Below are 57,671 nucleotides of genomic sequence, written 5' to 3' on the forward strand. Positions count from 1 at the left end.
AAGGCGAAGCCGCCACCCGGCTTTTTTTATACGGTAAAGCCAAGCATCATCCCCGTATCCTCATGCTCCAGCAGATGGCAGTGCGCCATATAGGCAAACGCCTTCGGCGCATCGTGGTCAAACTTCACCAGCACCTCGCTGACGCCACCTTCCACTCTCACCGTATCTTTCCAGCCCGCGCGGTGCGCATCCGGCGCTTTGCCGTTTTCTGAGAGAATGCGGAACTGGGTACCGTGGATATGGAACGGATGCAGCATCATGTCCCCTTCGCCCGAAATCACCCAGCGCTCAAACTGACCCTTTGTCGCAGCAAACATCGGCGTGTTCATGTCGAATGCTTTGCCGTTGATCATATTGGCGTTATGGAAATCAAAGCCGTGGTCGCCGTGATTCATGTTCCCCATGCCACCCATTTTGCCGTGGTCCATATTCATATGGCCCATCATCTGCCCGTGGTGCATCCCCGCCATCGCCTGATCGCCATATTTCGCCATCAGCGCCTGCATACCCATCATGTCGAGCATCGGGTTCATGGAGAGCTGCAGCTTGCGCTGCGTAATCCCGTCAAGCGACGGGAGCGCTGGCAGGGTGGTTAACGTATCCGGCAACGTGCCGGAAGCGGTCACCAGTAAAGGCTGAATACGCAGCACCGGATGCGGCTTATCAAATGGCGCAACCGCCATCCCCATCTGGCTGACTGGCAGGGTTACGAGGTCAAACGCCTTGCCGTCGCTGATGTCCACCAGCACCTCGAAGCGCTCGCCCATCAGCATCGGCAACTCGTTCACTTTTACCGGCTCCGGCAGGAGTCCACCGTCGCTTGCCACCACGTACAGCGGGCGCTTATCGCTGGCGGCGAAGTTCAGCGAACGGGCGTTACAGCCGTTAAGCAGACGTAAACGCAGCCAGCCTTTCGGCGCGGCATGCTGAGGGTAGATCGCGCCGTTGGTCAGCAGCGTGTCGCCAAACCAGCCCACCGCCGCACTCATCACGTCCAGCTGGTAGTCAATTTGCCCGTCAGCATTGAATTTCTTGTCCTGCACAATCACCGGAACGTCGTCGATGCCCCACTGTTTCGGCAGGCGTAGCAGGCGGCTTTCGTCGTCTTCAATCAGCCCCAGCCCCGCCAGCCCCATCGCCACCTGATGGCCCGTTTTGCCGTGCTGATGCGGGTGGAACCAGCAGGTCGCCGCACGTTGGTCAGGGGTAAAGGTCACGCTGCGTTTGCCACCAGCCTTGATAACGCCCTGTGGTCCCCCGTCTACTTCACCCGGCACTTCCAGCCCGTGCCAGTGCAGCGTGGTCTCTTCCGACAGCGTGTTATGGATATCAACGGTGACGGTTTTTCCTTTGCGTAACTGGAGCGCCGGGCCGAGGAGATTTCCGTTATAGCCCCAGGTTGTGGCGGTATTCGCACCAAAAGTCGTTTTGCCCGATTGCACCACAAGCTGGATACGACTGCGGGCATCAGCAGTCAGCAATTCAGGAATGGGTAAGGCGGGTCTGTCAGCCGCGAAAACGGCGCGACTCCAGAGTGGTAATGCGCTGGCAGCCCCCAGCGCAGCGGAATATTTTAAAAAATCACGACGTTGCATGTTCATTTCCTTATTTCCAGCCGGCGATCTTTTGAGCATAAACCCTCCCCTTACCGGAAGGTCAAGTAAAGCGGCAATAATAAAGGTCGTCGGCCTGGCATCAAGTATGCTAACGTTAATTTTCCGTGATGCAGTGGTAGAAGCAATGAAGACGTTTTTCAGAACAATTTTGTTCAGTGGCCTGATGGCGATGTGTGCGAACAGTTACGCGCTGAGTGAAAACGAAGCAGAAGATATGGCCGATCTCACGGCGGTGTTTGTGTTTCTGAAAAACGATTGTGGTTACCAGAATTTACCCAACGGGCAGATTCGTCGCGCACTGGTCTTTTTTGCCCAGCAGAACCAATGGGATCTCAGCAACTACGACAGCTTCGACATGAAGGCGCTCGGTGAAGACAGCTACCGCGATTTGAGCGGTATCGGTATTCCCACTGCTAAAAAATGCAAAGCGCTGGCTCGTGATTCACTCAGCCTGCTCGCCTACGTGAAGTAACCTTCCCGACGCCCCTTGTTGACTCGCTAACCGCTTCACAGCGGTGATGTGTTGCGCCCCTTCTGCTGAATGTCAGGATGTAAACGATGGAGAGGACAGCCCATGACCGAGAAAACGGTATGGCAAGAAACGCTGCACGATCAGTTTGGTCAGTACTTTGCCGTTGATAACGTGCTTTATCACGAGAAGACCGATCATCAGGATCTGATCATCTTCGAGAACGCCGCCTTTGGCCGCGTCATGGCGCTGGACGGCGTGGTGCAAACCACCGAGCGCGATGAGTTTATTTATCATGAGATGATGACCCACGTTCCGCTGCTGGCCCACGGCCACGCAAAGCACGTTCTGATTATTGGCGGCGGCGACGGCGCGATGCTGCGTGAAGTTTCCCGCCATCAGTCCGTCGAAACCATCACGATGGTGGAAATCGATGCGGGTGTGGTTTCGTTCTGCCGTCAGTACCTGCCCAACCATAATGCCGGCAGCTACGACGATCCGCGCTTTAATCTGGTTATCGACGACGGAGTCAATTTTGTTAACCAGACCACGCAAACGTTTGATGTGATTATCTCTGACTGCACCGATCCGATCGGTCCGGGCGCGTCGCTGTTTACCTCCTCGTTCTACGAAGGCTGCAAGCGCTGCCTGAATCCCGGCGGGATCTTCGTCGCGCAAAACGGCGTCTGCTTCCTGCAGCAGGATGAAGCCCTCGACAGCCACCGCAAGCTGAGCACCTACTTTAGCGACGTCAGCTTCTACCAGGCCGCGATCCCGACCTATTACGGCGGTATCATGACCTTTGCGTGGGCGACCGACAACGAGGTGCTGCGTCATCTCTCTACCGAAATCATTCAGGCGCGCTTCCACCAGGCGGGTCTTAAATGTCGCTATTACAACCCGGCCGTCCATACCGCGGCGTTTGCCTTGCCACAATATCTGCAAGACGCACTGTCCTCAAAGGGGGTGAGCTAATTGAAAAAGCTGAAACTGCATGGCTTTAACAACCTGACCAAAAGCCTGAGTTTTTGTATTTACGATATCTGCTACGTCAAAACTGCAGAAGAACGCGATGGCTACATCGCCTATATCGATGAACTCTACAACGCTAACCGCCTGACGGAGATCCTGTCAGAAACCTGCTCAATCATTGGCGCCAACATCCTGAACATCGCGCGTCAGGACTATGAACCCCAGGGCGCGAGCGTCACCATTCTGGTGAGCGAAGAGCCGGTAGACCCGAAGCTTATCGACAAAACCGAGCATCCGGGCCCGCTGCCGGAAGTGGTCGTCGCGCATCTCGATAAGAGCCACATCTGCGTACACACCTACCCGGAAAGCCACCCTGAAGGCGGGCTATGCACCTTCCGCGCGGACATAGAAGTGTCGACCTGCGGCGTGATCTCGCCGCTAAACGCACTGAACTATTTAATCCACCAGCTGGCATCGGACATCGTCACGATTGATTATCGCGTGCGTGGTTTTACCCGTGATATCAACGGTATGAAGCACTTTATCGACCATGAGATCAACTCTATTCAGAACTTTATGTCTGAAGACATGAAATCGCTGTACGACATGATGGACGTGAACGTGTATCAGGAGAACATCTTCCATACCAAGATGTTACTTAAGGAGTTTGACCTTAAGCACTACATGTTCCATACCAAACCGGAAGATTTGAGCGAAGAAGAGCGTAAGGCGATTACTGACCTGCTCTGGAAAGAGATGCGCGAGATCTACTACGGCCGCAATATTCCGGCCGTGTAAGAGTAAGCCGGAGCAGGGATGCTCCGGTCTGTTATTTCTGTTTCATAAAGTCGCGGTACGCATTTACCACCTGAAGGAAATCCTCTACGCCGCACATCGACAGGCTCTCTTCGTCGTAGTAGCTCATCCCCTCTTCCATCTCGTCACCTGAAAACTCGAGCTGGTTGGCGCGCACCATCACCTCTTCGCCATCCATCCACAGGGTGTATTCATGCCCGGCGCGCTGCCAGGAACGCTCACTGCCTTTTACCGTCTTCGCCGCCTCTTCCACTTCATCAAGAAGTGCGAGATTCTCCTTCACCTCTTCGTTAAACCAGTGTCCAACGGCTTCGTGGCCCATCGACATACGCACTTTCACCACTCCGGTGATGTCGCGCAGAAATTCGTAATCCATAGTGTTTTCCTCTGCAAAGCCATTAGGGTAATTATCGCAGCAGCGAGGAAGAAAAAAAGCGGGAGAGGTGGGAGGAATGAAAATAAAAAGGTGAGAGCAAGACCCTGCGGCCTGATGCCCTCACCCCATCCCTCTCCCACGGGAGAGGGTGCAAACACTAAAAACCGTCTCGTGGAGACGGTTTTGCTGTTTATACTGCCGTCTGGAAGATAACCCCGTCAGCCTTCTCGGTGTACTGAGAGAGCTGGTCGAAGTTCAGATAGCGATAGGTATCCACCGCTGTCTTATCCACCTGAGCCACAAACGTCTGGTACTCTTCCGGCGTTGGCAGTTTGCCAATCAGCGCCGCAACCGCCGCCAGCTCCGCAGAGGCCAGGAAGACGTTCGCACCGGTACCTAAACGGTTCGGGAAGTTACGGGTAGAGGTGGAAACCACCGTCGCACCGTCAGCCACGCGCGCCTGGTTACCCATACAGAGGGAACAGCCAGGGATTTCAATTCGCGCACCGCTCTTACCAAACACGCTGTAGTAGCCCTCTTCGGTCAGCTGCGCCGCGTCCATACGGGTTGGTGGTGCCACCCACAGACGGGTCGGCAGCTGGCCTTTATGAGTATCCAGCAGCTTACCGGCAGCGCGGAAGTGACCGATGTTGGTCATGCAGGAACCGATGAACACTTCGTCGATTTTCTCGCCCTGAACTTCAGAGAGCGGACGCGCATCGTCCGGATCGTTCGGTGCACAGAGGATCGGCTCTTTAATATCCGCCAGATCGATGTCGATCACCGCCGCGTACTCTGCGTCAGCATCGGCTTCCAGCAGCTGCGGATCCGCCAGCCATTTTTCCATGCCCTGAATACGACGCTCCAGGGTACGACGGTCGCCGTAGCCTTCGGCAATCATCCACTTCAGCAGCACGATGTTGGAAGTCAGGTACTCTTCGATTGGCGCCTGGTTCAGCTTGATGGTACAGCCTGCAGCAGAACGCTCGGCGGAGGCATCGGTCAGCTCGAACGCCTGTTCCACTTTCAGATCCGGCAGACCTTCAATTTCCAGAATGCGGCCAGAGAAGATGTTTTTCTTCCCTTTCTTCTCAACGGTCAGCAGGCCCTGTTTAATCGCATACAGCGGGATCGCGTGAACCAGGTCACGCAGGGTGATACCCGGCTGCATTTTACCTTTGAAGCGCACCAGCACCGATTCCGGCATATCCAGCGGCATCACGCCGGTCGCCGCAGCAAACGCCACCAGACCAGAGCCCGCCGGGAAGGAGATACCGATTGGGAAACGGGTGTGAGAGTCACCGCCAGTACCCACGGTATCCGGCAGCAGCATGCGGTTCAGCCAGGAGTGGATGACGCCGTCGCCCGGACGCAGAGAGACGCCGCCGCGGTTCATGATGAAGTCTGGCAGCGTATGGTGCGTGGTTACGTCGACCGGCTTCGGATACGCCGCGGTGTGGCAGAAGGACTGCATCACCAGGTCGGACGAGAAGCCCAGGCACGCCAGGTCTTTCAGTTCGTCACGGGTCATTGGACCGGTGGTGTCCTGAGAGCCCACGGAGGTCATCTTAGGCTCGCAGTACGCGCCCGGACGAACACCCGCTACGCCGCACGCACGGCCCACCATTTTCTGTGCCAAAGAGTAACCACGGCTGCTCTCCGCCACATCTTTCGCCTGACGGAACACGTCACTGTGCGGCAGACCCAGCGCTTCACGCGCTTTGGTGGTCAGGCCACGACCGATAATCAGCGGGATACGGCCACCTGCACGCACTTCGTCGATCAGCACGTCGGTTTTCAGCTCGAAGCTTGCCAGCAGTTCGTTGGTTTCGTGGTTACGCACTTCGCCCTTGAACGGGTAAACATCAATCACGTCGCCCATGTTCAGGTTGGACACATCCACTTCAATCGGCAGCGCGCCCGCATCTTCCCTGGTGTTGAAGAAGATCGGCGCAATTTTGCCACCGAGGCACAGGCCACCGCCGCGCTTGTTAGGCACGTGAGGGATATCGTCGCCCATAAACCACAGCACGGAGTTGGTTGCGGATTTACGGGAAGAGCCGGTACCCACAACGTCACCCACGTAAGCCAGCGGGAAACCTTTCTCCTGCAGGGCTTCGATCTGTTTGATCGGGCCGACGCTGCCCGGCTGATCCGGCTCAATGCCTTCACGGGCGTTTTTCAGCATCGCCAGGGCGTGCAGAGGGATATCCGGGCGAGACCACGCGTCCGGTGCCGGAGAGAGGTCATCGGTGTTGGTTTCACCGGTCACTTTAAAGACGGTAACGGTGATTTTATCAGCCAGTGCTGGACGGTTCAGGAACCATTCGGCATCCGCCCAGGACTGCATCACCTGCTTCGCATAGACGTTGCCCGCTTTGGCTTTTTCTTCTACATCGTAGAAGTTATCGAACATCAGCAGCGTGGAAGAGAGCGCTTTAGCGGCAATCGGTGCCAGCTTGTCGTTATCCAGCGCGTCAATCAGCGGATGAATGTTGTAACCACCCTGCATGGTGCCGAGCAGTTCAATGGCTTTTTCAGGAGTAACCAGTGGGGAGGTGGCTTCGCCTTTGGCGATAGCAGCAAGGAATCCGGCTTTTACGTAGGCAGCTTCATCTACGCCAGGCGGTACGCGGTTGATCAACAGATCTAACAGGAATTCTTCTTCGCCCTTAGGCGGGTTCTTCAGCAGCTCGACGAGCGCGGCCATTTGGGTTGCATCTAAAGGTTTGGGTACAATTCCCTCGGCGGCACGTTCTGCTACGTGCTTACGGTATTCTTCTAGCACGACGGTTCTCCTCGCTCTCATTGTCATATGCGGCGGGCGTTCTCTTCACGCTCCTGTGAGACAGCAGTTTGTAGGGTAAATGCCCGATACCGCGTCGGGCAGCATAGCAGGATTTCTGCACAGTGTTAATCCGTTTACAAAAAAGCAACATTAAAAAATTTGCTGAATCGTTAAGCATGGTGTAGCGGGGAGACGAGACGAATTTTGGGTACAAAAAAACCGCCAGGTAGCGGTTTATTTGTTGCCTTGCGGTGGTAGCACACCGTGTTGGCAGATTTGCGGCAACCCCAACCAAATGAATTTTGCATCACGCCCCGCGGGCTTGCAAGCCATTATGTCAATTTTGCGTAGCGCCTTCCTGTTTCGAATGAAAATTCGTTTCACTTCATTTTTCACCTTCAGAATGACGACTGAGTCGATTACTCTTCTTCTCGGCCTGCTTCGCTGGTGTAGCAACCAGTCACCGGGCCCGGAAGCAGTTCCGTAACCTACGCGGCAATCCCAACTTGCCTGGTTCTGCCTTTCCCGGTGGAGTATGAACCCGCGTAGCCTGTACAGGAACGCACGCAATGGAGATGCGAATCACTGCACTGATCGTTGTGACCGGTTTACTGCTAACCGCGCTGCACGGTGGCTGGAACATATCCAACATCACGGTGCTGTTTGTCGTCAACCTCGGCAATTAGCTGCTGGCCGCTCGCAAGAGCGGCCTTCTGAATTCCCGGCGCCTTTTCCCGCATCGCATATAATTGTGTAATAAATGCACACACTCTTTATCCGGACGCTTCGGTGGTTTCCCAAGAAAAGTCAAAACTGTCATACACGGGTGAATAATACTCGCGGCAACAAGAACGCCTCACGGCACAGCGCTTGTCTCGTTGGAGTCATTTTATGAAGTTGCCCTTTAAGCCACACCTGCTTGTCCTTCTCTGCAGTGCCGGGCTGTTTGCCGCCTCAGGCGTTATGTTTGTCAAAAGTCGGGCAACGGAGTCGGTCGTCCCTGCTCCTGTCACGCAACAACCGGCAGCACCTGCCGCAGCCCAGCCCGCCCCTGTCGTCGCACCCACGTACACGGCCGCGCAAACCGATCAGTGGGTTGCCCCAGTTGCGCTCTACCCGGATGCCCTGCTGTCGCAAATTTTAATGGCCTCGACCTACCCGTCAAACGTTATCCAGGCGGCACAGTGGTCAAAAGATAATCCCAAAATGCATGGCGATGCCGCCATTCAGGCCGTTGCTGGTCAGCCGTGGGATCCGAGCGTAAAGTCGCTGGTGGCGTTTCCTCAGTTGATGTCGCTGATGGGTGAAAATCCGCCCTGGGTCCAAAATCTGGGCGATGCCTTTCTCGCCCAACCGAAAGACGTAATGGATTCCGTTCAACGCCTGCGCATGCTGGCGCAACAAACCGGTGCATTGCAATCAACGCCACAGCAAACGGCCACGACCGTGACGAAACCTGCCCCTGCAAAAACCACCACCAGCGAGTCAACAAACACCACCACAAGCCCGACGGTGATCAAAATTGAATCTGCCGATCCGCAGGTGGTTTACGTTCCGACCTATAACCCCAATACGGTTTACGGTACCTGGCCAAACGCGGCCTACCCGCCCACCTATTTACCGCCCTCACCCGGGGAGCAATTTACCGACAGTCTGGTCAAGGGTCTCGGCTTCAGTCTGGGGGTGGCCACAACCTATGCCATCTTCAGCAATATCGACTGGGATGACGACGATGACTGGGACCACCACCATCACGATGATGACTGGGATAATCATGGCGGCTATAACCGCAACGGCGATAACAACATCAACATTAACGTTGAGAACTTTAATAAAATCAGCGGACAGCGGCTGACGGATGCCAACCGCACCTGGCAGCACCACCCCGCCTATCGTGAAGGCGTGCCGTACCCGACCAACCGGCTCAATACCCGTTTCCATTCCACGAAAGCGGCGACAGGGCTCAGTTCGACGCAGCAAAAACCGGTCAATCGGGATAGCCAGCGTCAGGCCGCATTGAGTCAAATGGAAAAATCGACAGGAAAAACCTTCCCTCAGGCAACGCGTCCGACAACCCGAGATGCACCGCGTCAGGCTTCCAGCCAACAGCTGAAGCAGATTTCACAGCGCAATAACTACCGCGGCTACGACAGCAAACCGCAAATCGCGAAGCGAACTGAGAATAACCAGTGCGGCCACACAACGACAGGAAAAACGGGTTTCGCAACCCTCACAGCAGCGCACGACCCAGCAGAGAAATATTCAGCATCGCGCTAATGCGCTGAGCGGCAACGACAGCCGGTCCGGCAACTGGCAAGCCCAGCAGCGTCGGGGCGAGCAGAGCAGACAAGTCGCTGCCCGCCATCAGCAGCCCCGTCAGGCCTCAGCCGGACGCGCAGAACACCGTGAATTCCGTCACCGTTAAGGGAGCCGACATGAAAAGTAAACTACTCTGTGGAATGGCGTTATTCATGCTTTCGGCCACCGCGATGGCACAGCAATCATTCAGCACGCCAGGCCAGGCAACCGATGCGCTGGTGAGCGCAATCAGTAAGCATGATGAACGTGCAATGAGCGACCTGCTTGGGGAGAACTGGCGCGACTTCCTGCCGCCTGAAGGGGTCGACCCGGATGCCGTTGATCGTTTCCTGAGAGACTGGAAAGTTCGCCATGATACCGCCATCGAGGGCGATGTGGCGCATCTGGTTGTTGGAGAGAGCGACTGGCAGTTGCCGATCCCGGTGATGAAAACCGCTACCGGCTGGCAATTTGACATTAAAGCAGGCGCCGAAGCGATCCTCACGCGCGAGATTGGGCGGAACGAACTCGGTGCCATCGAGGCGCTGCATGCCTATGTCGATGCTCAGCAGAGCTATTTTGCGTTGAACCAGAAGTATGCGCAGAAAATTGTCAGTTCTGAGGGGAAAAAGGACGGTCTGTACTGGCCCGTCTCGCCAGGCGAAGCGCCAAGCCCGCTGGGTCCGGCGTTCAGTCCTAAAGAGCCAGGAGCAGGCTATCACGGCTATCGTTTTCGCATTTTGCCGGATAATAACGGTTTCGCCATGATCGCCTGGCCAGTCACTTACGGTCAGACGGGGGTGATGAGCTTCACCATCAATCAGGACGACAAGGTGTACCAGAGCGATCTCGGCAGTGATTCCGCGAAGAAAGCAAATGCCCTGACCGCATACCCTCTGGATAAGACCTGGCAACCCGTCGCCCCGTAATGCAGGCAGGCCGGGTAAGGCGACATCGCCACCCGGCTGTTTTCCTACAGAATATTTGCGACCGATTTCGCCAGCTGCGCTTCCAGAACCGGCTTCGCCTCTTCGAACTTCAGGTTCACCTTGTTGGCGTTAGACACCACGCGGGTCTGATACTTCGCACGATCGCCCTGCTCGGTGCTGGTCTGCAGTTTCACGCCAGAGGTACCCTGACGCAGGGCAGCGATATTATCGGTTGTGACTTTTTCTTTGCTGCGCTCAGAGATCTGCAGGTCAGTCACCATGGTGTAGTTTACATCTTCCACCATGGCGTCTGCCGCCATGCCGATCAGACCCGCCGCCAGACCCACGCCCAGCGCTGCGCCGGAAGAGTTGCTGTTATAAGCGGTGATCCCGGCACCCAGTGCAGCGCCCACAGCCGCACCTTCATACCCGGTTTTCAGGTAGCCCTGAGCTTCACGCAGGTCCATTTTGTCGGCTTTCAGGACGTTTGCCTGCACCCAGTAATATGCGCCGTCAGGGGAACTGGTCACTTTATAGCCCTTAGCAATCAGGTCGTTCGCCAGCAGGGTCTGCAGGTTGCTCATGTCTTTATCGGAGGTGTTTTTAACCTGAATGTAGACCGTTTTCTCGTTGGATGGCTCAAGCCAGACGGTTTCACTCATCTGGGTTTTCACTTCCAGGTTGCGTTTCTTCACCGCCGTCGTAACCGCACCGCACCCTGTCAGCGTCAGCGCTGCCGCCACTAAGCCAATTACCGCCACTTTCTTCACAGACATGTATTTTCCTTTTTTCGTGTAATAAAAGAGTCCAGAACCCCTAAACCGCGTGGCCAGTAGCCACACAATGGTGAAAAAAGTATCGGCAGATGAAGGGAAATTTTTAGCGGAAATATCAACAGGATGACTACTAAATCCGGTAGTACCAGGCAAAAAAAAACGCCTCCGGAGAGGCGTTTATCAAGCGCAGAGAAACTTATTTCTTCTTCGCTTTCGCGTTTGGCAGGTCGGTGATGCTACCTTCGAACACTTCTGCCGCCAGGCCCACGGACTCGTGCAGAGTCGGGTGAGCGTGGATGGTCAGCGCGATGTCTTCCGCGTCGCAACCCATTTCGATAGCCAGACCGATTTCACCCAGCAGCTCGCCGCCGTTGGTACCGACAATTGCACCACCGATCACGCGGTGAGTCTCTTTGTCGAAGATCAGTTTGGTCACGCCATCCGCACAGTCGGAAGCGATAGCACGGCCAGAAGCAGCCCACGGGAAGGTGGCGGTTTCGTAGCTGATGCCTTTCTCTTTCGCTTCTTTCTCGGTCAGACCCACCCAGGCAACTTCTGGCTCGGTGTACGCGATAGATGGGATCACTTTCGGATCGAAGTAGTGTTTCATGCCAGCGATAACTTCAGCGGCAACGTGACCTTCGTGAACACCTTTGTGCGCCAGCATTGGCTGACCGACGATGTCGCCGATAGCAAAGATGTGCGGCACGTTGGTGCGCAGCTGCTTATCAACGCGGATAAAGCCACGATCGTCCACTTCCACGCCAGCTGCGCCAGCATTGAGGTTTTTACCGTTCGGCACGCGGCCGATCGCCACCAGCACGGCGTCGTAACGCTGCGCTTCTGCAGGGGCTTTTTTGCCTTCCATGGAAACGTAAATACCGTCTTCTTTCGCTTCAACGGCAGTCACTTTGGTTTCCAGCATCAGGTTGAATTTCTTGCTGATACGTTTGGTGAAGACTTTTACGATGTCTTTGTCGGCTGCCGGGATAACCTGGTCGAACATTTCAACCACGTCGATCTCTGAACCCAGCGCATGGTACACGGTACCCATTTCCAGACCGATGATACCGCCGCCCATAACCAGCAGACGCTTAGGAACGGTTTTCAGCTCCAGGGCATCGGTGGAATCCCACACGCGTGGATCTTCATGCGGAATGAATGGCAGTTCGATTGGGCGAGAGCCTGCCGCGATGATCGCGTTGTCGAAGTTGATCACGGTTTTACCGTTTTCGCCTTCCACTTCCAGGGTGTTCGCACCGGTGAATTTACCCAGACCGTTTACCACTTTCACTTTACGGCCTTTGGCCATACCCGCCAGACCGCCGGTCAGCTGAGTGATAACTTTCTCTTTCCAGGTACGAATTTTGTCGATATCGGTTTTCGGCTCGCCGAAGACGATACCGTGTTCAGCCAGCGCTTTGGCTTCTTCGATAACTTTCGCTACGTGCAGCAGCGCTTTAGAAGGGATACAGCCGACGTTCAGACAAACACCGCCGAGGGTGCTGTAACGTTCTACGATGACGGTTTCCAGACCTAAATCCGCGGCGCGGAATGCTGCGGAGTAACCTGCCGGGCCTGCCCCAAGTACTCCGCCCTGAGTTTTGATTTCTGTGCTCATCATGACCTCTTAATTTATACCCGTCGTCCACCGGGTCGTTCTATCCGCCCGCAGTTTACAAAATTGTTAACAATTTTGAAACAACAAACGGCTCACGAATTGTCGCTTTCGCCACTAACCTCACAAACACCCTGAGATTATCAGAAAAAAGCCGGCCGACTGGCCGGCTTTTCGATTACATCACCAGGCGGCGAATGTCGCTCAGGGTGTTGTTGATGATGGTGATGAAGCGCGCACCATCAGCACCGTCGATCACGCGGTGGTCGAAGGACAGAGAGATTGGCATCATCAGACGCGGCACGAACTCTTTGCCATTCCACACTGGCTCCATCGCGGACTTGGACACACCGAGGATAGCCACTTCCGGCGCGTTCACAATCGGCGCGAAGTGGGTGGTCCCCAGGCCGCCGATGCTGGAGATAGTGAAGCAGCCGCCCTGCATTTCGCCGGCAGTCAGCTTACCATCACGCGCTTTCTTGGAGATCACGGTCAGTTCACGGGACAGCTCGGTAATGCTCTTCTTGTTCACGTCTTTGAAGACCGGAACAACCAGACCATTTGGCGTATCAACCGCAACACCGATGTTGATGTATTTCTTCAGCGTCAGCTTCTGACCGTCTTCGGACAGAGAACTGTTGAAGCGTGGCATCTGTTCCAGAGCCGCAGCAACCGCTTTCATGATGAAGACCACTGGGGTGAATTTCACGTCCAGTTTACGCTTCTCAGCTTCGGCATTCTGCTGTTTACGGAACGCTTCCAGGTCGGTGATATCGGTTTTGTCGAAGTGCGTAACGTGCGGGATCATCACCCAGTTACGGCTCAGGTTAGCACCAGAGATTTTCTGGATACGACCCAGCTCCACTTCTTCGATTTCGCCGAACTTGCTGAAGTCCACTTTCGGCCATGGCAGCATGCCCGGGATACCGCCACCGGTGGCAGCAGCTGGAGCCGCTTCAGCGCGTTTCACCGCGTCTTTCACGTAAGTCTGAACGTCTTCGCGCAGGATACGACCTTTACGGCCAGTCCCTTTCACTTTCGCCAGGTTCACACCGAATTCGCGCGCCAGGCGACGAATCAGCGGGGTAGCGTGGACGTAAGCGTCGTTTTCAGCGAACTCAGATTTGCCTTCCGCTTTTGCAGCAGGAGCCGCAGCAGGTTTAGACGCCTGAGCCGGTGCAGCAGAAGGTGCCGGAGCAGCCGCGGCAGCCGGAGCTGCGGCAGGCGCAGCGCCTTCCACTTCGAAGACCATGATCAGAGAGCCGGTAGACACTTTGTCGCCGATGCTGATTTTGATCTCTTTAACGGTACCCGCGAACGGCGCAGGGACTTCCATAGAAGCCTTGTCGCCTTCAACGGTGATCAGTGACTGTTCAGCGGCAACTTTGTCGCCCACTTTCACCATCACTTCGGTTACTTCAACTTCGTCACCGCCGATGTCCGGTACATTAACGTCTTTCGCGCCGCCAGCAGCTGCTGGTGCAGCGGCCGGAGCCGGAGCAGCGGCCTGTGCTGGCGCGGCAGCAGGTGCAGCACCCGCCACTTCGAAGACCATGATCAGGGAGCCGGTAGACACTTTGTCGCCGGTGTTGATCTTGATCTCTTTAACGGTACCGGCGAACGGAGCTGGCACTTCCATAGAGGCTTTGTCGCCTTCTACGGTGATCAGTGACTGCTCAGCGGCAACGGTGTCGCCCACTTTCACCAGGATTTCAGTGACTTCAACTTCGTCACCGCCGATGTCAGGCACGTTCACTTCTTTCGCGCTCGCGGCAGCGGCTGGCGCAGCGGCGGCCGGAGCGGCTTCTTTCTTCTCTTCCTGCGCAGGTGCAGCTGCTGCTGCACCGTCGGCGGAATCGAAAATCATGATCAGTTTGCCAGTCTCGGTTTTATCGCCAACAGAGACTTTGATCTCTTTAACGATGCCAGCCTGAGGAGACGGGACTTCCATAGAGGCTTTATCGCCTTCTACGGTGATCAGCGACTGTTCAGCTTCAACTTTGTCGCCTACTTTGACCAGGATCTCGGTGATTTCAACTTCATCAGCCCCGATGTCCGGTACATTGATTTCGATAGCCATTATTCTTTTACCTCTTACGCCAGACGCGGGTTAACTTTTTCTGCATCGATGTTGAATTTGGTGATTGCGTCCGCAACCACTTTCTTATCGATTTCGCCACGTTTAGCCAGTTCGCCCAGTGCTGCTACAACCACGTAAGAAGCATCAACTTCGAAGTGGTGACGCAGGTTTTCGCGGCTGTCAGAACGACCGAAGCCGTCAGTACCCAGAACGCGATAATCATCAGCTGGAACGTAAGTACGAACCTGCTCTGCGAACAGTTTCATATAGTCAGTAGACGCCACCGCTGGTGCATCGTTCATCACCTGAGCGATGTACGGAACGCGTGGGGTTTCCATTGGGTGCAGCATGTTCCAGCGCTCACAATCCTGGCCATCACGCGCCAGCTCAGTGAAGGAGGTCACAGAGTACACGTCGGAACCCACACCGTAGTCTTTCGCCAGGATCTGTGCTGCTTCACGTACGTGACGCAGGATAGAACCGGAGCCCAGCAGCTCAACTTTACCTTTGCTACCTTCGAGGGTTTCGAGTTTGTAGATACCTTTACGGATACCTTCCTCGGCACCTGCTGGCATTGCCGGCATGTGGTAGTTTTCGTTCAGGGTGGTGATGTAGTAGTAAATGTTCTCTTGCGCTTCACCGTACATGCGGGTCAGACCGTCATGCATGATGACTGCCACTTCGTATGCGTAAGACGGGTCGTAAGAGATACAGTTAGGGATAGTCAGAGACTGAATGTGGCTGTGGCCATCTTCGTGCTGCAGACCTTCACCGTTCAGAGTCGTACGACCGGAGGTACCGCCTACCAGGAAGCCGCGAGCCTGCTGGTCGCCTGCCTGCCAGCACAGGTCACCGATACGCTGGAACCCGAACATGGAGTAGTAGATGTAGAACGGGATCATCGGCAGGTTGTTGGTGCTGTAAGAAGTCGCAGCAGCCAGCCAGGATGCGCCTGCGCCCAGCTCGTTGATACCTTCCTGCAGGATCTGACCTTTCTCGTCTTCTTTGTAGTATGCAACCTGCTCACGGTCCTGCGGGGTGTACTGCTGGCCGTTCGGGCTGTAGATACCGATCTGACGGAACAGACCTTCCATACCGAAAGTACGCGCTTCATCGGCGATGATTGGAACCAGACGATCTTTGATCGACTTGTTCTTCAGCATCACGTTCAGGGCACGAACGAAAGCGATAGTGGTAGAGATCTCTTTATTCTGCTCTTCCAGCAGCTGAGAGAAGTCTTCCAGCGCTGGCAGTTCCAGCTTCTCGGTGAAGTTAGGCTGACGAGCTGGCAGGTAGCCTTTCAGCGCCTGACGACGTTCGTGCAGGTACTTGTGCTCTTCAGACCCTTCCGGGAAGGTGATGTAAGACAGGTTTTCTACCTGCTCATCGGTCACTGGAACGTTGAAACGGTCGCGGATATAACGCACGCCGTCCATGTTCATTTTCTTAACCTGGTGAGCGATGTTTTTACCTTCTGCGGTATCACCCATGCCGTAACCTTTGATGGTATGGGCCAGGATTACAGTCGCTTTACCTTTGGTTTCCTGCGCTTTTTTCAGTGCAGCGTAGACTTTCTTCGGATCGTGACCACCGCGGTTCAGGGCCCAGATCTGCTCATCAGTCCAGTCTGCAACCAGTGCAGCGGTTTCAGGATATTTGCCGAAGAAGTGCTCACGAACGTAGGCACCGTCTTTGGATTTGAAGGTCTGGTAGTCACCGTCAACGGTTTCGTTCATCAGCTGGATCAGTTTACCGCTGGTGTCTTTACGCAGCAGCTCATCCCAACGACCGCCCCACATGACTTTGATCACGTTCCAGCCAGCACCTGCGAAGATACCTTCCAGTTCGTTGATGATCTTGCCGTTACCGGTTACCGGACCATCCAGACGCTGCAGGTTACAGTTGATGATGAAGCACAGGTTGTCCAGCTTCTCACGGGTTGCAATGGTGATCGCACCTTTGGATTCTGGCTCATCCATTTCGCCGTCGCCCAGGAAGGCGTAAACGGTCTGCTCGGAGGTGTCTTTCAGACCACGGTGTTCCAGGTATTTCAGGAATTTAGCCTGGTAGATCGCACCGATTGGGCCCAGACCCATAGATACGGTCGGGAACTGCCAGAATTCAGGCATCAGTTTAGGGTGCGGGTAAGAAGACAGACCTTTACCGTGAACTTCCTGACGGAAGTTGTTCATCTGCTCTTCAGTCAGACGACCTTCCAGGAATGCACGTGCATAGATGCCCGGAGAGATGTGGCCCTGGAAGTACACCAGATCGCCGCCGTCTTTCTCGTTCGCTGCACGGAAGAAGTGGTTGAAGCACACTTCGTAAACGGTCGCAGAAGCCTGGAAGGACGCCATGTGGCCACCCAGTTCCAGGTCTTTCTTGGATGCGCGCAGAACGGTCATGATGGCGTTCCAGCGGATTGCAGAACGGATACGACGTTCCAGATCCAGATTGCCCGGGTATTCCGGTTCGTCTTCGACGGCAATCGTGTTTACGTAGTTGCTAGCCCCTGCACCTGAAGCAACCTTCACACCGCCTTTGCGGGCTTCAGAAAGCAGCTGATCAATCAGATACTGAGCGCGCTCAACACCTTCTTCACGGATGACCGATTCGATCGCCTGTAGCCAGTCGCGAGTTTCGATCGGATCCACGTCATTTTGGAGACGTTCTGACATGGGGGTATTCCTTATCTATCTAATACGTTGATTTGTCTGGAACCTGTCCCATTGTGCTCTTGGGCAAGAACACAATAAGACAGGTTCTGCGTTTAGTTGCCGCGCTCTAAAAGTACCTGGCGCTTAATCCTTTCGTTGCTGTATGCGGCGTAATGAACGTTCGCGACGCGATTGTTCACGGCTGCGGTCCAGCAAGATTTCCTCAATGAAAGCCAGATGGCGGTGCGACGCTTCACGCGCCTGCTCCGGTTCCCCGGCCATTATCGCCTCGAATACTCGGGTGCGATGGTTGCTTACCAGTGGGAGCATCTCCCGACGGGCATACAACAATTCAAAATTCTGACGAACGTTCTGGGCCAGCATCGGCTCCATGCAGCGTAGCAGATGGAGGAGCACCACGTTGTGGGCCGCTTCGGTGACGGCGATTTGATACTGGACAACGGCGCTGGACTCGGCGTCTAAATCACCGGACTGCTGTGCCCGTTCAATGGCCTGATGCAGTTCGCGGATACGCACGCGATCTTCATCAGTGCTGCGAAGGGCGGCGTAATAGGCCGCAATACCTTCAAGCGCGTGACGGGTCTCAAGCAGATCAAACTGGGATTCTGGGTGGTCAGAGAGAAGTTCTACCAGCGGATCGCTGAAGCTCTGCCACAGGCTGTTTTGCACAAAGGTTCCGCCGCCCTGGCGACGAAGCAGCAAGCCCTTTGCTTCGAGACGTTGAATAGCCTCACGCAGAGAGGGACGTGAAACGTCGAACTGTTTTGCCAGCTCGCGTTCTGGCGGAAGTTTCTCACCCGGGCGCAGAGTCCCTTCGAGGATTAAAAACTCCAGCTGCTGCTCAATCACATCAGATAGTTTTGGTTGGCGAATTTTGCTGTAGGCCATATTCCCTGTCTTACGCCTTTTTGCCCGGAGTCCATTGGTCTTACCACTTTCAAGTTCGTATCGCTAAAGTAACAAAGTATTCACCTTCTGTCCATATTGGTTTTGATTGAAATCAGTAAACCCTGCACATTTTAACAACCTTACAGAAATAACGTTTCAGAAATGTAACTTTGCACAAATGAGTTGATTACTCCCAAAGAGGCAGTTTTAACCTTAATGAAACGAGGGTTTTTGCAATCTGAAGCGATTCAACAAGGCAAATAACGAAAATTCGCCCACTTCTGGCGCATTTCTATTCTATAGGTTGGGTTAGGACGAATAAGCGGGCCGATTTACAAATGCTTTCTTTTTATTCAAGTCGTCATCAGCCCTTCATAAAGCAGGTGCATTCACAGGCGCTTACCACTATTCTTGCGCTTACGGAAGTCATCTCCGCTTTTTTCGGTCTCATTAACCGTAAAGAAATAAATACAAAATATGGATTTTCATAATTACACACGCACAGCGTGAACATAACAACCACACACGAGGTTTCAAATGGAAGCTCAACAGCACGGCGATCAGCTAAAGCGCGGGCTCAAGAACCGCCACATACAGCTCATTGCACTGGGTGGTGCTATCGGTACTGGCCTGTTTCTGGGCAGCGCGTCCGTTATCCAGTCAGCCGGTCCGGGCATTATTTTGGGGTACGCAATCGCAGGCTTTATTGCCTTTCTGATTATGCGTCAGTTGGGTGAGATGGTCGTTGAAGAGCCGGTTGCAGGCTCGTTCAGCCACTTTGCCTACAAATACTGGGGCAGCTTTGCCGGTTTCGCCTCTGGCTGGAACTACTGGGTGCTGTACGTCCTGGTTGCCATGGCTGAGCTTACCGCCGTCGGGAAGTACATTCAGTTCTGGTATCCGGAGATCCCAACCTGGGCTTCCGCTGCGGCTTTCTTCGTCATTATTAACGCCATTAACCTAACCAACGTAAAAGTGTTCGGTGAAATGGAGTTTTGGTTTGCGATTATTAAGGTGATTGCCGTAGTGGCGATGATCATCTTCGGCGGCTGGCTGCTGTTCAGCGGCAACGGCGGCCCGCAGGCGACAGTGCGCAACCTCTGGGAACAGGGCGGCTTCCTGCCTCACGGCATGACCGGCCTGGTAATGATGATGGCTATCATTATGTTCTCCTTCGGCGGCCTTGAGCTGGTGGGCATCACCGCCGCGGAAGCCGACAACCCGGAGCAGAGCATTCCAAAAGCCACCAACCAGGTTATCTACCGCATCCTGATCTTCTATGTGGGCTCGCTGGCCGTGCTGCTTTCCCTGCTGCCGTGGACCCGCGTGACCGCTGACACCAGCCCGTTTGTGCTGATCTTCCACGAGCTGGGCGATACCTTTGTGGCAAACGCTCTCAACGTGGTGGTTCTGACCGCGGCGCTGTCTGTTTATAACAGCTGCGTCTACTGCAACAGCCGCATGCTGTTCGGTCTGGCTCAGCAGGGCAACGCCCCGAAAGCGCTGCTCAACGTTGATAAGCGCGGCGTGCCGGTGAACACCATTATTGTGTCTGCAGTTGTCACGGCGCTGTGCGTGCTGATCAACTACCTGGCGCCGGAGTCAGCCTTCGGCCTGCTGATGGCGCTGGTGGTCTCTGCTCTGGTGATTAACTGGGCGATGATCAGCCTGGCGCACATCAAGTTCCGCCGCGCCAAGCAGCAGCAAGGTGCCACCACGCGCTTCCCTGCCCTGCTTTACCCGCTGGGTAACTGGGTGTGCCTGGTGTTTATGGCGGCCGTGCTGGTGATCATGCTGATCACCCCGGGGATGGCGATTTCCGTTTCCCTGATCCCGGTCTGGATTGCGATCCTCGGCGTGGGTTACCTGGTGAAACAGAAGAACCAGAAAGCCGTGAAAGCACACTAAGCCTCTCTGCGCTGTACCCGTTTTTTGCGGGTACAGCGTGTTGTTACCTTCCTCACAAATTCAGGCCTTCAGCTGTTTCATCCATATCACCGCCTTTATCCTGCAACGCATATATTCATGAGCCAGCGAATAATTCTCTCCATACCGTAAACCGGAGAGCTGTCGATGGATAACAACAAACTGTCAGTAAAAGAAAAGATCGGCTATGGGATGGGCGACGCGGGATGCAACATCATCTTCGGCGCCATCATGCTGTTTGTTAACTATTTTTATACGGACATTTTTGGCCTGGCGCCTGCGCTGGTCGGCGTACTGCTGCTGTCCGTCCGCGTGATTGATGCCGTAACGGACCCGATCATGGGGGCGATTGCCGACCGTACCCGCAGTAAATATGGCCGATTTCGTCCATGGCTGCTGTGGATCGCCTTCCCCTACGCGCTGTTCAGCATCCTGATGTTCACCACGCCAGACTGGAGCTATAACAGCAAAGTTATCTATGCGTTTGTCACCTATTTCCTGCTGTCGCTGACCTACACGGCGATCAATATTCCTTACTGCTCGCTGGGTGGCGTGATCACCAACGACCCGAAAGAGCGCGTCGCCTGTCAGTCGTATCGTTTTGTGATGGTCGGCATCGCCACGCTGCTGCTCTCATTAACGCTGCTGCCGATGGCCGACTGGTTTGGCGGGGACAATAAGGCCAAAGGCTACCAGATGGCAATGACCGTCCTGGCCCTGATTGGGACCTGTATGTTCCTGTTCAGCTTCTCTACCGTGCGCGAGCGCGTGCGCCCGGCGGTGCAAACCAACGATGAGCTGAAAAACGATCTGAAAGACGTGTGGAAGAACGACCAGTGGGTACGCATTCTGCTCCTGACCCTGTGCAACGTCTGCCCGGGCTTTATCCGCATGGCGGCCACCATGTATTACGTCACCTGGGTGATGGGCCAGAGCACCCACTTCGCCACGCTGTTTATTAGCCTTGGCGTCGTGGGCATGATGCTCGGCAGCGTGCTGGCTAAAGTGCTGACCGACCGCTGGTGTAAGCTGAAGGTGTTCTTCTGGACCAACATCGTGCTGGCGATTTTCTCCTGCGCCTTCTACTTCTTCGACCCGAAAGCCACCGTCACCATCGTGGTGCTCTACTTCCTTCTGAACATCCTGCACCAGATCCCGTCACCGCTGCACTGGTCGCTGATGGCCGACGTGGACGACTACGGCGAGTGGAAGACCGGGAAACGCATTACCGGGATCAGCTTCTCCGGCAACATCTTTTTCCTGAAGCTGGGGCTGGCGATTGCCGGAGCGATGGTGGGCTTCCTGCTCTCCTGGTACGGTTATGACGCGGGCGCAAAAGCGCAGAGCGCGGACGCCATTAACGGGATCGTGCTGCTCTTTACCGTCATTCCCGGCATTGGATACTTAATTACCGCGGGCGTAGTACGCCTGCTGAAGGTAGACCGTGAAACGATGAAACGCATTCAGGAAGACCTGGAAAAACGTCGCACCAATTACCGTGAACTGAGCGACTATCAGGAACTGAAAGCCGCAGAGACAAAATAAGGAGAGCCAAATGCATCAGTGGCCAAACCCGTTTATCGAACAACGTGCCGACCCGTACATTTTACGCCATGAGGGGCAGTACTTTTTTATCGCCTCCGTGCCGCAGTACGACAGGCTGGCGATCCGCCGCGCAGAGTCGCTGGAAGGCTTACGTAATGCTGAAGAAGTTGTGGTCTGGCGCAAACCCGAGACCGGCCCGATGAGCCAGCTGATCTGGGCGCCGGAACTGCACCACATTGACGGCAAGTGGTACATCTACTTTGCCGCGACGCATACCCAGGCGCTCGACGAACTTGAGATGTTCCAGCACCGGATGTTTGCGCTGGAGTGTGCCGACGGCGATCCGCTCACCGGTACGTGGACGGAAAAAGGTCAGATAAAAACGCAGTTCGACACCTTCGCGCTGGATGCCACCACCTTTGTTCATCAGGGAAAACGCTGGTATCTGTGGGCGCAAAAAGCGCCGGACATCTCCGGGAACTCCAATCTTTATCTGTGCGAAATGGAAAACCCCTGGACGCTGAAAGGCGAGCCGGTGATGCTCAGCAAGCCGGAGTATGACTGGGAGTGTCGCGGGTTTTGGGTCAACGAAGGTCCGGCGGTGCTGGTTCACGACGATAAGCTGTTTATCAGCTATTCCGCCAGCGCCACCGACGAGAACTACTGCATGGGGCTACTGTGGATAGACCTTAATGCCGATCCGCAAAACCCGGCAAACTGGCAAAAATCCTCGCACCCGGTGTTCGTCACCAGTTACGAAAACCGCCAGTACGGTCCGGGACACAACAGCTTTACGCAAACGCCGGAAGGGGAGGATGTGCTGGTGTATCACGCGCGTAATTACACCGAAATTGAGGGCGACCCGCTGTACGATCCGAACCGCCACACCCGCCTGAAGCTTGTCCGCTGGGACGAAAACGGGATGCCTGATTTCGGCATCCCGCCCGCGGATACGCTTTAGTCTTTGCGGCGCGCTGGCTTACACCAGCGTGCCGTAGATACTCAGCAACGCCACGACCACAACCACCACGAACGACGTTTTCTTCGCCATGGAGACAGCGGCTTTCGGCGTTTCAATCTTGTCGGTGTGCGGCTCTCGCGCCAGCGAGAACTGCGCCAGACGCGTTAACACCTGGTACTGCGACGTATGGCGGTCGGCAAGCGAGGCGAACCATGCAGGCAGCGCTTTTTCACCGTGACCAATTAACGCGTACACCACGCCCACCAGACGAACCGGGAGCCAGTCGAGCACGTGCAGGATGGCATCAATGCCTGACAGCAAGCGTTCATGGGGCGTCAGGTAACGGGCCAGCCAGGTCTGCCAGGCGCGCAGGAATGCATACCCCATCAGCAGTACCGGCCCCCACGGACCGCCCACCACGAACCAGAACAGCGGTGCCAGATAGTAGCGGAAGTTAATCCACAGAAGCGCGTTTTGCAGCTCGCGCAGAAACTCGCGCTCGTCGCAGTCCGGCGGCACGCCGTGGATCATCGTCAGCTCGCTCGCCATGGCTCCGCGCGCATGGGCATCGTCACGGGAGGCGGCTTTAAGATAAGCGTGATAGTGCATACGCACTTTGCCCGCACCAATGCACAGCACCCCAAGCAGGATCCACACCACCAGCAGCGGCACGTTGAAAAACAGCCCGTACAGCGAGCGCAGGAGCAGGAAGGTAATAAGCATGACGCCCGCCATCATCAACAGCGTACGCAGCATGGAAAAATGTTTGACCCGGCGGAAAACCCCCTCCAGCCGGTGATCCAGATGCCAGTGCTCGCCAAGTTTAAACAGGCGTTCAGCAATCATTACCAGCAGCATGGTAAACAACGTCATGGTATCTCCTTATTCTGACGACGCGGCGAGCATGGTGCGAAACCGGGACCAGTCAAAAGCCGGACCGGGATCGGTTTTTCTCACCGGGGCGATATCACTGTGTCCGGTAATATTTTCAGCGATTGCCGGATAGAGCCCGATAAGCGTTCGGGTCACGGCCGCTAACTGTTGATACTGTGAATCGGTGTAGGGCGTGGTATCCGTGCCTTCCAGTTCGATCCCAATGGAGAAATCATTGCACCGTTCGCGCCCGTGATACATCGACACCCCGGCATGCCAGGCGCGTTTATCAAAAGGAACATATTGAACCACTTCTCCGTCGCGACGGATCAGACAATGTGCCGATACGCGCAGATGAGCAATTTCAGCAAAAAAGGGATGAGCATCGGGATCAATCGTTCCAGTGAATAACGCATCGATCCACGGACCGCCAAACTCACCCGGCGGGAGACTAATATTATGAACCACCAGCAGTGTGGGCTTTTCATCCTCCGGGCGGCAATCGTGGTGCGGCGAGGGCACGTGCCGCGCATCCACCAGCCATCCGTCTTCTAACAACATGCTGGAACTCCTTCTGTATGGTGCAATGACTCGGTTCAGAGTAGCATGTTTCAATATTATGATTCGTTACCAATTTGGAGTTTTATCATGCCGCCTCGCCGCTACAACCCCGACCACCGACGTGAAGCCCTTCTGGAACGTATTAACATGGATATCCCGGCAAGCGTTGCCCATGCGTTGAAAGAAGACCTTGGCGGTGACGTCAGCGCCGACAACGATATTACCGCACAGTTGTTGCCAAAAGAGACACGCTCCCACGCGGTCATCATCACGCGTGAAGACGGCGTTTTTTGCGGCAAGCGTTGGGTTGAAGAGGTCTTTACCCAGCTGGCAGGCGATGATGTGCAGGTAACCTGGCACGTGGAGGACGGCGACACCGTCACGGCGAACCAGCCGCTATTTGAGCTCGATGGCCCGTCCCGCGTGCTGCTCACCGGCGAGCGCACCGCGCTGAACTTCGTCCAGACCTTGTCCGGGGTAGCAAGCGAAGTACGTCGCTACGTTGACCTGCTGGCCGGTACCCGCACGCAGCTGCTGGATACCCGCAAAACCCTGCCGGGCCTGCGTACCGCGCTGAAATACGCGGTGCTGTGCGGCGGCGGCGCAAACCATCGTCTGGGGTTGTCAGATGCCTTTCTGATTAAAGAGAACCACATTATTGCCTCTGGCTCCGTGCGCCAGGCGGTGGAAAAAGCCTTCTGGCTCCACCCGGACGTGCCGGTTGAAGTGGAAGTGGAAAATCTGGAAGAGCTTGAGCAGGCGATTAAGGCCGGGGCTGACATCATCATGCTGGATAACTTTGAAACCGAGCAGATGCGTGAGGCGGTAAAACTGACGAACGGACAGGCGCAGCTTGAGGTATCCGGCAACGTGACGTTCGATACCCTCCGTGAATTCGCGGAAACCGGCGTTGATTTTATCTCCGTAGGTGCCCTCACCAAGCATGTGCGGGCTCTCGATCTCTCCATGCGCTTTAAGTAATCCCGTTCTCCCCCTTCACGCGAAGGGGGAATCACAGACTTCATCGCAAAACTTTTGCCCTTCCCTGAAACGCTACGTTAAATCCCTGAAAGCCCCTTCACGTTTCCTTTTTTGCCCCTCGTTTCTGCTCCCTCTCACTGCCAGAGTAGCGGCACTTAACCTAAGGAGCAGACATGAACAGACAAAAAGGATTCACGCTCATTGAGCTAATGGTGGTGATTGGCATTATTGCCATCCTGAGCGCCATCGGCATACCCGCGTACCAGAACTACCTGCGAAAAGCCGCACTCACCGATATGCTGCAAACGTTTGTCCCTTATCGCACTGCTATTGAGCTTTGCGCGCTGGACCACGGTGGCGTGGAGCGTTGTGATGCGGGGACGAACGGCATCCCCTCTCCGACGACGACACGTTATGTTTCAGCGATGAGCGTGGCTAAAGGCGTCGTGTCGTTAACGGGGCAGGAGAGCCTGAACGGGCTTGAGGTTCTCATGACGCCGCTCTGGAGCGACGGCAATGGCATGACGGGCTGGACGCGTGACTGCAAGATCGACTCTGACAGCGCGCTCAAGCAAGCCTGTGAAGACGTTTTCCGCTTCGACACTCACTAACGGGAGCGGATGATGAATACCGAGCACCTCGTCGCACTCTGCCTGCGTCATCACGCCGTGCTACTGACCAACGATACCGACACGATCAGCATTGCCGTAGCGGGAAATCCCGGCAAGGAACTGATGGAAGCATTGCGTTTCGCGACGCAAAAACGGATTGATATTGAATGCTGGAGCGTTGAACGCATGGAAAAGCACCGGCAGATGGCATCTCAATCTCATCTCCCCGTCGTATCAGCACCGCACTCCGCGGTAGATATCCTCAACCACACGCTGCAGCAGGCGATAAGCCAACGCGCATCCGACATTCATATTGAACCGATGGAGCACGCCTGCCAGATCCGTTTACGCATCGACGGCGTACTTTGCCCGCAGCCGCCGCTTTCCGCGGCGCTGGCGACCATGCTCATCGCTCGCTTAAAGGTGTTGGGCAATTTGGATATTGCGGAGCGCCGTTTGCCTCAGGATGGTCAGTTTACGGTTGAGGTAGCCAACGAGCCGGTCTCCTTCCGTATCTCTACGCTCCCCTGTAGCGGTGGTGAGAAAATTGTGCTGCGCCTGCTGCATCAGGTTCAACAGGCGCTGGAACCCGCTAAGCTGGGAATGAATGCCGAACAGCTAGCCTGCTTTAACGAGGCCCTTCATCGCCCGCAAGGCTTGATCCTGGTGACGGGCCCCACCGGCAGCGGGAAAACCGTATCGCTTTACAGCGCGCTGCAGGCGCGTAACACTCAGGACGTCAACATCTGCAGCGTGGAAGATCCGATTGAGATACCGCTTGCCGGGTTGAACCAGACGCAGATTAACCCCCGAGCAGGATTAACCTTCCAGAGTGTGCTGCGGGCGCTGCTTCGTCAGGATCCCGACATCATCATGGTGGGCGAAATCCGTGACGGCGACACCGCAGAGATCGCCATCAAGGCCGCGCAAACCGGGCATCTGGTGCTGTCTACGCTCCATACCAATTCAATAGCGGAGACGCTTATTCGTCTTCAACAAATGGGGGTCGCCCGGTGGATGATCTCCTCAGCGCTTTCGCTGGTGATTGCCCAGCGGCTGGTTCGCCGCCTGTGTCCCCCCTGTCGCCCTGAAGCCAGCGGCCGTGAAGAATTACCTCGCGCCCTTTGGCCCAGGCCGCTTCCGCGCTGGCAACCTACAGGCTGCGATCGCTGTTATCACGGTTTTTATGGCCGCGTGGCGATTTTTGAAGTGCTGTCCATCGACAGCACGCTTCGGCAGGCGATTGCCAGCGGAGCAACCATAGAAGTGATAGAGGGCAGCGCCCGTCAGGCGGGAATGACATCGCTGTTTGAGCATGGCTGTATGGCTGTAGAAGAAGGGCTCACCACGATCGAAGAGGTAGTCCGCGTCATGGGAATGCCCGATGGCTGTTAATCAACTCTGGCGATGGCGGGCGCTTACTGCGGAGGGTGAAATCCGCACGGGCACGCTTTGGGCTATCAGTCGAGAAGCCGCTTGCAGCAGCTTAGAACAACGGCATCTTCATCCGCTGGCGCTCAATCGGTCATTGCAGCGTCCTCGATGGCAGCGTCATCACTGCTACGATATCTTTCACCAGCTCGCGACGCTGCTGCAGGCTGGCCTGACGTTGTCTCACAGCCTGCAAATGCTGGCGGAACAGCATCCGTTAAAGTATTGGCAGGCTCTGCTTCACAGCCTTGCTGACGATCTCAGTGGAGGCTGTTCCTTTTCTGCGTCAATGAATAAATGGCCGGAGGTGTTTAGCCCGCTTTATGTCTCCATGGTAAAGACAGGCGAGCTGACGGGGAAGCTGGAGGAGTGCTGTCGCCAGCTCGCACAGCAACAAAAAGCCCAGGAGCAGCTCGGTGCAAAAGTCAAAAAGGCGCTGCGCTATCCCACGATCATTCTGACCCTTGCAGCGCTGGTGGTGCTGGCGATGGTGACGCTGGTGCTGCCCGAGTTCGCCGCGATCTATAAAACGTTTAATACCCCCCTGCCCTGGCTCACGCAGGCTGTCATGGGGTTAGCCGCCGCTATTCAGGGGCACATTGTCACGCTTTTTGCCCTGCTTCTTATTTTAGTTGTTGCCGCCTGTAAGCTACGACGGCATCCGCGCTGGCAGCGCATGCTGCTGCATCTGCCCGTGATGGGCGTACTGGCGCGTGGGCAAAAATTGGGGCAGATATTTACCGTACTGTCATTAACCCAGCAAGCCGGGATCGCCTTTTTGCAGGGGCTGGAAAGTGTGGAAGAGACAGTTGAAAGCGGGTACTGGCAAACCAAACTGCGGGAGGTACGCGAACATATCGAGCAAGGAATGCCCGTGTGGTCAGCCTTTCAGCAGGCATCTGTCTTTACACCGCTGTGCATACAGCTGATTCGAACCGGTGAAATCGCGGGTGCGCTTGATGTGATGCTGGCGAACCTTGCCCGCCACCATACGGAACAGACATTTCAACAAGCAGACAATCTGGCTGCGCTTCTGGAGCCACTGTTGTTGATTGTGACAGGGTTGATTATCGGCACGCTGGTGGTCGCAATGTATCTGCCGATATTCCATCTGGGGGATGCCATGAGTGCGGGATAGTACAGAATAGTGCTGGCGCACGGACATGCGCCAGCCAACGGTATTACAGGCTATTGAAAACGCGGTTTTCCTGTTCCTGAACGCGAATAAACGTTGTGCGTTTCGTCAGCTCTTTCAGGCGGGATGCTCCCACGTAGGTGCAGGCCGAACGCAGGCCGCCGAGGATATCGCGCGCGGTATATTCAACCGGGCCGCGCAATGGCAGCTTCACGGTTTTGCCTTCCGCCGCACGGTATTTTGCCACGCCACCGACGTGACGGGTCATCGCGGATTCAGAGCTCATACCGTAGAACAGCATGAATTTCTCGCCATCTTCTTCAACGACGGTACCACCACTCTCTTCGTGGCCTGCCAGCATACCGCCGAGCATCACGAAGTCCGCACCGCCGCCAAAGGCTTTCGCAACATCACCCGGCATGGTGCAACCACCATCGCTGATGATCTGACCGCCCAGGCCGTGCGCGGCGTCAGCGCATTCAATCACGGCAGACAGCTGCGGATAACCGACACCGGTTTTCACGCGCGTAGTACATACGGAACCCGGACCAATGCCAACTTTTACAATATCTGCACCGGAGAGGATAAGTTCTTCACACATTTCACCGGTCACCACGTTGCCCGCAATGATGGTCTTAGTCGGCCAGGCTTCACGCGCTTTGCTGACAAACTGGACGAAGTGTTCGGAATAACCATTCGCTACATCAATGCAAACAAAGTTAAGTGCCGGGTTAGCGTTCAGGATCTGTTTGGTTTTTTCGAAATCCGCGTCTGAGGTGCCGGTAGAGACCATCACATGCTTCACCACATCCGCGGATGCAGAGGCGACAAACGCATTCCACTCTTCGGTACTGTAGTGTTTGTGAACCGCGGTAAGAATATCGAACTGTGCCAGGGCCGTTGCCATCTCAAAGGTACCGACCGTATCCATATTGGCAGCGATAATCGGCACGCCAGACCAGGCCTGACCGGAATGTTTAAAGGTGAATTGACGTTCGAGTTCAACGTCTGAGCGACTTTTCAGTGTAGAGCGTTTAGGGCGGATAAGAACGTCTTTAAAACCTAACTTCAGATCTTCTTCAATACGCATGTGCGGATTCCTGGGGTTAGAGGCAAATATGTTAAAAGCACAACTCCAGTGACGTTATCATACGCACTAATACCTGCTCCGCAAGACTGCGAAATTCTCTTTTTTTACGCTACAATCCTATAAATTTACCTGATAAAAAGCAGGTAACGAGAGCTAAACACTCACGGTAGAAAGTTTGAATTTCAACCAATTGATTTTAATAATGAATAATTCCCAGGATTCGATTTAATGGGGTATATCGTCGCATTAACCGGCGGCATCGGTAGTGGAAAAAGTACCGTTGCGGACGCGTTTTCTCGTCTGGGTATCACGATTATTGATGCCGATATCATTGCCCGTCAGGTGGTAGAGCCAAATACACCCGCACTCAAGGCCATCAAGGCACACTTTGGCCCCGTCATCCTCAATGCGGATGGCACGCTCAATCGCCGCCAGCTTCGTGAATGCATTTTTTCTGATTCTGCAGAAAAAGCCTGGCTTAATGCCCTGCTGCATCCCATTATCCACCAGGAAACCCAGCGTCAGATTGCCGCAGCACGTTCGCCTTATGTGCTCTGGGTCGTTCCACTGTTGGTAGAAAATCAGCTGCAACATAAAGCCGATCGGGTATTGGTGATAGATGTCTCCCCCGAAACGCAAATCCTACGAACCGTGGCGCGGGATCGGGTCTCACGTGAACATGCTGAACACATTCTTGCCGCACAGGCCACGCGCGCTCAGCGCCTTGCCGTTGCGGATGATGTTATTGATAATAACGGCGCACCAGATGCGATTGCATCGGATGTTGCCCGTCTGCACGCGCAGTATCTGACGTTCGCCGCGCAGGCCGTTGCACAGGAAAAACCATAATGTCGACCCACATCCTTTTTGAGCACCCACTTAACGAAAAAATGCGTACCTGGCTGCGCATCGAATTTCTCATTCAACAGCTTTCGCATCATCTGCCTGTTAACGATCATGCCACCGCCCTGCATTTCTTCCGCAACGTTGGCGATCTGCTGGATGTGATTGAACGCGGCGATGTCCGCACAGAATTGCTCAAAGAGCTGGAGCGCCAGCAGCGTAAATTACAGGCATGGACAGAAGTGCCAGGCGTAGACCAGAGCCGTATCGACGCGCTCCGCCAGCAGTTGAAAAGCAGCAGTGCCATTTTGATGGCCGCGCCGCGCGTCGGGCAGTTTTTGCGTGAAGATCGCCTGATCGCTCTGGTGCGCCAGCGTCTCAGCATCCCTGGCGGTTGCTGCAGCTTCGACCTGCCGACTCTGCACATGTGGCTTCATATGCCGCAGGCACAGCGTGATGCGCAGGTGAACAGCTGGCTGGCAAGCCTGGAGCCAATGAATCAAACGCTCTCGCTGATCCTCGATCTTATCCGTAACTCAGCCCCGTTCCGCAAGCAAACCAGCCTGAACGGTTTCTACCAGGATAACGGGGATGATGCCGATCTGTTACGCCTGAATTTATCGCTGGGTGAGCAGCTTTACCCGCAAATTTCGGGGCATAAGAGTCGTTTTGCGATTCGCTTTATGCCGCTGGACAGTGAAAATGGCACCGTGCCGGAACGCCTCGATTTTGAACTGGCCTGTTGTTAAGGAGTGCCGATGTCTGACGTAACCACCGTAAACTGCCCCACCTGTGGCAAAACCGTTGTCTGGGGCGAAGTGAGCCCATTTCGCCCATTCTGCTGCAAGCGCTGCCAGCTCATTGACTTGGGCGAATGGGCCGCGGAAGAGAAACGCATTCCAAGCGAAGGCGATCTCTCTGACAGTGATGACTGGAGCGAAGAGCAGCGATAGCCTTTAATGCCTGCTCGCGCTTCGCTTAGCAGGCCTACAAGTTGCCCGTCAGGCGTGATATGACGGGCGCATTTGCCGGAGGAAATTTGTCGGCATCACTTGCCTTTAGCTCAACCCAGTTACCCGGCTGTCCCTCTTTCCCCCAGGGCTCACCTTCCCAGCTTTCCACCAGCCAGAACCACAGCGTGATGTGCCTGTCCGGGAACTGGTATTCGAGCTTATCAAACAGCGTTGCGCCAAACGGGGTGATCCCCACCTCTTCCTGAAGCTCCCGAACCAGCGCCTGTTCCGGCGTTTCACCCGACTCGATTTTTCCGCCAGGAAACTCCCACTTGTTCGCCATATGGGCGTCGGCAGCGCGCTGGGTGATGAAAATTTGGTTTTGCGGGTTGCGAATAATTCCGACGGCAATTTGCAGTGTTTTCATATTGTGACTTCCATAAAAAAGGCGCAGTAATCTGCGCCTTTTCGAGTTGTTAACGTCTTAGCTCAGACGGCCGTGGCACGCCTTGTACTTTTTACCGGAACCACATGGGCACGGATCGTTACGACCCACTTTACGATCGCCAGTCTGCGCTGCGATCGCCGCTGCGGCTTCGCTTTCGTCAGTCTGGTGACTCAGCTGTTGCATCTGTGCCAGACGCTCAGCTTCTTCACGACGCTGCTGCTCCATCGCTTCTACTTCTTCCGGCATACGCACCTGGACTTTGCTCAGGGTGCTGATGACTTCATACTTCAGCGATTCCAGCATAGCGGCAAACATAGAGAAGGATTCACGCTTGTACTCCTGCTTCGGATCTTTCTGCGCATAGCCGCGCAGGTGGATACCCTGGCGCAGGTAGTCCATCGCCGCCAGATGCTCTTTCCACAGGGAGTCGAGCGTCTGCAGCATCACGCCTTTTTCGAAGTGACGCATCATCTCTTCGCCAACGACCTCTTCCTTACGCTTGTACACGTCCAGAGCAGTTTCGAAGATACGTTCACGCAGCGTCTCTTCGTGCAGCTCAGGCTCTTTGTCCAGCCACTCTTTGATTGGCAGTTCAAGCTCGAAATCATTTTTCAGACGTTCCTGCAGACCTTCGATATCCCACATTTCCTCCAGAGACTGCGGAGGAATATGCGCATCGATAGTCGCTTTGAACACGTCTTCACGGATACTGTTGATGGTTTCACTCACGTCGGACACGTCCAGCAGTTCGTTACGCTGGGTATAGATTGCACGACGCTGATCGTTGGCAACATCATCATATTCCAGCAGTTGCTTACGAATATCGAAGTTACGGCTTTCCACTTTACGCTGCGCGTTAGCAATCGCTTTGGTGACCCATGGGTGTTCAATCGCTTCGCCAGGCTTCATACCCAGCTTACGCATCATGCCGGACACGCGGTCGGAGGCAAAAATACGCATCAGCGCATCTTCCATAGATAGATAGAAGCGAGAAGAACCGGCATCACCCTGACGGCCCGCACGGCCACGCAGCTGGTTATCGATACGACGAGATTCGTGACGCTCGGTACCAATGATGTGCAGACCACCGGATGCCAGCACGGCATCGTGACGCACCTGCCAGTCGGCTTTGATCTGCGCAATTTGTTCTGGGGTTGGGTTTTCCAGCTCCGCCACTTCGGCCTGCCAGCTACCGCCCAGCATAATATCGGTACCACGACCCGCCATGTTGGTCGCGATGGTCACGGCCGCCGGATAACCCGCCTGCGCAACGATATCTGCTTCTTTGGCGTGGAATTTGGCGTTAAGAACGTTGTGCTTAATGCCCGCTTTGGTCAACTCGTTGGAAACCACTTCGGATTTCTCAATGGAGATGGTCCCCACCAGTACCGGCTGGCCTGCCGCGGTACGATCGCGAATATCTTCGATGATCGCCTGAATTTTTTCCGCTTCAGTCATGTACACCAGATCCGGCATATCCTTACGGATCATCGGACGGTTGGTAGGAACAACCACGGTATCCAGCTTGTAAATAGAGCTGAATTCAAACGCTTCGGTATCTGCAGTACCGGTCATCCCTGCCAGCTTCTCGTACAGACGGAAGTAGTTCTGGAAGGTAATAGACGCCAGCGTCTGGTTTTCGTTTTGAATATCAACGCCTTCTTTCGCTTCAACCGCCTGGTGCAGACCGTCAGACCAGCGACGCCCTTGCATAGTACGGCCGGTATGTTCATCAACGATGATCACTTCACCGTCTTTAACGATGTAATCAACATCGCGAGTGAACAGCGCGTGCGCGCGCAGTGCGGCCGTCACGTGGTGCATCAACATGATGTTAGTTGGAGAGTAAAGAGACTCACCCTCTTCCATAATGCCCTGAGCCACCAGCAGTTCTTCAATCTTAACCAGACCACGTTCGGTCAGGTTAACCTGGCGCGCTTTTTCATCAACAGAGAAGTGACCTTCACCCTGGAAGGTATCTGAGTCTTCTTTCTCCTGACGCAGCAGGTGCGGAATGATTTTGTCGACTTTACGGTACATTTCAGAGCTGTCTTCGGCCGGACCGGAGATGATCAGCGGGGTACGCGCTTCATCGATCAGGATGGAATCCACCTCATCCACCAGCGCATAGTGCAGCTTGCGCTGTACGCGCTCTTCAGGGCTGAACGCCATGTTGTCGCGCAGGTAGTCGAAGCCGTATTCGTTGTTGGTGCCCTAGGTGATGTCTGCGTTATACGCTTCACGCTTGGCTGGTGCAGGCAGACCGGACATGTTGATGCCCACGGTCAAGCCTAAGAATTCAAACAGCGGACGGTTGTTTTCGGCGTCACGCTGTGCCAGATAGTCGTTGACGGTAACGACGTGAACGCCTTTACCGGTCAGTGCGTTCAGGTAAGCGGGCAGCGTCGCGGTCAGGGTTTTACCTTCACCGGTACGCATTTCCGCGATGCAGCGCTCGTTGAGCACCATACCACCCAGCAGCTGCACGTCGAAGTGACGCATACCGAAAACACGTTTACTCGCTTCACGCACGACAGCGAACGCTTCCGGGATCAGGCTTTCCAGGGTTTCGCCTTTTTCCAGACGCGCGCGGAACTCCGCCGTTTTCGCCTTCAGCTCGTCATCTGACAGCTTTTCCATCGCCGGTTCCATACCGTTGATGACGGCAACAGCTTTACGCATACGGCGCAGGGTACGATCGTTACGACTACCAAAAACTTTGGTTAATAATTTGATTAACATAATAAATTCTCAAACGCCCCAGATGGGCAGATAAATTAAGGTATTGAAATAAGGTTAATTTAGCTGAGGCGTTGCGGTCCGGCACGGATGCCGTGAACCTGGCTTATCCATGTCGAGACAGAAAATGTGGCTGGCGGAATGAATGCGAATTGTGCCGTCTGACGAACCATGACCGGCGGCTGGCTGTCCTGCGTGAGCAGCGCGTTGAGCGTGTCCAGCAGAGCAAGATGCTGAGCCTGAACCGGCAGCGTCTCTTCAGCAACAGGCATGGTCTGCGGTGCCATCGCGAAGGACAGATGGCGGATAACCGTGCGGATGGCGTGTTGATGCCAGTAATCAACCGAGAAGTTTGGGCGGCGATTCGCTTCAAGCAGTGCGAGGTTGGTAAAATTAACCCGCGTGGTGAGATCGTGCTTGGTGGTGGAGGTTTTTGTTGGTGTTGCCGCTTCAGCACTGTTGCTGAGCGCAGGCAAGCCGAGGCTCGCCGCGACCATCCCCAATAAGAGATGCGGCCAGAAGTAACGTCTGCCAAATTGTCGCCAGCGCGTCAGTATTCCGCTCACCTGCTCCACCCAATAAGCCAGCCTTGCAGAGGCTGAGTTCAGTTCTTCTTTTTAGCGCCCAGATATTACCACTAAAGCCAATGCGCAGCAGCAGGAATGACGTAATGCAGCAGGGAAAAACGGTCAAGAATGCAGCTAACGCACAGATTTTCTACGCCAGACGGGCGTGAGGATAAACCGGGGAAAACAAAGAAGTGTAAAAATAAAAACGACTGGCCTTCCTGGTCGGAGAGAGTACCAGGTTAACCAGTCGATTTTTTACGAACGGTATAGACCGTTACGCCAGAACCATGTTTGGTGCTTTGAAGGCCAGCGGCAGTTCAGCTTCGTCTTCAAAGGTCACATATTCCCAGGCTTCCTGTTTTGCCAGGACGGCCTGCAACAATTTGTTGTTCAGCGCATGACCGGATTTAAACGCGGTAAATGCACCAATGATGTTGTGACCACACATAAACAGGTCGCCGATCGCATCCAGCATTTTGTGACGAACGAATTCATCTTCAAAACGCAGGCCGTCTTCGTTCAATACGCGATAATCGTCAACAACGATGGCACAATCGAAGCTACCGCCCAGGCACAGGCCGCGGGACTGCAGATATTCGATATCACGCATAAAGCCGAACGTACGAGCACGGCTGATCTGACGCATAAACGCATCAGCAGAGAAGTTCATCGCATAGCGCTGAGTGCTGGAGTCAATCGCCGGGTGGTTAAAGTCGATGGTAAAGTCCAACGAGAAACCATTGTACGGTTTGAATTCAGCCCACTTGTCGCCATCTTCGACACGAACGGTCTCTTTGATGCGAACAAATTTCTTCGCGCAGTTCAGTTCTTCGATGCCGGCATCCAGCAACAGATAGACGAACGGTGCAGCACTACCATCCATGATCGGGATTTCTGGTGCATCGACTTCAACAATAATGTTGTCGATACCCAGACCCGCCAGGGCGGCGTTCAGGTGCTCTACGGTAGAAATCCGCACGTCATGCTCGTTCACCAGGCAAGTACAGAGCATTGTATCACGCACAGATTTGGCATCGGCCGGAAAATCTACCGGTGGATTCAAGTCGGTGCGACGATAGATGACCCCGGTATTGGCCGGCGCAGGGCGAAGCGTCAGGGTGACCTTCTTGCCGGTATGTAAACCGACACCAGTCGCCTGAACGATACGTTTAAGTGTCCTTTGTTTGATCATCGTATAATCTCGCCAAATTAACTATCCAACCGAGAGTGTATATCACTAACGGTGGGCCAGTTTAGCACAAAGAGCGAAAATCCCCAAATTCCAGCCAATTCCTAGTCAGCTTGCTTACGCAGGAACGCCGGGATATCCAGATAATCTGGCTCTTTTGCCGTTTGTGGAGTCGGGTCGTTTACCACTTTCGCGGCCGGTTTCTGCTCCTGAGTCAGTGGAGACATACCGTGCTGCTGGTAACGATCCATCACCGGCTGCTGAGTCTGTTTGTTGGTGACCAGCGTGATCTCAGGACGCTTGTCCATACCGATACCGGTGGCAACAACAGTGACGCGCAGTTCGTCGTTCATTTCCGGGTCAAGGGAGGTACCGATTACCACGGTAGCGTTGTCAGAGGCGAACGCACGGATGGTGTTACCCACGGTTTCGAACTCATCCAGACGCAGGTCAAAGCCAGCGGTAATGTTGACCAGCACGCCGCGCGCACCAGACAGATCGATATCTTCCAGCAGTGGAGAAGAGATAGCCATTTCAGCCGCTTCTTCTGCACGGTCTTCACCGCTCGCCACGCCAGAGCCCATCATCGCGTAGCCCATTTCGGACATCACGGTACGAACGTCTGCAAAGTCAACGTTCATCAGACCAGGGCGGGTAATCAGTTCAGCGATACCCTGCACCGCACCTTTCAGCACGTCGTTTGCTGCGCCAAAGGCGTCCAGCAGGGAAATACCGCGACCCAGAACTTTCAGCAGTTTATCGTTCGGGATGGTAATCAGAGAGTCCACATGTTTGGACAGCTCGGTGATACCCTGCTCCGCGAAAGCCATACGCTTCTTGCCTTCGAAGTTGAAAGGCTTGGTCACGACAGCAACGGTCAGGATACCTAAATCTTTTGCCACTTCAGCCACTACAGGTGCTGCACCAGTACCGGTACCGCCGCCCATGCCCGCTGCGATGAAGACCATATCCGCACCTTCCAGTGCAGCACGCAGGGCTTCACGATCTTCTTCAGCCGCGTTGCGACCGACTTCCGGGTTAGCCCCAGCGCCCAGCCCTTTGGTGATGCCACCGCCGATCTGGATAGTCTGGCCAACTGCCGTCTTACGCAGTGCCTGCGCATCGGTGTTAACTGCAAAGAATTCAACACCTTCAATGCGTTCACGCACCATATGCTCTACGGCGTTACCGCCGCCGCCACCGACGCCGATGACTTTAATCACCGCGTCGTTGGTCAGTTCCATAGGTTCAAACATAATTTCTCTCTCCGTTGTGCCTGTCGCCCGAGACCGCTAATTCTCTCCGGTCTCTTAAAAAAATTAAAACTCTTTTCGCAACCAGGTGTTAAGTCGTTTGACCCACGACCCCACCGAGACGCGTTTTTCCACTTCTGCTTCACCACTCAAATGGGATTCTTTCCCGTAGTGCAGCAGGCCCACGGCCGTTGAATAATACGGCTCCTGAGCGTAATCCGTTAAACCGGTGATATTCAGCGGCGCACCAATACGCACCTGCGTATGGAACACGCGCTGAGCGCAGGCCGCAAGACCTTCAATTTGCGCTGCCCCGCCGGTTAATACAATCCCCGCCGCAAGATGATGCTTAACACCCTGCTGACGAAGCTGTTCCTGTAACTGCAAAATCTCTTCGTTGACCAGGTTGAGCAGCTCGGTATAGCGCGGCTCAATTACCTCTGCCAGCGTCTGGCGCTGCAGGCTGCGCGGTGGACGACCACCTACGCTCGGCACTTCAACGCTCTCATCTTTGCCCACGATAGAACCCAGTGCGCAACCGTGGCGGACTTTAATGGCCTCTGCATCGCTCGGTGGCGTACCAAAGGCGTAGGCAATATCGCTGGTCACAACGTTCCCTGCGTAAGGGATCACTTTGGTGTGGCGCAACGCGCCGCCGGTATAGACAGCCATGTCCATTGTACCACCACCAATATCGACCACACAGACGCCCAGTTCACGTTCATCTTCGGTCAGCACGGAATAACTCGCGGCCAGACCGGCGAAAATAAGTTGGTCAACTTTCAGTCCACAACGTTCAACGGCTTTAACGATGTTCTTCGCCATATCGTTGTGACATGTGATCAGGTGCACTTTTGCCTGCATACGTACGCCGGAAAGACCCACCGGGTTCTTAATCCCTTCCTGGTAGTCGATCGCATATTCCTGCGGGATCACGTGCAGTACGCGATGCTCATCGCGGACGCGCACGGACTTCGCCGTATGCACAACATTCTCTACATCTTCCTGCGTCACTTCTTCTTCTGAAATCGGCACCATACCGATTTCGTTCTGGCAGCTGATGTGCTTGCCAGAAAGGGCCAGATAGACAGAAGAAATCTGGCAATCTGCCATTAATTCAGCCTGATCGATGGCGCGCTGAACGCATTTCACCACCGACTCAAGGTCGTTTACCCCACCTTTATCCATACCACGGGATGGGCAACTCCCCACGCCAATGATATTGACCATACCGTCGGGCAGAACTTCCCCTACTAAAGCGGCAACCTTCGCGGTGCCAATCTCCAGTCCAACTACCAGTTTTCTGTCCGTCGCCTTGATCATTGTTGTTCTGCCTGTACCTGTGCCTGATTCTGTTGCTGATTAGGTTCCTCGACCGGAGCCGGCTCCCAACCGACTGCTGCGCCTGAGTCATAGCGCAAATCAACGTAGCTTATCCGTTTGCCGTCCGTCTGCGCCTGCTGCTGTAAAACCGGGTAAAGTTCTACAAATCGCGCCAGACGTTTCATTGTGTCGCCGCGGCCAAGGTTGAGCTTGATCCCGTTCGTTAACGTCAGTTGCCAGGAGCGGCGCGCCGTCATTGCGGCATCTTTTAACGTAAAGCGATCCTTAGCCAGCACCTGCCCCATCTCGCGGAAACCTTGTAACACTTCGTTTTCGCTGCCTTCAGGGCCATACAACATCGGTAAATTTTGCTTGTTGACGCGATCGCTTGGGACGCTGAAGGAATTTCCGTCTACGTCTACCATGTGCTGATCATTCCAACGCGCAATGGGCACATATTCAACCAGATGAATCTTCAATTCATCAGGCCATTGCTTTCTTACACTCGCCTGTTTTATCCACGGCAGACGTTCAATCTGGCTCTGGATAATATTGACGTCCTGGGTCATAAAGGTGCCAGGTGAGCCCAGGGCCAGAATAGACTGGCGAATATCATCGTTACGCGTATAGTGACGCTCGCCGGTCACCACCAGCTTAGAGAGCGGTAAACGCTGCGCATCTTCCATCCAGCCCAGCACCATCCAGCCGCTGATAAACACGGTGCACAGCACCCCGAGCAGGAAGATAATCCCTGCAAGACGCGTTCCATTACTCCGGCGTGAAGACGTATATTCTTCCTCTTCATCGCGGTTGCGCGTGTTCAATGCAGCCTGAGACATATCAGCCCGCCTGGTCCAGAATACGTACGACTAACTGCGAGAAGCTCATCCCCGCCTGACGCGCTGCCATCGGCACAAGGCTATGGCTCGTCATACCTGGAGAGGTGTTGGCTTCCAACAGGTAAAATTGCCCGTCACCGTCGAGCATGACATCAATGCGTCCCCAACCACGGCAGCCTAAAACATTCCAGGCTTTGAGCACCAGAGACTGTAAATCGGCTTCACGTTCTGCTTCAAGACCACTTGGACAGAAATATTGCGTCTCATCAGAGAGATACTTCGCCTCATAATCATAGAAGACTCCGGCAGGTTGGATACGAATTGACGGTAAAATTTCTTCGCCAAGCATCGCAACAGTAAATTCCGGTCCGCTGAGCCATTTTTCAATCAGAACTTCTTCATCATGTTGAAATGCCAATGTTAAAGCGGCAGATAAATCCTCAGCTTTATCGACTTTAGACATCCCCACGCTCGACCCTTCACGGCTCGGCTTAACAATAACCGGTAAGCCCAGCGCGGCAATGCGTGTATTAACGCTGTCCGACAGGCCCAATTCAAATGCAGTACGCGTCAGAGCAACCCATGGCGCAACGGGGAGACCCGCGCCCTGCCACAGCAGTTTGCTGCGCAGTTTATCCATGGAGATGGCAGACGCCATCACGCCGCTGCCGGTATACGGCAGGCCGATTAACTCCAGCAGCCCTTGCAATGTACCGTCTTCACCGCCACGGCCGTGCAGCGCAATGAAAACTTTATCGAAGCCCATTGCTTTCAGTTGGGTCACATCAATCTCTTTCGGATCGACCGGATGCGCATCAACGCCACCTTCACGCAGGCCCGCCAGAACGGCAGCGCCTGAATTCAGGGACACTTCGCGCTCGGCGGAGGTGCCGCCAAACAGGACAGCAATCTTATCAGCCATGATGCTCGTCCTCCGGAGTTTGCGGCTTCAGTTTGATTTCGGCTAAGGTACGGGCGATTTTGCCGATATTTCCCGCCCCCTGAATCAGAATCAAATCGTTACCCGTCAGCACCGGCGCGAGAATTTCTGCTGCCTGAGCCGGGTCCGAAACCAGAATCGGGTCCACTTTACCGCGTGCGCGAATGGTTCGACATAACGAACGGCTGTCCGCGCCCGGAATCGCTGTTTCACCCGCAGAATAAACATCCAGCATCAGCAGCGTATCGACCTGCGACAGCACGTTGGCGAAATCGTCGTACAGATCGCGGGTACGGGTGTAGCGGTGGGGCTGGAAAATCATCACCAGATTTTTCTCCGGCCAACCCGCACGAGCCGCTTTGATCGTGGCGTCCACTTCCGTTGGGTGGTGACCGTAATCGTCCACCAGCATCGCGGTACCCGATTTACCGTTCACTGCGTCCAGCGGGAATTCACCAAGGAAGTCGAAGCGACGGCCTGTGCCCTGGAAGCTTTCCAGCGCGCGCAGGATCGCATCATCATCAATGCCTTCTTCCGTCGCTACCGCAACCGCCGCCGCCGCATTCAGGGCGTTATGGCGACCTGGCGCATTCAACGTCACGTGCAGCAATTCTTTGTCCTGACGTGCAAGGGTAAAATGCCCCTGCGCACCAATCTGTTTGTACTCTTCAACACGAACATCAGCATCTTCGCTGAAGCCATAAGTGGTGATTTGACGCCCGACACGCGGCAGCAGCTCGCGGATCACCGGATCGTCTACGCACATTACCGCACGGCCATAGAACGGCAGGCTGCGCAGGAAGTTAATAAACGTCTGCTTTAAGTTTTCGAAGTCGCCCTGGTAAGTATCCATATGGTCAGCTTCGATATTGGTGACAATCGCCACCATCGGCTGCAGGTGCAGGAACGACGCATCGCTCTCATCCGCTTCCGCAATCAGGTAACGGCTGTGGCCCAGACGCGCATGGACACCTGCCGCTTTCACCAGACCACCGTTAACGAACGTCGGGTCCAGACCCGCTTCTGCATAAATGCTGGATACCATCGCCGTGGTTGTGGTTTTACCGTGCGTGCCCGCAACGGCGATACCGTGACGAAAACGCATTAGCTCCGCCAGCATCTCAGCGCGGCGGATCACCGGAATACGCGCTTCATGTGCCGCAACGATTTCCGGGTTGTCAGAGGAGATGGCGCTCGACACCACCACCACGCTCGCATCGCGCACGTTTTCCGGGCGATGGTTGAAATAGATAGTCGCCCCAAGCGACGCCAGCTGCTGCGTTACAGGGTTTGGCGCCAGGTCAGACCCGCTGATCTGATAACCTTCGTTAGCTAACACTTCGGCAATACCGCCCATGCCAGCACCACCGATGCCAACAAAGTGAATGTGCCGGACGCGACGCATCTCGGGCACGATAGAACGCAGTTTTGCCAGTTGTTGTGTATTCATTCTCTAAACGCCATCGACTACTTAAAAATTCGTGCCGCGCTTCACGCGCTGCGAGGGTTAAGCCTGGGCTGCCAGGCTCACTTCTTTTGCCACTCGTTCCGTTGCATCCGGGATAGCCGCCGCGCGTGCGCGCTGTGCCATTTCCAGCAATGCGTCTCTGTTCCAGCCCGCCAGAGTGGTGGCGACCGCATCGGCGGTAAATTGTGGCTGCTCAAAAATCTTCGCGGCACCGGCTTTCTCTAGCGGCAGCGCATTCCAGTACTGCTGTCGGTCTTTGTGCTGGAACGGCACAAACAGCGCTGGCAGACCCGCGGCAGCGATTTCGCTCACCGTTAATGCGCCAGAACGACAGACCACGACATCGGCCCAGGCATAGGCTGCGGCCATATCGTCAATAAATTCCGTTACCTTGTGCTGCGGCTGCCCCGCTTCGGCGTAAGCCTGCTCAACGGTCTGCTGAGCACCTTTACCGCTCTGATGCCAGATGGTCACGGCATCGCCCAGCTTTGCGGCCACCTGCGGCATCGTCTGGTTCAGGATGCGTGCCCCCTGAGAACCACCGACGACCAGCACGCGTACCGGACCTTCACGACCATTCAGGCGAGCGTCAGGCAGCGGCAGCGCCAGCACATCGACGCGCACCGGGTTTCCGACGACGTCTGCTTTCGGGAACGCACCGGGGAATGCCTGCATCCCTTTAGTGGCAATTTTCGCCAGCCACTTGTTGGTCAGCCCGGCGATACCGTTCTGCTCATGCAGCACAACAGGGATGCCCAGGGACCACGCCGCCAGCCCACCAGGACCGGACACGTACCCGCCCATTCCCAGCACCACATCAGGCTTAAACTCCTTCATGATGGTGCGGGCCTGACGCCAGGCGTTAAAAATACGCACCGGTGCCAGCAGCATTGCCTTGAGGCCTTTGCCTCGCAGGCCAGAAATACGAATAAAGTCGATCTCAATACCGTGCTTCGGTACCAGATCGGCCTCCATGCGGTCTGCGGTTCCCAGCCAGCGTACCTGCCAGCCCTGATCCATTAAATGGTGCGCAACCGCCAGCCCCGGGAACACGTGTCCGCCGGTACCGCCTGCCATCACCATTAACCGCTTCGGTTGATTCATCGTGAACCTCGTGTAAACGCCTGGGCTTTCTCCAGACGCGTCTCATAATCTATGCGCAACAAAACCATGATGGCCGTCGACATGATCAACAGACTCGAACCACCATAACTGATCAGCGGCAACGTCAGGCCCTTAGTCGGCAGCATACCCGCTGCGGCCCCGACGTTAACCAATGCCTGGAAGCTAAACCAGATACCAATTGAACAGGCTAAGAAACCTGAGAAGCGGTGATCGATCTCCAGCGCTTTTCGGCCAATCGACATGGCGCGGAAAGCGACGAAGAATACCATTAATAGCGCTAATACCACACCGATATAACCCAGTTCTTCCCCAATAATGGAGAAGATGAAGTCGGTGTGTGCCTCCGGCAAATACTCCAGTTTTTGCACCGAGTTGCCCAGGCCTTGCCCCCAGACTTCACCGCGGCCAAACGCCATCAGCGACTGCGTCAGCTGATAACCGCTGCCGAACGGGTCTTCCCACGGGTTCCAGAACGAGGTCACGCGGCGGATACGGTAAGGCTCGGCGAGGATCAGCAGCACAACCGCCGAAATCCCCATCCCGATAATGGCGATGAACTGCCACAGCTTTGCACCCGCCAGGAACAGCATCGCCAGCGTGGTGACAAACAGTACCACCACGGTACCAAGGTCAGGCTGTGCCAGCAGCAGGATCGCCAACACCAGAATCACGCCCATCGGCTTTAGGAAGCCGCGAAGATTATTACGAACTTCATCAACCTTACGCACCAGGTAGTTCGCCAGGTAGCAGAACAGGGACAGCTTGGTAAATTCCGCAGGCTGAATACGCAGTGGACCAAAGGCGATCCAGCGCGATGCCCCGTTAACGGAGCTCCCGACAACCAGTACAATCAGCAGCATGATAATGGACGCAATCAACATGGCTGTACTGTGCCGCTGCCAGAACGACATCGGCAGACGTAAGGTCACCAGCGCCAGGCAGAACGCCAGAATGATGTACAGCCCGTCACGCTTGGCAAACAGGAAGGGATCGTTAGCCAGACGCTGCCCGACCGGCATGGAGGCCGAGGTCACCATGATAAAGCCGATCGCCGCCAGCCCCAGCGTAAGCCAGAAGAGCATGCGGTCATACATGATCAGGCTATCGGAATCCTTCTCCCGGGAAGCCATCACCCAGCCTTTCAGTGCCGCAAACAGCCACACCAGAATTCCAAATCCTGGCAGGCGCGGCATTTTCAGGCGAGGGAGAGATAAACGCATCAGCCTAACTCCTTCGCCAGGCGGGTAAAGACATCACCACGCTGTTCGAAATTCTTGAATTGATCGAGGCTGGCGCAAGCCGGAGAGAGCAGCACCATGTCGCCTGGCTTCACACGCGGCGCGATCAGGCGCAGCGCCTGTTCCATGGTCTCAGTTTGCTCGGCGATCTCCGGGCGCAGTTCAGCCAACTCGCTGCCGTCACGACCAAAGCAGTACAGGCGGATGTTATCTCCGGAGAGATACTGTTTCAGCGAGGAGAAATCTGCAGATTTTCCATCACCACCCAGCAGCAAATGCAGCGTACCCTCAACGTGAAGACCGTTCAGCGCGGCCTCCGTGCTTCCCACGTTGGTGGCTTTGGAGTCGTTAATCCAGCGCACGCCGTTATGTTCCAGCGCTAACTGGAAGCGGTGCGCCAGACCGGTAAATGTGGTCAGCGCTTTCAGGCTGGAAGAGCGAGGCAGGCCAACGGCATCCGCCAGCGCCAGTGCTGCCAGCGCGTTGGTGTAGTTATGCTGACCGCAAAGCGTCATCTCTTTCACGTTCAGCACTTTTTCACCCTTCACGCGCAGCCAGGTTTCACCCTGCTGACGGTTCAGGTGGTAATCACCCATGGTGATCCCAAAGCTGATGCAGCGGTCATCTGCACCGCGCACCGGCATGGTCAGCGCGTCGTCGGCATTAACCACGCAGACTTTCGCATTTTCATAAATGCGCAGCTTAGCCGCGCGGTACTGCTGCAGACCAAAGGGATACCGGTCCATATGATCTTCAGTCACGTTGAGGATCGTCGCGGCAGCCGCGTGCAGGCTGGAGGTGGTTTCAAGCTGGAAGCTGGAAAGTTCCAGTACGTACAGCTCACAGCCTTTATCCAGCAGCATCAGGGCTGGCAGGCCAATATTGCCGCCAACACCGACGTTCTTACCCGCAGCTTTTGCCATCTCGCCGACAAGCGTAGTGACCGTGCTTTTACCATTTGAGCCGGTAATGGCGATAATCGGAGCCTGCGCTTCGCGGCAGAACAGTTCGATGTCCCCGACAATCTCTACGCCCGCATCGGATGCGGCGCTGAGTGATGGGTGCGCCAGCGCCATACCCGGGCTGGCAACAATCAGATCGGCGGCCAGCAGCCAGTCATCATTCAGACCACCAAGGTGGCGTTCAACCTGTTCCGGCAGTTTGTCCAGACCCGGCGGAGAGACACGCGTATCCATCACGCGTGGCGTGACGCCGCGCGCAAGGAAAAAGTCCACGCAGGAAAGGCCCGTGAGGCCCAACCCGATGATAACGACTTTTTTACCCTGGTAATCTGCCATGATTAACGTACCTTCAGCGTTGCCAGGCCAATCAGCACCAGCATCAGCGAAATAATCCAGAAGCGCACAATCACGCGCGGTTCCGGCCAGCCTTTCAGTTCATAGTGGTGGTGAATCGGCGCCATACGGAAGACGCGCTGGCCGCGCAGCTTGAAGGACCCGACCTGCAAAATCACCGACAGGGTTTCAACCACAAACACGCCGCCCATGATCACCAGCAGGAACTCCTGGCGCAGCAGCACGGCAATAATGCCTAACGCGCCACCCAGCGCCAGTGAACCGACGTCACCCATGAAGACCTGCGCCGGATAGGTGTTAAACCACAGGAAGCCCAGCCCCGCGCCGACAATCGCCGTACAGACGATCACCAGCTCACCCGCGTGGCGCAGGTAAGGGATATGCAGATAGTTGGCAAAGTTCATGTTACCGGTCGCCCAGGCCACCAGCGCAAAACCGCCCGCGACGAAGACGGTCGGCATAATCGCCAGGCCATCCAGACCATCAGTCAGGTTCACCGCGTTACCGGTGCCGACAATCACAAAGTACGCAAGCAGGATATAGAACAGCCCCAACTGCGGCATCACGTCTTTAAAGAACGGCACGACCAGCTCGGTAGCTGGCGTGTCTTTGCCTGCCAGATACAGCGCAAAGGCCACGCCCAGCGCGATGACCGACATCCAGAAATACTTCCAGCGGGCGATCAGGCCCTTGGTGTCTTTGCGTACCACTTTGCGATAGTCATCGACGAAGCCAATGATCCCGTAACCCACCAGAACCGTCAGTACACACCAGACATACGGGTTGGACGGATACGCCCACAGCAGCACGGAAACAACGATCGCGGTCAGGATCATGATCCCGCCCATTGTTGGGGTGCCGCGTTTGCTGAAGTGAGATTCCGGACCGTCGTTACGTACAACCTGGCCGAAAGAGAGCTTTTGCAGACGGGCAATCATGCGCGGGCCCATCCACAACGAGATGAACAGCGCAGTCAGCAGGCTGACAATGGCGCGAAACGTCAGATAGGAAAAGACGTTAAAGCCTGAGTAATATTTGACCAAATGTTCGGCCAGCCAAACTAACATGTCCCGTTCTCCTGTAATGCGTGCACAACCTCTTCCATGGCGGCACTACGTGAACCTTTCACTAACACTGTCACAATTTGTTTTTCTGTAATTAATACTTTAAGGCGCTCAATCAGCGCCGCTTTTTCGGCAAAGTGTTCACCGACGCCGCTGGCATGGCTAATTGCCTGGCTCAGTTTTCCTGCGCTCAGCACGCAATCAATGCCCGCCGCTTTCGCCGCGTCACCGACCTGGGTATGACAGGCTTCGCTTTCATCGCCAAGCTCGGCCATATCGCCGACCACCATCACGCGGTAGCCCGGCATTTCTGACAACACCTGTACCGCCGCCGTCATCGAGCCAACGTTCGCGTTGTAGGAGTCATCCAGCAGCAGTTTGTTTTCCGCAAGCTGAATCGGGAACAGACGCCCCGGCACGGCTTTCAGATTCGCCAGCCCAGCTTTGATCGCATCATGCGACGCGCCAACCGCCATGGACAGCGCCGCCGCCGCAAGCGCATTGGCGATGTTATGACGACCCGGCAGAGGCAGCAGCACATCCACGCCACCCGTTGGAGTGTTGAGGGTGAACTCCGTGCCATGGGACGTTACATGGATATTGGTTGCCGTAAAGTCACTGTTGGCGGCATTCGGTGAGAAGCGCCAGGTCTTACGGGAACCAATAATGCTTTGCCAGTTCAGCCAGTCATTGTTGTCGGCATTCATAATGGCAATACCGTCAACCGGCAGGCCGGTGTAGATCTCGCCTTTGGCTTTCGCCACGCCTTCCAGCGACCCGAAACCTTCCAGATGCGCGGCGGCCAGGTTATTCACCAGCGCCGCCTCCGGACGAGTCAGGCTAACAGTCCAGGCGATTTCGCCCTGGTGGTTTGCCCCTAACTCGATCACCGCAAATTCATGTTCTTTGGTCAGGCGGAGTAATGTCATCGGCACGCCAATGTCATTATTTAGGTTGCCCGCAGTATAAAGTGTGTTCCCGCACTGGCCGAGAATCGCCGCCGTCATCTCTTTTACGGACGTTTTTCCGGACGACCCCGTCAGCGCGACAACGCGAGCCGGAACCTGCTGACGGACCCATGCCGCCAGTTCACCGAATGCCAGACGGGTATCGTCCACCACCAGCTGCGGCAAATCGATATCCAGCCTGCGGCTGACCAGCAGCGCACCTGCGCCGTGCTCTTTGGCCTGCTGTGCAAAATCATGCGCATCAAAACGCTCGCCTTTCAGCGCCACAAACAGACAACCCGCGGTCACTTTGCGGGTATCCGTGGTCACAGCGTCAATGGTCAGATCCTGGCCCAGCAATTCCCCGTGCAGTACCGCAGCGGCCTGGCTTAGCGTGAGGCTAATCATGCCACGACTCCCAGCAGACGAGCTGCCGTCACACGGTCCGAGTAGTCCAGACGACGATTGCCGACAATCTGATAATCTTCATGGCCTTTCCCGGCCAGCAGAACCACATCGTTTTCCCTGGCCTGCATGATGGCGTTGGTCACCGCTTCCGCTCGGCCTTCCACCACGCGAGCACGACCCGCATCCAGCATGCCCGCCAGAATGTCGTTAATGATGGCGCGCGGCTCTTCGGTACGCGGGTTGTCATCGGTCACTACCGGAATATCCGCAAACTGCTCGGCAATAGCGCCCATCAGCGGTCGTTTGCCCTTGTCGCGATCGCCACCGCAGCCAAACACGCACCAGAGCTTACCGGCACAGTGCAGGCGAGCCGCTTCCAGCGCTTTTTCCAGCGCATCCGGCGTGTGGGCGTAGTCGACCACAACCGTCGGTTTACCCGGCGCGCTGAACACTTCCATACGGCCGCAAACAGGCTGCAGTCGCTCAGAGGTTTTCAGCAGGTCGGCCATTGGATAGCCCAGCGCCAGCAGTGTCGCCAGCGCCAGCAGCAGGTTGCTGACGTTAAACGCACCCATCAGGCGGCTTTCAATTTCGCCTTCACCCCAGGAAGAGGCAAAGCGGATTGTCGCCCCGCTGTCGTGGTAATTCACCTCAACGGCCTTCAGCCAGCGGCCGTGGCAGTTCGGATTGATATGGTCTTCCATCGACACCGCAACCGCATCCGGCAGCTTCGCCAGCCAGCGGCGACCGACTTCATCGTCGGCATTGATGATGGCCTGACCGTGATGGTGGGTGGAATAGAGGAGCCATTTCGCGGCTTCGTAGTGCTCCATATCACCGTGGTAATCAAGATGATCGCGGCTCAGGTTGGTAAACACCGAAGCCGCAAATTTCAGCGCGGCCACGCGGTGCTGTACCAGACCGTGTGAAGAGACTTCCATCGCAGCAAAGGTCGCACCCTGCTCTGCCAGCCCGGCAAGCACATGCTGTACGTCAACTGCCGAACCAGTGGTATTTTCCGTCGGGCTCACTTTACCCAGCAGGCCATTACCCACGGTCCCCATGACGGCACCGGTTTCACCCAGCAGTTGCGCCCATTGCGCCATCAGCTGAGTGGTGGTGGTTTTACCGTTGGTGCCCGTCACGCCAACCAAACGTAACTGGTCGGAAGGTTCATGATAGAAACGCCCTGCCAGCGCAGAGAGACGCTCATTTAACTGGCTGAGATAGATAACCGGCCCACCGTGCATTTCACGGATTTCACCGTCGGTTGCCTCATCTTTGGCCTCAGCAATAATGGCAGCAACACCTTGCGCAATCGCCTGCGGGATATAACGACGCCCGTCCGCCTGATGACCGACCACCGCTACAAAAAGATCGCCAGAAGCAGCCACACGGCTGTCCAGTACCATCTCTCGCAGTGCTCGCTCCGGTGCATTTGGCACCCACGGAGCGAGAAGGTCGCGCAAATTACGATCTGCCACCTGTACCCTCGCCTTGATTAATTACAAATTCACTTTTGTCGCCCGTCGCCAGCGCATCCGGTTCAATGTTCATGGTGCGCAATACGCCGCCCATGATGGCCCCGAACACAGGCGCGGAGACGGCGCCGCCGTAGTATTTACCCGCCTGTGGATCGTTAATGACGACCACCAGCGCAAAACGCGGATTGCTTGCAGGCGCTACGCCTGCGGTATAGGCAATGTATTTGTTGATGTAGCGGCCGTCTGGCCCCACTTTTTTCGCTGTACCAGTTTTAATGGCGATGCGGTAGCCTTTGATTGCCGCCTTCACGCCGCCGCCGCCCGGCAGCGCCACGCTTTCCATCATATGCACCACGGTACGAACGGTGGATTCCGGGAAGATACGCTCGCCCGGAACCGGTGGATCAACTTTGGTAATCGACAGGGGGCGATAAACACCATAGCTGCCGATCGTTGCGTAGACTCGCGCTAACTGTAACGGTGTCACCATTAGCCCGTAGCCGAAAGAGAAGGTGGCCCTCTCTATGTCAGACCACCGTTGTTTTTGAGGATATAAGCCACTGCGTTCTCCGACCAACCCCAAATTGGTCGCCTTTCCAAGCCCAAAACGTGAGTAAGTCTCTACTAACGCTGAGGACGGCATCGCTAACGCCAGCTTTGAAACACCGACGTTACTCGACTTCTGTAATACCCCGGTCAGGGTCAATTCGCTGTAGCGCGCCACGTCTTTGATTTCGTGACCGTTAATGCGGTAAGGAATAGTATTCAGTACGGTGTTTTCATTGACGATACCGCGCTGAAGTGCCGTCATGACCACCATCGGCTTAACGGTCGAACCCGGTTCGAACACGTCGGTGATGGTACGGTTACGCATAACATCCTTCTGCGTACCGGTAAGATTGTTAGGGTTGTAGGACGGGCTATTGGCCATCGCCAGCACTTCACCCGTGCTGACATCAACTAACACGGCACTGCCCGATTCCGCTTTGTTAAAGGCCACGGCATTGTTCAGCTCGCGGTAAACCAGCGCCTGTAGCCGCTCATCGATACTCAGTGCAAGGTTGTGTGCGGCCTGGCTGTCGGTTGAGGAAATATCCTCGATCACGCGACCATAGCGGTCTTTGCGTACAATGCGCTCGCCGGGCTGACCGGTGAGCCATTTATCAAAGCTTTTTTCAACACCTTCAATCCCCTGGCTATCAACGTTAGTGAAGCCAATGAGGTGAGCAGTCACTTCGCCGGATGGATAGTACCGGCGGGATTCTTCACGCAGATGTATCCCCGGCAGCTTCAATTTTTTGATGTAATCCGCCATGTCAGGGTTCACCTGACGCGCCAGATAGATAAAGCGCCCTCTCGGGTTTGTATTCACACGTGAAGCTAACTGGTCCAGCGGCATCTTCAGCGCGTCCGCAAGCGCCTTCCAGCGGTTATCAAGCGTGATCCCGCCAGCATCATGCAGCTCTTTCGGATCGGCCCAGATGGCCTTCACCGGCACGCTTACCGCCAGCGGGCGACCGGAGCGATCGGTGATCATCCCGCGAGACGTAGACACTTCCTGCACGCGAAGAGAGCGCATATCACCCTGACGCACCAGCATGTCAGGGGCGATGATTTGCAACCACGCCACGCGTCCCAGCAGGAAACCCAGCGCCAGTAAAATGCAGCCGCAAAGCAACGCAAAACGCCAACTGACAAAGTTGGCCTGTTCTTCCTGACGTTTTGGTTTTAGCGTTTTTGCCGCTGCTTTCATGCGTCGCGTTTTCCCTTATTTTTGTACTACGATATTTTCCTGCGATGGATCAACATGCTGCAGCTGCAGCTTTTCCGTTGCGATCCGTTCAACCCGGCTGTGATCGCCGAGCGCGTTTTCTTCAAGGATCAGATTTCGCCATTCAATATCCAGCGCATCGCGTTCCAGCACCAGCTGCTCGCGTTGCGCAGTCAATAAACGTGTATGGTGGGCTGTTGTCACCACCGTTACGGCCGTCACAATGATGCAAATGAACAAGCAGAGTGGCAGCTTCCCAAACCGCAAAAGATCGTCGCCGATCACGCCAGGCAAGGCATGGCGCTCGTTGCTTCCTAACGATCCCTTAACTTTGCTTAGGGTCTCTGTCACTCTGCCGATCATGCGTTCGTCCTCTCTGCAACTCGCAGCACTGAACTACGGGCACGTGGATTCTCTGCCACCTCTTCTTCGCCCGGCATCAACTTGCCTAATGCTCGCAACTGACGGCCACCCAGCTTCCTGAGTTGTTCTTCCGTCATCGGCAGCCCCGCTGGCACCTGAGGACCGCGGCTCTGTTCACGCATAAAGCGCTTCACAATGCGGTCTTCCAGCGAATGGAAGCTGATGATGGATAACCGCCCACCCGGGGCCAGCACGTCGAGCGAGTTTTTTAGCGCCAGCTCTATTTCCTCCAGTTCACTGTTTACCCAGATACGAACCGCCTGGAAGGTACGGGTCGCGGGATGTTTGTGCTTATCCTTCACCGGTGTTGCAGCTGCAATCACCTCGGCCAACTCTTTGGTACGCGTCATCGGCTCAATGCGGTTTCGTTCAACGATGGCGCGCGCGATACGTTTACCAAAACGCTCTTCACCGAAGGTTTTGATGACCCAGGCGATATCCGCTTCGTCAGCAGTTTGTAACCACTCTGCGGCAGACTGGCCACGCGTCGGATCCATGCGCATGTCCAGTGGACCGTCACGCATGAAGGAGAATCCGCGCTCTGCATCATCAAGCTGAGGTGAAGAGACGCCAAGATCGAGAAGAATTCCGTCGATCTTACCCGTCAGACCGCGCTCAGCTACGTAATCCGCCAGCGCAGAAAAAGGTCCATGCACGATGGAAAAGCGTGGGTCATCGATGGTTTGCGCAACGGCAATCGCCTGCGGATCGCGATCGATTGCCAGCAGACGTCCTTCCGCTCCCAGTTGGGAGAGGATCAGACGCGAGTGGCCACCGCGACCAAAAGTGCCATCAATGTAGATGCCGTCTGGACGAATATTCAGACCGTTAACGGCCTCATCCAGCAACACCGTTGTATGTTTATAATTTTCCATCATATTTATAGAGACAAGTCCTGCAGCCGTTCCGACAATGTTGCGGAATCGGACTGCTCAGCGTCGATATCTTCCTTGACCTGTTGATACCAGGTCGTTTCGTCCCACAGTTCAAACTTATTGAACTGCCCGACCAGCATCACTTCTTTTGTCAGACCCGCATGTTGCCGCAACACAGGCGCAATCAGTAGTCGTCCTGCGTTGTCCATCTGACACTCACTGGCATGTCCCAATAACAACCGCTGTACGCGGCGCTCTTGCGGATTCATGCTCGACAGTCGCGACAGCTTTTGCTCAATAATTTCCCATTCGGGTAAAGGGTAAAGCAGCAGGCAGGGGGAGTTGATGTCAATGGTGCAAACCATTTGACCCGAAGCGTTCTCAATCAGCTGGTCGCGGTATCGGGTTGGTACCGATAAGCGCCCTTTGCTGTCGAGATTGACTAACGTAGCTCCACGGAACATGCCAGCCTCACCCCTCCTCACCACTTTAACCCACAAATTCCCACCTAAAGGAGTTTACGGAGCGATGGAAAAGCTTGTCAAGCCAGGACTCTCTCTATACGGACCCGAAAGCCCTCTATTTACAGAGATAAACAGACCTGGTTAATAACTGCACAACTGGCGAGGCAAAATTAACGTTATGAATATTTGTAAGAAAAAAACCGAATATGCACACTAGCGTTAAAGCTCACTCAATATCATCGCAAGGAAATATAAAGTGTCAGTTTGCGACGCGGGCAGCATTTTAAGACATATTGCCAGGGGATAACAGCGCCAGATTCATCGCGGCAACGTGAGCGTTCAACGGCGGGCAGGCTAGCCAGAAGGGAGAGAGAAAAAACGTTTGAATATTCATCACCCGAAGCAGGTTTGTAACAAAACAATACAAAATTAGCCTTTTAAAAACGTATCAGTATTCTTTTAAAGGCAATTTAAACGCTCAAACGAATTAAGAATAATAGCAGGCTATGATTCCTAAGGAATTATCCTAATTTTAATGCGGGCATTAAGGTAACCATTAATTCTGTGAAAGGGGGCTGTTTTTACGCCCCCAGGAAATGATTAATGACGGCTTAAAATGCCACGACGATAAAGATTACGTTTGATGCGGGTAAGGCCAGGCTTTGGTTTGCGGGGCTCATCCAGGCTCGCCAGCACAATCTCCAGCACGCGTTCAGCCACGTCGCGGTGGCGCTGAGCCACGGCCAGTACCGGGCACTGCAGGAAATCGAGCAGTTCGTTATCACCAAACGTTGCGATGGCCAGATCCGATGGCAACTTCCCGTCACGACGCAGCGTCACATCCATCACCCCCTGCAGCAGCGCAAATGAGGTCGTGAACAACGCCTGAGGCATCGGATGCGTTTCGAGCCATTTTTCGAACAATTGTGCAGCGGCTTCGCGTTCATAGCTGTTGGCATAGAGATAGTGAACCTCGCGCGGATCCTCTTTCCAGGCAGTCCTGAAACCTTGCTCACGCAGGAAGCTCACCGAAAGCTCTGGCAGCGCGCCAAGATACAGCACGGTTTCGGCCGGGAAGGTTCTTAGCTCGGCCGCCAGCATTTCCGCATCATCCTGATCGGCGCCGACGACGCTGGTGAAATGCTCCCGGTCAAGGGCACGGTCGAGTGCGACAATCGGGAACGGATCGTTTGCCCAGCGCTGGTAAAAAGGATGCTCTGGCGGTAATGAGGTTGAAACGATGATGGCATCCACCTGGCGCTGGAGCAGATGCTCAATACAGCGCATCTCGTTGTCGGGCTGGTCTTCAGAACAGGCAATCAGTAATTGATAGCCACGCTGGCGTGCCTGACGTTCGAGATAGTTGGCGATACGGGTGTAGCTGGTGTTTTCCAGGTCTGGGATCACCAGACCAATCGAGCGGGTGCGTCCAGCGCGGAGACCGGCTGCGACAGCATTCGGATGGTAGTTATGCTCACGAACCACCGCCATGACTTTTTCAACGGTCTTATCGCTGACACGATACTGCTTTGCCTTACCGTTAATCACATAGCTGGCCGTAGTTCGTGACACGCCGGCTAACCGGGCGATTTCATCCAGTTTCACAATTGCCCCTTAAAAAAAGAAAAGAGTCCATGGCCCTGTCAAGGTTATGGTTAAATCTTTTAACATCTAAACGCAGAAAAGCCTTCGCGGCAACCGCTTTTATCTGCGTTGTCGGCTGATTACACAAAAAAAAGCCCGGCTTTGGTGACCGGGCAGAAAGAGGCGAACCTTTTTGACAGCTAACGCATGATTTTATCGCCGCGCGAAAGGCCAACCACGCCAGAGCGCGCAACTTCTACAATTTTTGCCACATCCCGCACGGAGGCCAGGAAGGCATCCAGCTTATCACTCGTCCCCGCCAGCTGAACCGTATAAATAGAAGGCGTGACGTCAATAATCTGCCCACGGAAAATATCCGTATTGCGTTTGACCTCTTCACGTCCGTAGCCGCTGGCCTGAATTTTTACCAGCATCACCTCACGCTCAACATAAGCGCCCTGCCCCAGCTCACTCACGCGCAGCACATCAACCAGCTTATGTAGCTGTTTCTCAATCTGCTCAAGCACCTTGGCGTCGCCGACGGTCTGGATCGTCATGCGCGATAGCGTGGGATCGTCCGTCGGCGCAACGGTCAAACTTTCGATGTTGTAACCACGCTGAGCGAATAGCCCGATGACGCGTGACAGTGCGCCAGACTCGTTTTCCAGTAATACAGATAATATCCGGCGCATATCAGGTTCTCTCCGTTTTACTTAACCACATTTCGTCCATACCACCACCGCGAATATGCATCGGGTAAACGTGTTCGGTGCCATCCACAATGACATCCATGAACACGAGGCGGTTGTTTTTCACGTGCTCAAGCGCTTCACCGAGTTTCGTTTCCAGCTCTGCCGGATCGGTCACTCGCATGCCAATATGCCCATAGGCTTCCGCCAGACGGACAAAGTCCGGAAGCGATTTCATATAGGATTGAGAGTGGCGACCGGAATAGATCATATCCTGCCACTGCTTCACCATGCCGAGATAGCCGTTGTTCAGGTTCAGCACCAGGACCGGCAACTCATATTGCAGCGCAGTAGACAGCTCCTGAATATTCATCTGAATGCTGCCATCACCGGTCACACAGACCACGGTTTCATCTGGCAGCGCCAGCTTCACTCCCAGCGCGGCTGGCAGACCGAAGCCCATCGTGCCTAAGCCCCCGGAGTTGATCCAGTGGCGCGGCTTATCGAACGGATAATAGAGTGCAGCAAACATCTGATGCTGGCCGACGTCAGACGTCACATACGCCTCGCCTTTGGTCAGACGCCAGATCGTTTCGATCACCGCCTGCGGCTTAATTTGCTCACTTTGCGTGTCGTACTTCAGACACTGACGCCCACGCCATTGTTCGATCTGCTGCCACCAGTCGCGGATCTCATCCAACGGCTGAGAGACCGTTTCCTGCGCCAGCAGATCCAGCATTTGCTCAAGGACCTGACGCGCATCCCCGACAATAGGCACATCTGCCGGGACCGTTTTCGAAATAGAGGTGGGATCGATATCAATGTGCAACACGGTCGCATTCGGACAGTATTTCGCCAGGTTATTGGTGGTGCGATCGTCAAACCGAACGCCAACAGCAAAGATCACATCCGAGTTATGCATCGTCATGTTGGCTTCATAGGTGCCATGCATACCCAGCATCCCCAACGCCTGACGGTGCGTTGCCGGGAAAGCCCCCAGCCCCATGAGCGACGATGCGACAGGAAGATTTAGCTTTTCAATCAGCTCACGCAGTTGCGTTTCACAGGCGGAGTTAACGGCCCCCCCACCCACATAGACCACCGGTTTTTTCGCTGCCACAAGCGTCTGCAGCGCGCGCTTAATTTGGCCTTTGTGCCCTTGCGTCGTTGGGTTGTAGGAGCGCATGCTCACCGATTCCGGCCAGACATAAGGCAGCTTATTCGCCGGGTTCAGAATATCTTTTGGCAGATCGACCACTACCGGGCCTGGACGCCCGCTTGCTGCCAGCCAGAAGGCTTTTTTCAACACGCCGGGAATGTCTTCGGTTTGCTTAACCAGGAAGCTGTGCTTCACCACGGGGCGTGAAATCCCCACCATGTCGCATTCCTGAAAAGCATCGTAGCCAATCAAGGAGGTCGCAACCTGACCGGAAAGAATGACCAGCGGGATGGAGTCCATATACGCTGTCGCGATACCGGTAATGGCGTTGGTCGCACCAGGCCCAGACGTGACTAATACCACGCCCACTTCACCCGTCGCACGGGCCAGCCCGTCAGCCATATGTACTGCCGCCTGCTCGTGACGAACCAGAACATGGTCAATGCCGCCTACCGTATGAAGCGCATCATAAATATCGAGGACTGCGCCTCCCGGGTAGCCAAACACTTGCTTCACGCCCTGATCGATCAGCGATCGAACGACCATTTCCGCGCCAGACAACATCTCCATGCTTTGCCTCCAGGCTTTTTGTTATAGACAGAAAGCAGAACTCATTTCCGCCCCGTCTTACGATAGGGATTAACCTATCTTATATAATGCAGAGTGATCGTTACCTTAACCGCTCGTTATAAGGCAGGCAATTGGCAAACAAGGCGGGAGAAAGGCCTTCCGGAGCAGAAAAGAGAGTCAGTCAGGAAGGTTATGGTGAATTCATCTGTAATCAGAGGTTGGGATAATGAATCATCGCTTAAAAGTGAGATGATTCAGGAAATCATCTATTTTTGACGGTATGACAACGGCCAGAAAAAAATCATTCAGAACAAAATATCATTAACTTTAAAAATACCAGGATAAACCGCATGCATTAATGCGATTTATCCTGACGCGCTTATCGACGGCAGACGCTGATAAGCAACTCTTCCATCCACTGATGCCCTTTATCCCGGCCAGCTGCTTCATGCCATGAAAGGTAACAAGTACGGCTATTAAGCTTGAGCGGTAATGGCAAAATTTGCAGATTAAGCTGTTCAGAGAACTCTTCCGCCAGCCAACGCGGGGCAATAGCGACCAGGTGCGTCTGG

The 57,671-nt window shown here is 55.1% G+C and carries 47 protein-coding genes and 2 pseudogenes (1 of these 49 only partly in view); 15 read left to right on the forward strand and 34 right to left on the reverse strand.

The annotated features are described in order from the left end of the window. Positions 1 to 26: 26 nt before the first annotated feature. Positions 27 to 1,595 (reverse strand): multicopper oxidase CueO, encoded by a 1,569-nt coding sequence (gene cueO, locus ENTMO_RS0102345; protein WP_010426910.1) that lies wholly within the window; start codon positions 1,593 to 1,595, stop codon positions 27 to 29. A 145-nt stretch (positions 1,596 to 1,740) separates the two neighbouring features. Here cueO and ENTMO_RS0102350 point away from each other — a divergent pair, with 145 nt between their 5' ends. From ENTMO_RS0102350 to speD, 3 genes are all read left to right on the forward strand, one after another. Continuing rightward, a complete protein-coding gene (locus ENTMO_RS0102350; RefSeq protein WP_010426912.1) occupies positions 1,741 to 2,088 on the forward strand; it encodes a YacC family pilotin-like protein in 348 nt (115 codons plus the stop codon). Positions 2,089 to 2,190: 102 nt separating this feature from the next. Next, complete coding sequence (speE, locus tag ENTMO_RS0102355) at positions 2,191 to 3,060, forward strand: polyamine aminopropyltransferase (protein WP_010426914.1); 870 nt, start codon at positions 2,191 to 2,193, stop codon at positions 3,058 to 3,060. After that, positions 3,061 to 3,855: an adenosylmethionine decarboxylase gene (speD, locus tag ENTMO_RS0102360; protein ID WP_010426916.1), complete on the forward strand. Its 795-nt coding sequence runs from the start codon at positions 3,061 to 3,063 to the stop codon at positions 3,853 to 3,855. 31 nt (positions 3,856 to 3,886) lie between these two features. On the opposite strand, the gene yacL is transcribed toward speD, so the two are convergent. Further along, positions 3,887 to 4,249: a protein YacL gene (gene yacL, locus ENTMO_RS0102365; RefSeq protein ID WP_010426919.1), complete on the reverse strand. Its 363-nt coding sequence runs from the start codon at positions 4,247 to 4,249 to the stop codon at positions 3,887 to 3,889. A 190-nt stretch (positions 4,250 to 4,439) separates the two neighbouring features. Beyond that, the gene (gene acnB, locus ENTMO_RS0102370; RefSeq protein WP_010426922.1) at positions 4,440 to 7,037 is read right to left on the reverse strand and encodes a bifunctional aconitate hydratase 2/2-methylisocitrate dehydratase; all 2,598 of its coding nucleotides are present in this window, start codon (positions 7,035 to 7,037) and stop codon (positions 4,440 to 4,442) included. 891 nt (positions 7,038 to 7,928) lie between these two features. On the opposite strand from acnB, the pseudogene ENTMO_RS23670 reads away from it, so the two are divergent. Further along, positions 7,929 to 9,462 (forward strand): annotated as a pseudogene (locus ENTMO_RS23670) (DUF3300 domain-containing protein). Positions 9,463 to 9,472: 10 nt separating this feature from the next. Next, entirely contained in the window at positions 9,473 to 10,264 is a 792-nt protein-coding gene (locus ENTMO_RS0102385; RefSeq protein WP_029484931.1) for a DUF2950 family protein, read from the forward strand. A gap of 44 nt (positions 10,265 to 10,308) precedes the next feature. Here ENTMO_RS0102385 and traT read toward each other — a convergent pair whose 3' ends face one another. From traT to pdhR, 5 genes are all read right to left on the reverse strand, one after another. Beyond that, the gene (gene traT, locus ENTMO_RS0102390) at positions 10,309 to 11,040 is read right to left on the reverse strand and encodes a complement resistance protein TraT (RefSeq protein WP_010426928.1); all 732 of its coding nucleotides are present in this window, start codon (positions 11,038 to 11,040) and stop codon (positions 10,309 to 10,311) included. 196 nt (positions 11,041 to 11,236) lie between these two features. Beyond that, positions 11,237 to 12,661, reverse strand: a complete 1,425-nt coding sequence (lpdA, locus tag ENTMO_RS0102395) for a dihydrolipoyl dehydrogenase (protein ID WP_010426929.1) — start codon at positions 12,659 to 12,661, stop codon at positions 11,237 to 11,239. A 175-nt stretch (positions 12,662 to 12,836) separates the two neighbouring features. Further along, the gene (aceF, locus tag ENTMO_RS0102400; RefSeq protein ID WP_010426931.1) at positions 12,837 to 14,738 is read right to left on the reverse strand and encodes a pyruvate dehydrogenase complex dihydrolipoyllysine-residue acetyltransferase; all 1,902 of its coding nucleotides are present in this window, start codon (positions 14,736 to 14,738) and stop codon (positions 12,837 to 12,839) included. 14 nt (positions 14,739 to 14,752) lie between these two features. Beyond that, positions 14,753 to 17,416, reverse strand: a complete 2,664-nt coding sequence (gene aceE, locus ENTMO_RS0102405; RefSeq protein ID WP_010426933.1) for a pyruvate dehydrogenase (acetyl-transferring), homodimeric type — start codon at positions 17,414 to 17,416, stop codon at positions 14,753 to 14,755. 123 nt (positions 17,417 to 17,539) lie between these two features. Next, positions 17,540 to 18,304, reverse strand: a complete 765-nt coding sequence (pdhR, locus tag ENTMO_RS0102410; protein WP_006173806.1) for a pyruvate dehydrogenase complex transcriptional repressor PdhR — start codon at positions 18,302 to 18,304, stop codon at positions 17,540 to 17,542. Positions 18,305 to 18,841: 537 nt separating this feature from the next. Here pdhR and aroP point away from each other — a divergent pair. The 3 genes from aroP to ENTMO_RS0102425 all read left to right on the forward strand — a co-directional run bounded on the left by aroP (position 18,842) and on the right by ENTMO_RS0102425 (position 22,736). Then, complete coding sequence (gene aroP, locus ENTMO_RS0102415) at positions 18,842 to 20,212, forward strand: aromatic amino acid transporter AroP (RefSeq protein ID WP_010426936.1); 1,371 nt, start codon at positions 18,842 to 18,844, stop codon at positions 20,210 to 20,212. Between the two features lie 165 nt (positions 20,213 to 20,377). Next, the gene (locus tag ENTMO_RS0102420) at positions 20,378 to 21,775 is read left to right on the forward strand and encodes a glycoside-pentoside-hexuronide (GPH):cation symporter (protein WP_010426938.1); all 1,398 of its coding nucleotides are present in this window, start codon (positions 20,378 to 20,380) and stop codon (positions 21,773 to 21,775) included. 10 nt (positions 21,776 to 21,785) lie between these two features. Further along, a complete protein-coding gene (locus ENTMO_RS0102425) occupies positions 21,786 to 22,736 on the forward strand; it encodes a glycoside hydrolase family 43 protein (RefSeq protein WP_010426939.1) in 951 nt (316 codons plus the stop codon). A gap of 18 nt (positions 22,737 to 22,754) precedes the next feature. Here the strand turns inward: ENTMO_RS0102425 and ampE are convergent, their stop codons facing one another. Both ampE and ampD read right to left on the reverse strand, forming a co-directional pair. Further along, on the reverse strand, positions 22,755 to 23,609 hold the full coding sequence (ampE, locus tag ENTMO_RS0102430) for a beta-lactamase regulator AmpE (protein ID WP_010426941.1): 855 nt from the start codon (positions 23,607 to 23,609) through the stop codon (positions 22,755 to 22,757). Between the two features lie 9 nt (positions 23,610 to 23,618). Then, positions 23,619 to 24,170, reverse strand: coding sequence for a 1,6-anhydro-N-acetylmuramyl-L-alanine amidase AmpD (gene ampD, locus ENTMO_RS0102435; RefSeq protein ID WP_010426943.1), 552 nt, complete (start codon positions 24,168 to 24,170; stop codon positions 23,619 to 23,621). An 87-nt stretch (positions 24,171 to 24,257) separates the two neighbouring features. On the opposite strand from ampD, the gene nadC reads away from it, so the two are divergent. The 4 genes from nadC to hofC all read left to right on the forward strand — a co-directional run bounded on the left by nadC (position 24,258) and on the right by hofC (position 28,331). After that, positions 24,258 to 25,151: a carboxylating nicotinate-nucleotide diphosphorylase gene (gene nadC / locus ENTMO_RS0102440; RefSeq protein ID WP_010426944.1), complete on the forward strand. Its 894-nt coding sequence runs from the start codon at positions 24,258 to 24,260 to the stop codon at positions 25,149 to 25,151. 173 nt (positions 25,152 to 25,324) lie between these two features. Further along, positions 25,325 to 25,762, forward strand: a complete 438-nt coding sequence (gene ppdD, locus ENTMO_RS0102445; RefSeq protein WP_010426947.1) for a prepilin peptidase-dependent pilin — start codon at positions 25,325 to 25,327, stop codon at positions 25,760 to 25,762. A gap of 12 nt (positions 25,763 to 25,774) precedes the next feature. Continuing rightward, complete coding sequence (gene gspE / locus ENTMO_RS0102450; RefSeq protein ID WP_010426950.1) at positions 25,775 to 27,157, forward strand: type II secretion system protein GspE; 1,383 nt, start codon at positions 25,775 to 25,777, stop codon at positions 27,155 to 27,157. Next, on the forward strand, positions 27,147 to 28,331 hold the full coding sequence (gene hofC / locus ENTMO_RS0102455) for a protein transport protein HofC (RefSeq protein ID WP_029484932.1): 1,185 nt from the start codon (positions 27,147 to 27,149) through the stop codon (positions 28,329 to 28,331). Before gspE ends, hofC begins: the two co-directional genes overlap by 11 nt. 43 nt (positions 28,332 to 28,374) lie before the next feature. Here the strand turns inward: hofC and ENTMO_RS0102460 are convergent, their stop codons facing one another. Continuing rightward, positions 28,375 to 29,418: a GMP reductase gene (locus tag ENTMO_RS0102460; protein ID WP_010426954.1), complete on the reverse strand. Its 1,044-nt coding sequence runs from the start codon at positions 29,416 to 29,418 to the stop codon at positions 28,375 to 28,377. Between the two features lie 228 nt (positions 29,419 to 29,646). Between ENTMO_RS0102460 and coaE the strand changes: the two genes are divergently transcribed. Genes coaE through yacG form a run of 3 tightly spaced genes read left to right on the forward strand, consistent with a single transcriptional unit; the run spans position 29,647 to position 31,214 of the window. After that, positions 29,647 to 30,267, forward strand: coding sequence for a dephospho-CoA kinase (gene coaE / locus ENTMO_RS0102465; RefSeq protein ID WP_010426956.1), 621 nt, complete (start codon positions 29,647 to 29,649; stop codon positions 30,265 to 30,267). Then, entirely contained in the window at positions 30,267 to 31,010 is a 744-nt protein-coding gene (gene zapD / locus ENTMO_RS0102470) for a cell division protein ZapD (RefSeq protein ID WP_010426958.1), read from the forward strand. The genes coaE and zapD overlap by 1 nt, the downstream gene beginning before the upstream one ends. 9 nt (positions 31,011 to 31,019) lie before the next feature. Next, complete coding sequence (yacG, locus tag ENTMO_RS0102475; RefSeq protein WP_010426960.1) at positions 31,020 to 31,214, forward strand: DNA gyrase inhibitor YacG; 195 nt, start codon at positions 31,020 to 31,022, stop codon at positions 31,212 to 31,214. A gap of 34 nt (positions 31,215 to 31,248) precedes the next feature. Here yacG and mutT read toward each other — a convergent pair whose 3' ends face one another. The 23 genes and pseudogenes from mutT to leuO all read right to left on the reverse strand — a co-directional run. After that, positions 31,249 to 31,641 (reverse strand): 8-oxo-dGTP diphosphatase MutT, encoded by a 393-nt coding sequence (mutT, locus tag ENTMO_RS0102480; protein ID WP_010426962.1) that lies wholly within the window; start codon positions 31,639 to 31,641, stop codon positions 31,249 to 31,251. 57 nt (positions 31,642 to 31,698) lie between these two features. Continuing rightward, positions 31,699 to 34,404 (reverse strand): annotated as a pseudogene (gene secA / locus ENTMO_RS23675) (preprotein translocase subunit SecA). A gap of 59 nt (positions 34,405 to 34,463) precedes the next feature. Further along, the gene (secM, locus tag ENTMO_RS0102490) at positions 34,464 to 34,967 is read right to left on the reverse strand and encodes a secA translation cis-regulator SecM (protein ID WP_029484933.1); all 504 of its coding nucleotides are present in this window, start codon (positions 34,965 to 34,967) and stop codon (positions 34,464 to 34,466) included. 277 nt (positions 34,968 to 35,244) lie between these two features. Continuing rightward, a complete protein-coding gene (gene lpxC, locus ENTMO_RS0102495) occupies positions 35,245 to 36,162 on the reverse strand; it encodes a UDP-3-O-acyl-N-acetylglucosamine deacetylase (protein WP_010426966.1) in 918 nt (305 codons plus the stop codon). A 101-nt stretch (positions 36,163 to 36,263) separates the two neighbouring features. After that, a complete protein-coding gene (gene ftsZ / locus ENTMO_RS0102500; RefSeq protein ID WP_008501978.1) occupies positions 36,264 to 37,415 on the reverse strand; it encodes a cell division protein FtsZ in 1,152 nt (383 codons plus the stop codon). 63 nt (positions 37,416 to 37,478) lie between these two features. Then, a complete protein-coding gene (gene ftsA / locus ENTMO_RS0102505) occupies positions 37,479 to 38,735 on the reverse strand; it encodes a cell division protein FtsA (protein WP_010426970.1) in 1,257 nt (418 codons plus the stop codon). Further along, the gene (ftsQ, locus tag ENTMO_RS0102510; protein ID WP_010426973.1) at positions 38,732 to 39,574 is read right to left on the reverse strand and encodes a cell division protein FtsQ; all 843 of its coding nucleotides are present in this window, start codon (positions 39,572 to 39,574) and stop codon (positions 38,732 to 38,734) included. The genes ftsA and ftsQ overlap by 4 nt, the downstream gene beginning before the upstream one ends. Position 39,575: 1 nt before the next feature. Beyond that, positions 39,576 to 40,496, reverse strand: coding sequence for a D-alanine--D-alanine ligase (locus tag ENTMO_RS0102515; RefSeq protein WP_010426975.1), 921 nt, complete (start codon positions 40,494 to 40,496; stop codon positions 39,576 to 39,578). Further along, a complete protein-coding gene (gene murC / locus ENTMO_RS0102520; protein WP_010426977.1) occupies positions 40,489 to 41,964 on the reverse strand; it encodes a UDP-N-acetylmuramate--L-alanine ligase in 1,476 nt (491 codons plus the stop codon). The genes ENTMO_RS0102515 and murC overlap by 8 nt, the downstream gene beginning before the upstream one ends. A gap of 57 nt (positions 41,965 to 42,021) precedes the next feature. Continuing rightward, positions 42,022 to 43,086 carry an undecaprenyldiphospho-muramoylpentapeptide beta-N-acetylglucosaminyltransferase gene (murG, locus tag ENTMO_RS0102525; RefSeq protein WP_010426979.1) on the reverse strand — a complete coding sequence of 355 codons (1,065 nt, stop codon included), beginning with the start codon at positions 43,084 to 43,086 and terminating at the stop codon, positions 42,022 to 42,024. Continuing rightward, positions 43,083 to 44,327: a cell division protein FtsW gene (gene ftsW, locus ENTMO_RS0102530; protein WP_010426981.1), complete on the reverse strand. Its 1,245-nt coding sequence runs from the start codon at positions 44,325 to 44,327 to the stop codon at positions 43,083 to 43,085. The genes murG and ftsW overlap by 4 nt, the downstream gene beginning before the upstream one ends. After that, positions 44,327 to 45,643 carry a UDP-N-acetylmuramoyl-L-alanine--D-glutamate ligase gene (gene murD, locus ENTMO_RS0102535; RefSeq protein ID WP_010426983.1) on the reverse strand — a complete coding sequence of 439 codons (1,317 nt, stop codon included), beginning with the start codon at positions 45,641 to 45,643 and terminating at the stop codon, positions 44,327 to 44,329. The genes ftsW and murD overlap by 1 nt, the downstream gene beginning before the upstream one ends. A gap of 2 nt (positions 45,644 to 45,645) precedes the next feature. Further along, positions 45,646 to 46,728, reverse strand: coding sequence for a phospho-N-acetylmuramoyl-pentapeptide-transferase (gene mraY / locus ENTMO_RS0102540; RefSeq protein WP_010426986.1), 1,083 nt, complete (start codon positions 46,726 to 46,728; stop codon positions 45,646 to 45,648). Next, on the reverse strand, positions 46,722 to 48,080 hold the full coding sequence (murF, locus tag ENTMO_RS0102545; RefSeq protein WP_010426988.1) for a UDP-N-acetylmuramoyl-tripeptide--D-alanyl-D-alanine ligase: 1,359 nt from the start codon (positions 48,078 to 48,080) through the stop codon (positions 46,722 to 46,724). The genes mraY and murF overlap by 7 nt, the downstream gene beginning before the upstream one ends. Further along, positions 48,077 to 49,564 carry a UDP-N-acetylmuramoyl-L-alanyl-D-glutamate--2,6-diaminopimelate ligase gene (gene murE / locus ENTMO_RS0102550; RefSeq protein WP_010426989.1) on the reverse strand — a complete coding sequence of 496 codons (1,488 nt, stop codon included), beginning with the start codon at positions 49,562 to 49,564 and terminating at the stop codon, positions 48,077 to 48,079. Before murE ends, murF begins: the two co-directional genes overlap by 4 nt. Further along, positions 49,551 to 51,317: a peptidoglycan glycosyltransferase FtsI gene (locus ENTMO_RS0102555; protein WP_010426990.1), complete on the reverse strand. Its 1,767-nt coding sequence runs from the start codon at positions 51,315 to 51,317 to the stop codon at positions 49,551 to 49,553. The genes murE and ENTMO_RS0102555 overlap by 14 nt, the downstream gene beginning before the upstream one ends. Before the next feature lie 15 nt (positions 51,318 to 51,332). Beyond that, positions 51,333 to 51,698: a cell division protein FtsL gene (gene ftsL, locus ENTMO_RS0102560; RefSeq protein WP_006173860.1), complete on the reverse strand. Its 366-nt coding sequence runs from the start codon at positions 51,696 to 51,698 to the stop codon at positions 51,333 to 51,335. Beyond that, entirely contained in the window at positions 51,695 to 52,636 is a 942-nt protein-coding gene (gene rsmH, locus ENTMO_RS0102565; protein WP_010426994.1) for a 16S rRNA (cytosine(1402)-N(4))-methyltransferase RsmH, read from the reverse strand. Before rsmH ends, ftsL begins: the two co-directional genes overlap by 4 nt. A 2-nt stretch (positions 52,637 to 52,638) precedes the next feature. After that, positions 52,639 to 53,097, reverse strand: a complete 459-nt coding sequence (mraZ, locus tag ENTMO_RS0102570; protein WP_010426995.1) for a division/cell wall cluster transcriptional repressor MraZ — start codon at positions 53,095 to 53,097, stop codon at positions 52,639 to 52,641. A gap of 600 nt (positions 53,098 to 53,697) precedes the next feature. Beyond that, entirely contained in the window at positions 53,698 to 54,702 is a 1,005-nt protein-coding gene (gene cra, locus ENTMO_RS0102575) for a catabolite repressor/activator (protein WP_010426996.1), read from the reverse strand. A 179-nt stretch (positions 54,703 to 54,881) separates the two neighbouring features. After that, positions 54,882 to 55,373: an acetolactate synthase small subunit gene (gene ilvN / locus ENTMO_RS0102580; protein WP_003856371.1), complete on the reverse strand. Its 492-nt coding sequence runs from the start codon at positions 55,371 to 55,373 to the stop codon at positions 54,882 to 54,884. A 1-nt stretch (position 55,374) separates the two neighbouring features. Continuing rightward, positions 55,375 to 57,099 carry an acetolactate synthase 3 large subunit gene (ilvI, locus tag ENTMO_RS0102585; protein ID WP_010426999.1) on the reverse strand — a complete coding sequence of 575 codons (1,725 nt, stop codon included), beginning with the start codon at positions 57,097 to 57,099 and terminating at the stop codon, positions 55,375 to 55,377. Between the two features lie 379 nt (positions 57,100 to 57,478). Continuing rightward, positions 57,479 to 57,671, reverse strand: the final stretch of a protein-coding gene (gene leuO, locus ENTMO_RS0102590) for a transcriptional regulator LeuO (protein ID WP_010427002.1). The gene runs 752 nt beyond the window's last position; 193 of the gene's 945 nt are visible here — the last part of the coding sequence; its start codon lies beyond the right edge, outside the window; the stop codon is at positions 57,479 to 57,481.

Origin of the sequence: Enterobacter mori LMG 25706 (assembly GCF_000211415.1) — a bacterium.
GTDB lineage: Bacteria > Pseudomonadota > Gammaproteobacteria > Enterobacterales > Enterobacteriaceae > Enterobacter > Enterobacter mori.

What these genes read in the sequence shown, in the direction of transcription:
- cueO (WP_010426910.1), bottom strand. Translation starts at nt 1,595, where the DNA reads ATGCAACGTCGTGATTTTTTAAAATATTCCGCTGCGCTGGGGGCTGCC.
- ENTMO_RS0102350 (WP_010426912.1), top strand. Translation starts at nt 1,741, where the DNA reads ATGAAGACGTTTTTCAGAACAATTTTGTTCAGTGGCCTGATGGCGATG.
- speE (WP_010426914.1), top strand. Translation starts at nt 2,191, where the DNA reads ATGACCGAGAAAACGGTATGGCAAGAAACGCTGCACGATCAGTTTGGT.
- yacL (WP_010426919.1), bottom strand. Translation starts at nt 4,249, where the DNA reads ATGGATTACGAATTTCTGCGCGACATCACCGGAGTGGTGAAAGTGCGT.
- ENTMO_RS0102385 (WP_029484931.1), top strand. Translation starts at nt 9,473, where the DNA reads ATGAAAAGTAAACTACTCTGTGGAATGGCGTTATTCATGCTTTCGGCC.
- traT (WP_010426928.1), bottom strand. Translation starts at nt 11,040, where the DNA reads ATGTCTGTGAAGAAAGTGGCGGTAATTGGCTTAGTGGCGGCAGCGCTG.
- lpdA (WP_010426929.1), bottom strand. Translation starts at nt 12,661, where the DNA reads ATGAGCACAGAAATCAAAACTCAGGGCGGAGTACTTGGGGCAGGCCCG.
- aceF (WP_010426931.1), bottom strand. Translation starts at nt 14,738, where the DNA reads ATGGCTATCGAAATCAATGTACCGGACATCGGGGCTGATGAAGTTGAA.
- aceE (WP_010426933.1), bottom strand. Translation starts at nt 17,416, where the DNA reads ATGTCAGAACGTCTCCAAAATGACGTGGATCCGATCGAAACTCGCGAC.
- pdhR (WP_006173806.1), bottom strand. Translation starts at nt 18,304, where the DNA reads ATGGCCTACAGCAAAATTCGCCAACCAAAACTATCTGATGTGATTGAG.
- aroP (WP_010426936.1), top strand. Translation starts at nt 18,842, where the DNA reads ATGGAAGCTCAACAGCACGGCGATCAGCTAAAGCGCGGGCTCAAGAAC.
- ENTMO_RS0102420 (WP_010426938.1), top strand. Translation starts at nt 20,378, where the DNA reads ATGGATAACAACAAACTGTCAGTAAAAGAAAAGATCGGCTATGGGATG.
- ENTMO_RS0102425 (WP_010426939.1), top strand. Translation starts at nt 21,786, where the DNA reads ATGCATCAGTGGCCAAACCCGTTTATCGAACAACGTGCCGACCCGTAC.
- ampE (WP_010426941.1), bottom strand. Translation starts at nt 23,609, where the DNA reads ATGACGTTGTTTACCATGCTGCTGGTAATGATTGCTGAACGCCTGTTT.
- ampD (WP_010426943.1), bottom strand. Translation starts at nt 24,170, where the DNA reads ATGTTGTTAGAAGACGGATGGCTGGTGGATGCGCGGCACGTGCCCTCG.
- nadC (WP_010426944.1), top strand. Translation starts at nt 24,258, where the DNA reads ATGCCGCCTCGCCGCTACAACCCCGACCACCGACGTGAAGCCCTTCTG.
- ppdD (WP_010426947.1), top strand. Translation starts at nt 25,325, where the DNA reads ATGAACAGACAAAAAGGATTCACGCTCATTGAGCTAATGGTGGTGATT.
- gspE (WP_010426950.1), top strand. Translation starts at nt 25,775, where the DNA reads ATGAATACCGAGCACCTCGTCGCACTCTGCCTGCGTCATCACGCCGTG.
- hofC (WP_029484932.1), top strand. Translation starts at nt 27,147, where the DNA reads ATGGCTGTTAATCAACTCTGGCGATGGCGGGCGCTTACTGCGGAGGGT.
- ENTMO_RS0102460 (WP_010426954.1), bottom strand. Translation starts at nt 29,418, where the DNA reads ATGCGTATTGAAGAAGATCTGAAGTTAGGTTTTAAAGACGTTCTTATC.
- coaE (WP_010426956.1), top strand. Translation starts at nt 29,647, where the DNA reads ATGGGGTATATCGTCGCATTAACCGGCGGCATCGGTAGTGGAAAAAGT.
- zapD (WP_010426958.1), top strand. Translation starts at nt 30,267, where the DNA reads ATGTCGACCCACATCCTTTTTGAGCACCCACTTAACGAAAAAATGCGT.
- yacG (WP_010426960.1), top strand. Translation starts at nt 31,020, where the DNA reads ATGTCTGACGTAACCACCGTAAACTGCCCCACCTGTGGCAAAACCGTT.
- mutT (WP_010426962.1), bottom strand. Translation starts at nt 31,641, where the DNA reads ATGAAAACACTGCAAATTGCCGTCGGAATTATTCGCAACCCGCAAAAC.
- lpxC (WP_010426966.1), bottom strand. Translation starts at nt 36,162, where the DNA reads ATGATCAAACAAAGGACACTTAAACGTATCGTTCAGGCGACTGGTGTC.
- ftsZ (WP_008501978.1), bottom strand. Translation starts at nt 37,415, where the DNA reads ATGTTTGAACCTATGGAACTGACCAACGACGCGGTGATTAAAGTCATC.
- ftsA (WP_010426970.1), bottom strand. Translation starts at nt 38,735, where the DNA reads ATGATCAAGGCGACGGACAGAAAACTGGTAGTTGGACTGGAGATTGGC.
- ftsQ (WP_010426973.1), bottom strand. Translation starts at nt 39,574, where the DNA reads ATGTCTCAGGCTGCATTGAACACGCGCAACCGCGATGAAGAGGAAGAA.
- ENTMO_RS0102515 (WP_010426975.1), bottom strand. Translation starts at nt 40,496, where the DNA reads ATGGCTGATAAGATTGCTGTCCTGTTTGGCGGCACCTCCGCCGAGCGC.
- murC (WP_010426977.1), bottom strand. Translation starts at nt 41,964, where the DNA reads ATGAATACACAACAACTGGCAAAACTGCGTTCTATCGTGCCCGAGATG.
- murG (WP_010426979.1), bottom strand. Translation starts at nt 43,086, where the DNA reads ATGAATCAACCGAAGCGGTTAATGGTGATGGCAGGCGGTACCGGCGGA.
- ftsW (WP_010426981.1), bottom strand. Translation starts at nt 44,327, where the DNA reads ATGCGTTTATCTCTCCCTCGCCTGAAAATGCCGCGCCTGCCAGGATTT.
- murD (WP_010426983.1), bottom strand. Translation starts at nt 45,643, where the DNA reads ATGGCAGATTACCAGGGTAAAAAAGTCGTTATCATCGGGTTGGGCCTC.
- mraY (WP_010426986.1), bottom strand. Translation starts at nt 46,728, where the DNA reads ATGTTAGTTTGGCTGGCCGAACATTTGGTCAAATATTACTCAGGCTTT.
- murF (WP_010426988.1), bottom strand. Translation starts at nt 48,080, where the DNA reads ATGATTAGCCTCACGCTAAGCCAGGCCGCTGCGGTACTGCACGGGGAA.
- ENTMO_RS0102555 (WP_010426990.1), bottom strand. Translation starts at nt 51,317, where the DNA reads ATGAAAGCAGCGGCAAAAACGCTAAAACCAAAACGTCAGGAAGAACAG.
- ftsL (WP_006173860.1), bottom strand. Translation starts at nt 51,698, where the DNA reads ATGATCGGCAGAGTGACAGAGACCCTAAGCAAAGTTAAGGGATCGTTA.
- rsmH (WP_010426994.1), bottom strand. Translation starts at nt 52,636, where the DNA reads ATGATGGAAAATTATAAACATACAACGGTGTTGCTGGATGAGGCCGTT.
- mraZ (WP_010426995.1), bottom strand. Translation starts at nt 53,097, where the DNA reads ATGTTCCGTGGAGCTACGTTAGTCAATCTCGACAGCAAAGGGCGCTTA.
- ilvN (WP_003856371.1), bottom strand. Translation starts at nt 55,373, where the DNA reads ATGCGCCGGATATTATCTGTATTACTGGAAAACGAGTCTGGCGCACTG.
- ilvI (WP_010426999.1), bottom strand. Translation starts at nt 57,099, where the DNA reads ATGGAGATGTTGTCTGGCGCGGAAATGGTCGTTCGATCGCTGATCGAT.